The organism is Bacillus sp. TH19 (assembly GCF_016651075.1).
GTDB classification, from domain to species: domain Bacteria; phylum Bacillota; class Bacilli; order Bacillales; family Bacillaceae_G; genus Bacillus_A; species Bacillus_A mycoides.
Window position 1 is genome coordinate 1,614,803 of the sequence record NZ_JAEKEO010000010.1, and the last position, 57,318, is coordinate 1,672,120.

A 57,318-nucleotide genomic window follows, 5' to 3' on the forward strand; every position below is an offset into this window, starting at 1 on the left:
TTATATGGTAAGAAATATATGATGAAAGGTTCCGAAATCAACATGTTAAAAAAGAAAACTGTTGTTTAATTGCACTTGCATCAGTTCCACTTGTTATGACGCTAGGTAATTCAATGCTTATTCCAATCCTGCCAACCATTGAAAAGAAATTACATATTTCATCTTTCCAAGTATCCATGATAATTACAATTTATTCTATCATTGCAATTATACTTATACCGATTGCTGGTTATTTATCAGATAGATGGGGACGAAAGATGGTAATGGTTCCAAGTTTATTAATTGCAGCTATTGGAGGAGCGATAACGGGATGGGTATCATGGAAAGTTGATAACCCTTATGTTTGGATTCTTATCGGAAGAGCAATTCAAGGGATAGGTGCTGCTGGTGCTATGCCAGTTGTCATACCATGTGTCGGTGATTTATACAAAGATGAAAAACAGGTTAGTGCAGGTTTAGGAATCATTGAGACGTCAAATACATTTGGAAAAGTATTGAGTCCCATATTAGGATCAGCTCTTGCAGCTATTGTATGGTTCTTACCATTTTGGGCGATTCCAGTTTTATGTGTAATATCGATTGTTTTACTACTGGTACTAGTAAAGGCGAAGAAACAAGAAGAAGAAGTCCCACCACTTAAAGAATTTATTCAATCTATTATCTCTACGTTTCGAAAAAAGGGAAGATGGTTAATTGCCATTTTTATACTAGGTGCAATTATTATGCTTATTTTATTCGGAATACTTTTTTATCTGTCAACTATACTGGAGTCGAAGTACGATATTCATGGTATATGGAAAGGGTGTGTACTCGCTATTCCTTTACTTGTACTATCACTTAGCTCATATATGGCTGGTAAAAAAATTGGAGATAAACAAGATATTATGAAAAAGTGTATCTATATTGGATTTTTACTGGCTGCTGCATCTGTCTTCTTACCTTTATTTCTAAAAGGAATCTATTTGCTACTTCTTTGTCTCGTTATTATGGGGGGAGGAATTGGTATGGCGTTACCATGTCTAGATGCTCTTATTACACAAGGGATTGAAAAAGAGCAGAGGGGGACAGTTACGTCATTTTATAGTTCAATGCGATTTATCGGTGTAGCAGCTGGACCACCCCTGTATTCTTTTTTTATGAAAGGGGCAGACCATGAAGTGTTTTATTTAACAAGCATCTTCGCTGCTATTGGTGCTGTCATAGCAATTATTTGGATTAAACCAGCAAAAGATGAAATGATGTTAAAACAGAAACCGGAACCAACTTCATAATGCGAAAGAGAATTGCATGCCAATTACATAACATGCAATTCTCTTTAATTAGTTAGGAAAAACAACTTGTTGTAACATATAAAGTGCGACTCCCCATATGAGTAGCCCTGAAATTTTATTTAATACTATAATCGTTTTTCCTGTTGAGTCAAATCCTTTTAGAAATTTTCCAGCAAAAGCTAAACTAATAAACCAGATCCAAGAAACTATAATTGTTGCAAAAGTGAAAGCCCATTTCTCACTTCCTATGTACTGTATAGAGTTTGTTCCGATTACACCAATTGTGTCTAAAATTGCGTGTGGATTTAGTAATGAAACTGATGCGGCGAAAATAATTTGATTTTTTAAAGGCATGCTTTTTTCTTGTTTTACATCATTTGAAGAATCGCTTCTCCAAATAACCCAGCCCATATACATAAGAAAGAAAAATCCAATCATATACAAGGTGGTTGTTAACCAAGAGAAAGTTAAGAGGACAAGGGAGACACCTTGTACAGCAATTAATATTAATAATGTATCACATATAGATGCAGTCAAGACTACAGGAGCAGCTCGCCAAATATTTGGTTGACTAGCGCCTTGGTTAAAGACGAAAACATTTTGGACACCTAATGGAATGATAAGACCAAATGCAAGGATGATACCGTGAATAATTGCTTCACTCATCAGATTACCTCCTACTTAATTTGATTAATTATGATAGTCTATATTGTATAGAAGAAATGAAAATTTGTATCCATCCATATGGTTGGATAGGTTACCAACCATAAAATATGTGAGGTGATATAATGGAAAGGCTCGTTTGGAAACCTAATATGTCTTCATCTATTCCTTTGTATAAACAAATAGAATCTTATATAAAAGAGAGAATTGTTAATGGGGAATGGACAATTGGAACTAAATTACCTTCACAAAGAGCTTTGGCGCATGCGTTTGAAGTGAACCGAAGTACAATTGTAATGGCTTTCGATGAGTTAATAGCAAAAGGGTATATTGAGGGGAATGGACGGAAGGGAACAATTGTTATAAAAAATAGTGAGAATACTTCAACATATGCCCCGCCTCCAAACTGGCAGTCTTACGTAGAAACAGGACTTCATTATCCGAATCTTCCTGCTGTACAAGAGATTAATCAAGCTGAATTTACTCCCAATGTAATTCGATTAGGAACAGGTGAACTTTCACCGAGTCTCTTGCCTGAGAAAAAGATGAAGGGTATTATTAATAAAATTTTACAATCAAATGTTCCACTTGGGTATGAGGAACCGAAAGGGAATCTCCATTTAAGAGAAAAAATTGCGGAATATTTAAAAGGGCATGGGGTATATGTATCTCCTGACTCTATTTTAATTGTTTCAGGGGCAATTCAAGCATTGCAGCTTATTTCTATGGGGCTTCTTCCGAAAGGAGCGTCAATTTTATTAGAAAAACCATCATATTTATATTCGCTTAATGTATTTCAATCAGCAGGAATGCGCTTGATTGGAATACCAATGAATGAGAATGGTATAAATACTTCATACATTACAAGATATAAGAAACAATTTAACGCATCTATTTTATATACAATCCCATCTTTTCATAATCCGACCAATTTTAGTATGAACGCTAAGAAGAGGGAAGAAGTGATGGAGATATGTAATGAAATTGGATTACCTATTATTGAGGACGCGGTATATCAAGATTTATGGTTCGATGCACCAGTTTCAAAACCTTTAAAGGCATATGATAAAAATGGGATCGTGCTACATATTGGAAGTATGTCCAAAGTCATTAGTCCTGGTTTAAGAATTGGGTGGGTTGTTGGATCAGAATCCGTTATTCAAAGATTAGCAGATATAAAAATGCAAACTGATTATGGTTCAAGTTCTATATCCCAGCAGATTGCAGCGGAGTGGTTCGAAAATGGATTGTATGATGAACATTTACAGTTTGTAAGAAGTGAATTGAAAAAACGTAGAGATTTTATGATAAGTATGTTAGAAAAGTATTGTAGTGGCATTGCAACTTGGCATGAGCCAGTAGGAAGCTTTTACATTTGGCTACATATAAATCTACCAATTTCGAATCGTAGTTTATTTGAAAAAGCTTTACAAGAAAGGGTGTTGTTAAACCCAGGCACTTTGTATGATAGAAGTGCTAACCAATTTTTACGTCTTTCTTATTCCTATGCAACTGTAGAAGAAATTGAAGTTGGAATAAAAAAGATTGCGCAATTAATTAAAGGGTAAAAGGAGAAAACCATGAAACAATATGTGATTTGCCAAATTATCGATGGGGATAAATATTTAGCTGCTTATGCAGAGACAAAACAGGATGCAGTTGAAAAAGCAGAACTGTTAGGATTAAGAACCGGAAACCGTTACATAGTAATTACCGCAGAAGAAGCTGAAGGGTTAACTTATCCTTAAATAATGGGAGAGTACATAAGAAGTAAATAAGCCTAATAATGTACTATATTATTAGGCTTATTTACTATTAAAGTGTGACAGGGAAAATAATATAATTATGAGTCAAGTTGGCGGAAATACCGATTTGTTTTTCGATCCTGATTGCCGTCTCTATATTCATCAACATATTGTCTGAAGTTCCAGGATTGTAAAAACTTATTAGCTGCATTATAACCAGAGTTATAGAGCCATTCTTTCTCTTCTTTAGTTAGTTGAAAATTAGTACTGGTAATGATTCCTGTTGGAATTGTAATAGTTCTAGCCTTTGATTCTTTATCTAAATGACGTAAATCATGAGCTTGCATCATCGTTTTAAATAATCCTTTGAACATGGAAATAGGTTCGTCATAGTGGGCGGGATCAGCTTGAATCTCATCTTTTACAAAATGAAATCCAAAGGTAGGCCAGCGAGGAGAAGTCGGTGAATCGAAAATCCAAATTGGGTAATTACTTAAAATACCGCCGTCAACCATATAACAAGGTTGTTTCCATTTTGGGGTTCTCCATTTCACTGGTTCGAAGAAGAAAGGAATGGTTCCACTCATTCTTACTGCTTTAGCGATAGAGAAGCGATAATTTAAAAATCCGTAGTTTGGCAAGTCATCAGGAAAAATAACCATTTTACCATTGCTTATATCTGAAGCGATAATTTTGAGTTTATTCAAATCGGGTAAGTCTGTAAACAAATGAATTCCTTTTTTTCTAAGCAGGTCTTCTAGCCATTCTTCGAGAAATACATTTGAATAAATACCTAGAGTAGACCAAGCGCTTAATCCTTTACCAATAAAGGGGATTTTATCAAGAAAAGTTTTTTTAGTGAATTTTTCATAATCAATGTCTGTTACAATCGTCTTTAATTCGGAACAAGAATATCCTGCTGCTAGAAGAGCTGCAATAATAGCGCCGGCTGATGTTCCAGCTAAACGTTCCCATTCATATCCTTTTTCGGCTAACGCGCAAATTGCCCCTACATGAGCAATTCCGCGTACACCGCCTCCTTCAAAAACACCATCAATTTTCATTGAACATACTTCCTTTCTAAAAAATGAAAATGGAAAAAAAGCACGTATTGTACGTGCTTTTTTACAATAGTTTTTAAGTTTACTAGCAGCCTACAAAGCCGCCCCAACAGCTAGCTCCGATGATGATTAGAAGGATAAATAAAACGATTAATAAAGCGAAACCTCCATAACCACAACCGCCACCACAACTACCGCCGTAACCGTAACCACCGCCGTAACCGCCGCAACTATATCCGTAACCCATGTGGAATTCCTCCTTAAATTAAAAATAAAAATGAACGAGGGGAAAATGTACTGGAAGAAATAAAGAATTATCGTGTTTGTAGGAACAATGTATACTATGCTTTTTTAAACTTGTTCGCGTACGAGGGATAAGCCCGTTTTTTGGAGGGCTTGTTGAATTTACAATGAATGAAGTATAATCTTTGTGCTATGATACAAATAAGTATGTAAATGTAAGGAGAATTTATGGAACAGAAAATTGAAATATTAATTGATAAATATGAACTAACACATTTGAAACAGGAACTTATTAATACTGTATTTCCTTGTGTAAAAGTTGTGCCAAAACAACAGGAAATAATTGCGATAGGCAGTTCGAAAATGGGCGGAGTTCCTGATTTGCCAAATACATTTGAATATCCAACATACAAAGAGAATCCGTTACGTTTTATCGCACAATTTAATTTAAGTGATTTACAAAACGTTGGTATGGATCACAATCTTCCTAAGACAGGGATGTTATATTTCTTTAGTATTGAAAATTACTTTGAAGAAGATGTGGATCCAACCGAAGCTGGACGTGTAATTTATTATGATATCCCTGTAGAGCAATTACGTAGAGCAGATGAAATACAAGCGAAATATAACCAGTGTGCAATTACTTTTGAACTGACGTATAAATTACCGGAGCTTTTCATTGAAGATGAGGCGGATTCAGATCGTTTCTTGCAATTACTTGAAGAGCTAATCCCAGACAACTATGATAATCATCAAATGTTTGGAGAACCATTCTCTGTACAAGATGAGGTATTGTACGAGACTGGACAATATATGGGGATAGATCCACAGCATATGACGCTCTTATTCCAAATTGATTCAGATACTAAAAATTGTAATATGATGTGGGGAGATTTAGGGATGCTTTATTTCTGTATTGGAAATGAAGACTTGAAAAATCGCCATTTTGAAAATACATGCTGTGTGTTGCAAACTTGCTAAAAAAGGGTTGTTCTTTTTCTAAAAGAACAACCCTTTTAAAAATGTTAAATATGCATAATCTCATATGACCTATTTTGAAAAGTATTGTATACTCTGAAACTATACGATACTTTTTTGTATAGTTATAGAATGTAAGGAGTGACAAGATGGGAAAGACAAGTAAGTATGTGACAGCTGCCGCACTTTGTTCAACTATAGTAATGGGAGGCTTACAGGCGTCAGCTGTATCTTATGCGGCTACGAATCTGACTACAGTGACAACACAATCAGATGCAAAGTTGTTAAATGATTTCAGAAAAGAATTAAAAAAACAGATTGATAATAGAGAAGAAAATATTACAATCACATATAAAACAAAAGATAGAAATGCTAGAAATATTATGGACCAATTGTATGGTGAGTTTAATAAAATTGTAGATGCTGATGAGTATGTAAAATATAATGTAGCGTCTACTAAATATTCTATAAAAGGGATGCCAGGGAATTATACATTTACATTACAAGTCAAGTATCGTGAATCAAAAGAGCAAACACAGTATGTAAAGTCTCAGGCGAAAGCAATTGTAAATTCTATCATTAAACAAGGCATGGATGAACATGAAAAAGTGAAAGCTATTCATGATTATGTTGTGAAAGAAGTATCATATGATACTTCTTATCAAGCATATACAGCGTATGAAGCGTTAGCGAATCGTTCTGCCGTTTGCCAAGGATATACATTGTTAACATATCAATTACTAAAAGAAGCAGGTATTCAAAATCATATTGTAACAGGTACAGGGAATGGACAAGCTCACGCATGGAATTTAGTGAACATTGATAACAAGTGGTACCACCTTGATACTACATTCGATGATCCAGTTCCTGATAAAGCTGGGCGCGTAACATATTCATATTTTAATATGTCTGATGAACAATTAAGCAAAGACCATGAATGGGATCGTAGTGAATATCCAGCGGCAACTACAAGCTACTTCAACGAATTAACAAGCAAAATAAAAGCCGGTAGTTCAAAAACTGCTGTATATGAACAAATGTTAAAAGAAACAAATTTAAAGTATTTATCTGCACAATACGGAGCGGAAAATTACAATGAGTTTAAGAAAAAATTACAGCAACAATTTGCTTCCAAGCCAGAAAAAGTAGAAGTACGATATAAGCAGTCAATGGATGGAACGATGCAAGATATAAAGAAAGTACTAGATGAAATAGCTTGGCCAAAAGGTGCAAAGCGTGTATCTTATCAAGTTGCGCCATATAGTGCAATGGCAGGTTATTCATTAGCGACAATTACATTTACGTATTAATGAAAAAGAGCATCTTTAAAAGGTGCTCTTTTTGTGTTTGATTTATAATATCGTTGACTATTTAGAATTGCGTGATAAAATAATTGAAAATAGAGGATGTGATAGCTGAATGAATTTGTTCGAAAATAATATATTTGCATTGATATATTTTTGTCTAGTAATCGGGCTTATCGTTTTGTTTTTTGTATCATTTACTCTGTTCATTAAAAGATTATTGCAAAAAAACACTATGAAAAAACAACATGTGATTAATATGAATCAGAAGTTAGATCGGATTATTGAATTGCTTGAAAAAGATAAAAAAGAATAATGGAAGATGGATAAAAAGGAGAAGCAGATGGCGAATTATATAAAGGAATTACGTGAAAAAATAGGGCATGATTATGTTATTTTGAATTTTGCAGGAGGTTGTGTATTTAATGAATTTGGTGAAGTGCTTCTGCAAAAAAGAGGAGACTTTAATGCTTGGGGATTTCCGGGCGGTGCAATGGAAGTCGGGGAATCTGCGGCAGAAACTGCGATTCGAGAAATAAAAGAAGAAACAGGATATGATGTGGAAATTGATGAGCTCATTGGTGTGTATACGAAATATTTTCAAACATATCCGAATGGAGATCAGGCACAGGCAATTGTAATATTCTTTAAGTTTTCAATCGTTGGAGGGAATACAAAAATAGACGGTGATGAAACGTTAGATTTGCAGTTTTTCCCTTTAGACAAAATGCCGCCATTGTTTAATAAACAACATGAAGATTGCTTGCAGGATTTATTAGAGAAAAGAGTAGGGGTATATCGTTAACGTATAAAAAAGAAGCTAAATGAGATTAGCTTCTTTTTTATGTTCTATTTCCACCAATCATCAAACATTGACGCTGGTACTTGTCTTTTATGTTCACTCACTTTGTAACGCTTCTCGATCTTTTCAGCAACGTCAGCTGGAACGGATTTACCTTCTAAATAGTCATCTAATTGATCGTAAGTAATGCCTAGCTCTGTTTCATCAGCTTGACCTGGTTTTTCATCTAATAAATCAGCTGTTGGCATTTTTAAGTAAAGTCGCTCGTCTGCACCTAATTCTTGTAATAAATCACGTCCTTGGCGTTTCGTTAATCCCGTTAATGGTAATAAATCTGCACCGCCATCTCCGAATTTTGTGAAGAAACCTGTTACAGCTTCAGCAGCATGATCAGTTCCGATAACGAGTAGCCCTTGTTGTCCGCCGATTGCGTATTGTGTAACCATACGGATACGCGCTTTAACGTTCCCTTTATTGAAATCTGTTAATGATTCGCCTAATAAGTTTTCGTATTGATTTGAGAAAGCATCAACTGTTGAAGCGATATCAAAAGCAACAGACTGATCAGCTTGAATAAATTGTAATGCTAATTGTGCATCATCTTCATCTTTTTGTACTTTGTATGGAAGACGTACGGAGATAAACGTTGCGTTACCACCTTCATTACGAACTTCTTCGACTGCAAGCTGTGCTAAACGTCCTGCCAGTGTAGAGTCTTGTCCGCCGCTAATTCCAAGTACAAATCCTTTTGCACCTGTAGTTTTTAAATAATCTTTTAAGAAATCAATTCGTTTACGAATTTCTACTTTCGGATCAATTACAGGTTGAACATGTAATGCTTTCATAATTTGTTCTTGTAATGTCATTATGTTTTCCTCCTATTCATATTAAAGCGGTAAATAAGTTTATATGTATATTGGTACATACTTCTATCCTTTATTATTTCGCAAAACTAACGAATATACAATAGGATGCGTGTATGAATGTAGTCATTATAATGAAACTGTTTTATATAAGCAATTGTTTAAAACCTTTCAATAATGTAAGGTTTTTGTCATTTGAATCGATGGAAGGTATTTCCGAACTTTACTAATATAAAAGTATAGTTAGTAGAAGGGCGGAGAAGTAGTATGAACATTAGAGAACTCGCATTTCGAAATGTAACGCGAAATAGACGAACATACTCAGCTTATTTTTTGAGTAGTGCATTTGCAATTATGGCTTTTTTCGTGTATTCATTTTTTGCGTTTCATCCGGCATTAAGTGCTGGAGAATTAGGACAGTACGTATTCGTAAGTATGTCTTTTGCGCAGTCTATTATTTACTTATTTACATTCTTCTTTATTTTATATTCAATGGGAATGTTTTTAAAAACGAGAAAGCGTGAACTAGGAATTTTAATGATGCTAGGTATGACGAAATATCAATTAAAGCGTCTTATCTTCTTTGAAAATATAATGATTGGAATAGGAGCAATAATTTTTGGGATGCTTTCAGGTATGTTGTTTTCAGGGATATTAATATTTGTAGCTCCGATGATATTAAAACTAGATATCTCTTTATCCTATTACATACCGATGAAAGCGATTGTTGTAACGAGTATTATGTTTTTCGTATTATTTATGATCATTTCATTGTTTAGTGCAGGAATGGTTCGTAAAAATAAAATTATGAAATTGTTTAGAGGATCAGCAGAGGCGAAGCCAGAACCGAAGGCATCTATAATTTCTTCTATATTAGCAGTATTATTGCTTAGCGCTGGTTATGCAGGAGCTCTTATGTCACATGGTGCAATGGTATTTATAATGATGATTCCTGTTACAACGGTAGTCATTATTGGTACGTATTTGCTGTACAAGCAGTTGAGCGTCTTTATTATTCGATTATGTAAAAAAAGCAAACGTTTCTATTGGACACAGACAAATATTATTACTTTGTCAGATTTAGCATACCGTATGAGAGATAATGCAAGGATGTTCTTTATTGTAACGATTATTTCAACAGTAGCATTTTCAGCAATAGGTACATTGGTTGGGTTTGCTTCGATGACGAAAGAAATTATGGACAGACCAATTGCGTTTCACTATCAGTCTAAGCAAGGTAATAGCAATGAGCCACAGCATCTGAAAATCATTGACGAAGGATTAAAGAAACATAATATAGCAGCTTCAAAAATAAATATTTCATCGAAGAAAACGGAGGAGCAGTCGTTAAGAAGCGCCATTTTTATAAAAGAATCAGATTATAAAGAATATTTAAAGTTAACAGGAGAACCATTTAATACTGTATCAAATAAAGAGGCTTTATTTTTGTCAGTCGAAATACCCGGACCACCGATGAAAGAAAGAAAAGAAATTACTTTACCAAATATGAATGAACCTTTAAATGTGAAAAAAGTTAATACTTCTTCATTAAGTAAAATACTAAGAGGTAATGTGTATGTAATCTCTAAAAATCAATATGATTCATTACAAGATGGATTTAAAGAAGAAAAAGATTATATGTATAAAACACAATCCGCGAAAGATGAAATTGAGGTCGGTAAGGAACTTACGCTTCAGATGAAGCCTTATGAAGAACATTCAACGTTTAGTGCAGAAGAGTACGATCAAAATCAAAGTCTACAAATCGCAGGACCCATTTTATTTGTAGGTTTCTTTATTGGTATTGTATTTTTCGTTTGTGCAGGAAGCTTCCTTTACTTCCGTTTATTTTCAGATTTGGAGGACGATACTCGTTTATTTGAAATGATTCGAAAAGTTGGATTGACGAGAGGGGAATTATCGAAAGTAGTCACAATCCGCTTAGCGCTTTTATTCTTCGTTCCAGTTGGAGTTGCAACATTACACGGGGCAGTAGCATTAACTGCGTTAGGACAAATGTTTGAGTACTCACTGTTTAAAGAAAATACAATTGTATTAAGTATTTTCGTAGGTATTCAAGTTGTATACTTCTTAATTATAAGATCGCGTTATTTAAAACAATTGAAAGAAAGATTGAATATTCGTTAAATGTGTTTTTTTAACTTTTGTACTATATTTTCTAAAAAGAGTAAGGCATTACCAAATGTATAGTGATAAAATGAAAATAGCGAGGTGAAAAAAATAATAGAGAGTAAGGGGGGAGTAACATGAAAGCAACAGGAATTATTCGAAAAGTAGATGAATTGGGACGGATAGTTATTCCTAAAGAATTACGAGATGTATTAGGAATACAAATCAAATCACCACTTGAAATTTTTGTAGAAGAAGACAAAGTCATTTTACAAAAATATCAACCTTACAATGCTTGTCAAATAACAGGTGATGTTTCAGACCAAAATATTTCATTAGCAAATGGAAACATTACTGTTAGTATAGAAGGCGCAAAACATGTAATAAAAGAAATTGAGCAGTTTTTGAACAAGAGTAAGATTTAGTCTTAATTTATCCCGCTATTTGTGGGCAGTAAAACTCCCACCTCAAAACTCGGCTGAAGCAAAGAAGTTAGGTGGGAGATCAACTGCCCGTAAAAGCCCGATTGGTGAGGGCTAATAATCAGTGGGGGATGAACACCACCCACTGATTATAGTTTCACTTTATATTATTCTATTGAAAAACTGAAAAAGAAAAGGACCATTAATGGTCCTTTTCTTTTGTTTATTGAGAAACATTTGAGAGGAAGGGAAATGGAACGAATAAAACGAATGTTAAATCTAAACGCATTCAATAGTGGTCTGAAATGAAAATAATATATTTTCAGGAGGGATTACGATGAATAGTAGTACAGCGAATAAACAAAAAGGCATTAAATTAATTCCGTTTACTGTAAATAAAGTGGTTGAACAAGTAAATGAAATTCCACCAGGTGTACAATTGATTCATGCTCCGCAAGTATGGGAAAAGAGCGCGAAAGGAAAAGACATTGTCGTTGCTGTTTTAGATACAGGTTGTGATGTAAATCATGTAGATTTAAAAGATCGTATTATTGGTGGGAGAAATTTCACAAAAGATTATGAAGGAAATCCCAATATTTATCTTGATAATAATGGGCATGGTACTCATGTATCGGGGACAATTGCAGCGACTGAAAATGGAGTGGGTGTACTAGGAGTCGCACCACTTTCTAAAATGTTAGTTTTAAAAGTATTAGCTGGAGATGGTTCTGGAAGTTATGAGCAAATTATTGAGGCCATTCATTATGCTGTAAATTGGAGAGGACCGAATAAAGAGAAAGTAAGAATTATTTCAATGTCACTTGGTGGTCCGCAAGATGTACAAGAGTTACATGAAGCTATTCAAAATGCGGTAAAACAAGACGTACTTGTCGTGTGCGCTGCAGGAAATGATGGAGATTGTAACGATGATACTGAAGAATTAGATTTTCCAGGTGCTTATTCTGAAGTAATTGAAGTAGGTGCTGTTAATTTAGAACGGAAAATTTCATGCTTTAGTAATTCAAATCAAGAAATTGATTTAGTAGCGCCGGGTGATGAAATACTGTCTACGTATCCAGAGGGGAAATATGCGGTATTAAGTGGTACTTCAATGGCGACGCCGCATGTCGCTGGGGCGCTAGCACTTCTCATAAAGCAGTGTGAGAGAGAGTATGGTAGAAAATTATCAGAGCCGGAAATATATGTGCAACTTATAAAAAGGACTGTACCTTTAGGGTATGAACGTACATCTGAAGGGAATGGATTAATAGATTTATTAAAAGAATAGTAATTACTAAAAAACATCTCATATTTATATGAGATGTTTTTTAGTATGGTTCTGTCGCATGTATTACAACATCTAATAAACCAGGGAATCGAGCATTTAAATCATCTTCACGAATTGAAATGAAACGTTGCGTTCCCTCAAGTCGTGTAAACATAACACCAGATTCACGTAAAACTTTGAAATGATGAGATAAAGTTGATTTTGCAATTGGAATGTTTAACGCACCACAAGATTGTTCATTTTTCTCTAGTAGCATAGTTACAATTTGTAAACGAATTTGATCGCTAAGTGCATATAAGACAGAAGAGAATTGAATTTCTTCTCGATTTGGATGATAGAGAGTACGCATTTTTTCACCTGCTTGTATAAGTTAATATATTTGCACTATAACATATAAAGTGGTATATTTCTATTGTTCGAATATAATCGAACAATAGAAATATAGGGGGATAAAAAATGAAGTATACAAAATTGCAAAAGACAGGACTAAATATTTCGAAGTTGGGGTTAGGAACAAACGCTGTTGGGGGACATAATTTATATGCTGATGTGAATGAGGAAGAAGGAAAAAGATTAATAGAAGAAGCAATTCAGCAAGGGATTACATTTTTTGATACAGCAGATTCATACGGTTTCGGTAGATCAGAGGAATTGGTAGGAGAAGTATTAAAAGGAAAATGCCACGAGTTTGTACTTGCTACAAAAGGTGGAATTCAGCCGTTATTAAATGGAGAGGTTCATATTAATAATGAACGAAGCTATTTAAGAAATGCTGTGGAAAATAGCTTAAGAAGATTACAAACTGATTATATTGATTTATATTATTTACATTTTACAAATCCTGAAACAAGTTACATAGATTCAATTGGAGAGCTTACTCGCCTAAAAGAGGAAGGGAAAATTCGTTCAATTGGAATATCTAACGTAAATGTAGAGCAACTAAAAGAAGCGAATCAGCACGGACATATAGATGTTGTACAATCACCGTATAATATGTTGGATCGTGCTGCTGGGGAAGAACTTTTGCCATATTGTATAGAATCAGGTATTTCATTTATACCGTACGGGCCTCTTGCTTTTGGGATACTAGGCGGGAAATATACAGAAAATTTTAAATTAAATGAAGGCGATTGGCGTCAAAGTGTAAATCTATTTGAAGAAAATACATATAAAAATAACTTTAAAAAAGTTGAGATGTTAAAAGATTTAGCTAAAGAAATGAATCTTGAAGTATCACATTTAGCTTTAGCATGGCTATTAAATAAAAAAGGAATTGATACTGTTATTCCTGGTGGGAAACGAGCGGAGCAAATAAGAGAAAGTGTAAGAGCAGTGGATGTTTCATTGAATGAGAAGGTTATGAAAGAGATTGAATCTATATTAGAAGATTAGTTGAAAAGAGGGATAGGGCCCTCTTTTTATATAAAAGGAGAAGGTTTAAATGAAAAGAGTGCTAGCTGTATTCTTTACGATAATGTTTATGATTGGTACAGATACTTTCTTAATTTCACCACTTTTGCCAACATTACAACAGGTGTATCATGTATCAACTGAATTATCAGGATGGATGGTGAGTTCATATGCTTTAGGATACGCTGGATTTGCGCTTATCGCTGGTCCTATATCAGATGGCTTAAACAGAAAAAAAGTGATGGTATTAGGAATGAGTTTTTTTGCATTAAGTACATTTTTGTGTGGAATGGCACCGAGTTTTTTATGGATGCTAACATTTAGATTTTTAGCAGGTGTAAGTGCAGCTTTTGTATCTCCACAAGTATGGGCATCTATTCCGCTCCTTATAAAGAAGAAGCAAATTGTAAAAGCAATTGGAATTGCAACAGCAGGGTTATCAATCTCCAAAATTTTAGGACTGCCAATTGGAGCATATTTAGCAACGATACATTATACAACACCATTCTTCGTCATTGGTATATTATCAGCACTACTTGTCGTTCTTATGTATGTTACATTACCAGAAATACAACCAGTTCAAATAGGTGGAAATGAAAAAAATATATTAAAGGGCTATAAGCAATTACTTAGAGATTCAAAGGTTTCACTTTCTTATTTTGCATATTTTGTTTTTCAAACTGGTAATTTTGCAGCATTTTCATTCTTTGGTGTGTGGCTTTCCAGTCAATTTGGCTTACAAGTTCATGAAGTAGGTACAGCTATGCTCGTATTAGGATTAGGAAATTTAACCGGTAACATTTTAGGGCCGAGAATCGTAAATAAAATTGGTTATAACCTTTCTTTCTATGGTGGAATTGTATTTACAGCAGTGCTATATGTCATACTTCCTCATTTAAAGAACATTATATTTGTAGAGTTATTTTTCTTTGTTTTATTTTTTGTGACAGGAATTTTGTTTGTATTGATGATGGGGCGCTTACAAAATATGTCTAGTATAGCAAGAGGAACAGGAGCCGCTCTTGCTAATGCTTCTATGTATATTGGCCAAATGATTGGAGCGGCAATAGCAGGAATGTTATTTGCAGCATCTCACAATTTTATACTTGTAGGTAGTTTTACTGCGTTACTATATATAGGAGCTTTATTTTTGTTTAGAAAAAGTGAAAAGCTTAATGAAGATAGTGAAACAGGAATTGCATCATAAAGCCTTTAAAAATAAATCGGGGAAATCCAAAAAACAAAAAATCCCTAAAGAGATAGGGATTTATATATCGGCATATAGTTCCTTGGAAAAGGATATACTTAGTTTAACATATAGGAATACTTATATTTGTGAAATAGATGTGAAAGTAATGTGAAAAATGCCGTAATAAAAAGCACTGTTTTAGCTAAAACAGTGCTTTTCGTTTAGATTGAACTGTTGCCGCATTTTCATCATGTATTCCTGCTTCTTCAATAATTCGTTTTTTTACTTTATTTAATAGATGGTCTACTGCCTCACCAAAATAGTTAGCTTCGCTTTTTGTGCGGGCTTCTCGTAAACATTTATAGTTTTCTAGCAGTTCCTCTTTTTCGGTGTTTGTTAAGAAATCTTCTATTTTCTTTTTTGTCATACGAAACACCCTTTCTTCTGACAAACGACGCAATAGAAAATATTTATTTTTTATTATAACAATAATTTTTAGAGAAAGTATAGACTAACGTCGTAATAGTTTGTCAATTTCTTGGATTTTCTCATCAGCTTTCCCAATTTGCGTATTTTTAGCCTGTTCACCACCAAGAGCTTGGTGAAGTAAAAACGTTTGACCGGAAATAGCGGTCACAATGGAGACTTTTATAATTTCTTTTATTAAGGTGACATCGAATAAAACGAGTCCAAGAAGTGCGGCGAGGCTACCTGTAAAAATATCAGTTAAAAATCCAAAATGAAAAAAAGTTTTTAAACGGCGTGGAAGCAATAACTTGCCTTGGTTATTGATTAGATGGGAAACGAAGCCAGTAATGCCACCAACGAGAACTGCGGTTAGCCATTGATACATTTCCATCGAATCCACTCCTTTTAGTGAATAAGATTCGATAATTTTATATTGATTCCTTTTAATATTTCATATAAGCATATTGAGAAAGTTTGTTTAGGTTTATTCCGTATTCAATTTAATTATAACAGAAAAATCTGATGTATTTCAGTCTATTATAAGAAGCGGTTATTCCTTAATATGAATGTAGAAAGGGGTGCGTGATATGAATATAGATTATCGAATAAGAAGTGTAGATGGTTATACAAAAAATATAGGGGAATTAGTAAGCATGCTGGAACATACGAGGGCTGTAACATTACAGGAAATAAACGATCTATCAGTTGAGCAATTAGATTTAATTATGCCAAGTGGTGGGAATTCAATTGGCGCCTTATTAAAACATATAGCAGCTATTGAAAAAGCACATCAGCTTATTTCATTTCAAAAGCGTGACTTTACAAAAGAAGAATTAGAAATATGGGAAGATGCACTGTATTTAGGGGAAGCAGGGAAATCTATTCGTGGCTATGACATACCGTATTATGTACAACTTTTGCAAAAAGTGAGAGAAGAAACACTAAAGTGTTTGAGTGAACAGGATGACGAATGGCTAATGTCAGAAAGAAAGTGGCCTAATGGCGTAGCGTATAATCAGCACTACCTTTGGTTTCATGTGCTAGAAGATGAAATTAGTCATCGCGGACAAATTAAAATGCTAAAAAAAAGTTATTTGAAAATTACGTTAAATAAGGTAGCTTTTTAATGGGATATTCCATATAATGAGAGTAATTAAAATTAGAACGGGGTGATGTATTATGGCGAAATTAACTTATATGAATAATAAACCAAATACAAAGGTGGACGGAAAGGGCGATACTCTATAAGTGAGCGCACAATCCTTCCACTAAGTTCAAACTAGGGAGGATATCAATTTGGATCAAAATATTTTAGAATCTTTCGGATGGGATTCTTTTTTTGAAGAACAAGCTGTAGAGAACTATGAAGTAGGGCGTGTTTTACTTGAGCATAAGCATATATATCGGATTATTTGTAATGATGGTGAATATGTAGCGGAACTGTCTGGGAAGTTTCGTCATGAAGCGTTAACGAAGGGAGATTATCCGGCAGTTGGGGATTGGGTGTATATAAAGAAAATAGAAAATGAGAAAAAGGCAATTATTCACCGTATTTTTCCGAGAAGAAGTTCTTTTTCAAGACAAGAAGCTGGTAACAGAACTGAAGAACAAATTATCGCAACAAATGTAGATTATCTATTTTTAGTGAATGCACTTAACCATGATTTTAACGTAAGAAGGTTGGAGCGTTATTTACTATTAGCGTATGAAAGTGGTGCAATGCCTGTTATTGTTTTAACAAAAAGTAGTTTATGTGAAGATGTGGAACAAAAAATTGTAGAAACGGAAGCTGTTGCAATTGGTGTTCCGGTCTTCGTCGTCGATAGTTTAGAGCATAGAGGTATTGACTCATTACAACAATTTGTTGCTTCAGGAAAAACAATTGCTTTAGTCGGCTCATCAGGGGTTGGAAAATCTACTTTGTTAAATGCACTCGTAGGAATTGAGATAGCGAAAACGGGAGATATACGTGAGGAAGATAGTAAAGGGCGGCATACGACAACTCATCGTGAGCTGTTCCAACTACCGAGTGGGGGCTTAGTCATTGATACTCCTGGCATGAGGGAGTTACAACTTTGGGAAGGAAGCGATGCAATCCAAACAACATTTTCTGATATTGAAGAATTTGCAAAAACATGCCGCTTTCGAGATTGTAAACATGAGAATGAACCAGGATGCGCAGTGCATAAAGCAATTGATAACGGGCTAATGACGATAAATCGTTTGCAAAGCTATAAAAAGTTGCAAAGAGAATTGGCGTATTTTATGAGAAAACAAGATGCTATTCTCGCAAGAGCTGAGCGTGATAAGTGGAAGAAGATTTCTAAACAACATAAAAAAATGTAAAAAACCAAAGGACTATTCCTTTGGTTTTTTGTATTTGTAAATTTTATAATAATATTATTCATATATATAGACAAAGGGGGGATATTTGTTTAAACTTTACAAGGTGTTTATCAAAAACGAATTGTAAAAATAGAGGATAGGGAATGGGATATATTCATAATTGGTCATTTATCTTTAAAACTTAATATTTAAATGTAGGAGGTTTATAATGAATAAACTGTTAAGGTGGTTTCGAGATATAAAAGTAGCAAAAAAGCTATTAATTTCATTTTTGATAATTTTAATTGCGGCTGTCTCTATTATTGGAGGAATGTCTTATCAAACGGCTAAAAAGAATTTTGAATCACAAATTACGAGTAGTGCTCACGATAATATAAAAATATTAGATAATTTAATCAATCAAATGATTGAGGCGAAATTTAACGAAGTAAATAACTTTGCACGAGTGATTCATAGTGATATGTATCAAGGAGATAATCAAGATGAATTAAGAAAGGTATTATCTCAATATATTAATTTAAATAAAGATATTGAACAAGTATATGTTGCCGGCAATGATAAGAAGTTTGTGCAAGAACCAAATATACAAATGGCAGCAGATTATGATCCAACAACTCGTTCTTGGTATAAAGATGCAGTGAGTAAACAAGGTGGAATCGTGGTCACTGAACCGTATAAGGCGAAAGGAAATGGACATATTGTCGTAACGATTGCGAAACAAACAGAAGATAAAAATGGTGTTGTTGCGGTAGATTTAAGTTTAGAGAATTTATTGAAAACAACAAAGTTAATCAATATTGGTAAAAAAGGATATACTTTCATTTTAGATGGAAAACAAAAAATAATTGCGCATCCTCAAGAAAAACCAGGAGATAAAGCAGCTGATTCTTGGGCAAAGAGAATTTACGAAGATAATCAAGGCACTTTTTCATACACGTATGATGGTAGTGAAAAGAAAATGGTATTTGCTACAAACTTAAAAACAGGTTGGAAAATCGGTGGAACGATGTACTCAAATGAAGTAATTGAAGCTGCTCAGCCTGTATTTTATAATATGTTAATTGTTATGCTTATTTCATTAGTTGTAGGAGGGGCACTTATTTATTTCGTAACTCTTTCTATTACAAAACCTTTAAAGAGATTAGTTGCCACTTCTAAAGAAATAAGTGAAGGAGATTTAACGCAAACAATTGAAATTAATTCAAACGATGAAATCGGTCAACTTGCAAAAGGTTTTAATGAAATGACAGATTCACTAAGAACGTTAATTGGAAGAATTAATACTTCAGCAGGGCATGTTGCAGCTGCATCTGAAGAGTTAACAGCAAGTGTGAGACAAGCGAGTGAAGCGACTGAACAAATTACATCAGCAATGGATGAAATATCAAGTGGTGCAACGACGCAAACAGTAAGCGTAGAAAATGGTGCTATGTTACTGTTTGATGTAACAGAAGGGATTCAGCATGTAGCAAATAGCTCATCATCTATTAATACTGCTTCTGCTCACACTCGCGAAAAAGCAGAAGATGGTGGAAAGCTAGTTGGAAAAACAGTAAATCAAATGCAATCTATTGCGGAATCTGTTTCACAGTCAGATGCTGTTATTCAGTTGTTGAATAACAAATCAAAGCAAATTGGTGATATTTTAGAAGTTATTCAAAATATTGCAGATCAGACAAATCTTCTAGCTTTAAATGCAGCAATTGAGGCTGCAAGAGCTGGTGAGCATGGAAGAGGCTTTGCAATTGTTGCTGATGAAGTACGAAAATTAGCAGAACAATCTAGTGTATCATCAAGTGAAATTAGTAAATTAATTTGTGAAATACAAGATGATATGAGTAAGACAGTAAAATCTATGAATAATGTAAATGAAGAAGTTCAATCTGGACTTGTTATTGCAAATGAAACAAAACAAAATTTCACTGAAATTTTACAATCTACAAATGAAATTGCTGACCAAATTAAAACGATGGTTGAAACAGCTAATGGGATGTCAAAAGGTGCAAATGAAGTATCTATTTCGGTTGGTCAAATTGCTATGACGGCACAAAATAATGCGACGAGTACACAAAGTGTTGCAGCGTCAGCTGAGGAGCAACTAGCTTCCATGGAGGAAATTGGTTCTGCAGCTGGTACACTATCTCAAATGGCTGAAGAGTTACAAGTATTAATTGAAAGATTTAAAGTATAAAAAGGGAGGCTGTCTCAAAATAGCGTTAGTGCTATTAGAGACAGTCTTTTAGCTGATAAACGGATTAGAGGTTCAATGTATTTAATGTTTGTCGAAAAATAGAGGAATTTGTTAAGCGGGTGTATAATTAATATAATATAGACTACGTTTAAAGGAGATCAGTATGGGAGTGTATTGGGGAACGAAAAGACATTCTTGGCTTAGCTATGTCTCGTTTTGGTTAAGCATTTTATTCTTTGTTGCTTTTTTAATTGAAGTGTTTGTATTTAAAACACTTTCAAATAGCTCATTACAAATCGTTAAATACTTTTATTTTATATTTGTTCCATTAAATATCATTCTTAGTTTAAGGTTATTATTTAAGAAGAATGAAAAGAAAATATTACCGATTTTTAGTTTAATTGTATCACTATTATTTGCAAGTTTAATTATAGTGTTAGCATTAGCAGCTACAGGAAAAGTCTTATGAGGAGAGTGATATAAATTACTCTTCTTTTTTGTGGTTTTTTAAGAGTTATAAGTAGTGTGTAGGAAATAAGGAAAGTGATAAGTTATCAGTAAGAGGACGTATTAGTGAATAGAGAGTGAACTGAAAATACTATATGTTTTGTATGTGTTTATAAAGCAAATGAATGCAGTAAGATTCGTGATATATGGTACAATAAACATGGATAGTGATAGAGATAAAGGGTATATAAAATACTCATCGTTTTTTAGTAAGAGAGGGGTTATCTTATGCTATACGAGGATTTGATGACATTATTCCAAGCTGCTCCGATAAAATTAGATAGAGGCGGCTGGAAATATATAATCCAGGAACAAAATGATAATTATGAAATTGTTGATGAAATGTTAAAAAAGCAAATGAATGTTGAATTGTATTTTAATGAGTATGATGAGGTGAAAATCACTTTATATAAAGATGGAAGCCCTATTACTACTATGCAAAGAATTGCTATTTCAAAAGTTGAGTTGGATGAAGAGGAAGACGGCATTCAATTCGTATTGGAACGCATGCCAAGTCGAATGATTCGTTTGCAATTAAAGCCATATCTTGCAGTAGAAATGGGGCCGTACTGGGAAGTATGTGAAGACTGTGAATGAAGATGAAAAACATCCGTATACACGGATGTTTTTTTATGTTTTTTGAAGTTGTTTAAAGGCAATAATCGGTAGTAAAATGATGCTCACCCAACCGATAATAGGGTATAGAATATGAAGTAATTCACTATATCCGATGAAACTAAAGCAATAACTAATTAGTAATATGAAGTAAATAATGTTATTACTTTTCCATCCGGTAATGGATTGCATTTGTTTTGTCATCCCGAACACATTACCAACTAAAGTTGTGAACACTTCACCGAAAATAATAAGAACAAAGAAAAAGTGAAAAGTTGCATTAAATCTTCTTATGACTTCAGCCATTGGGATATTGTATTGATAAAATTGGTCGACTGATAAGATAGCTAAGTGGCTGCATAATAAAATTAAAGAAAGTCCTGCACCACCTAAAATTCCACCCCACAAAATGGCTTTTCGATCTTTTACTTCACTGGCTAACGGGACGAGAACGCTTTGGGCGAGCGAAAGATTTAAAGCGACATATGTAATAGGGCTAGTAATCCACTTCATATTCCAGCTCTCTGCAGGAATAGTATTACTAATAGGTGTTGTACTATGGAAAAAGGTTGTAATAGCGAGTCCGATAATAAAGATCATCATAATAGGTACGACAAGCGTATTTACTTCAAAAACACCTTGTAATCCCCGGCTCCCAATAATGAGACAGGCGATGACCGTGATGAAAATACCAAGTTGTCTCGGGAGGCGGAGTTGTTCTTCAAATACTGCACCGGCTCCTGATAACATAACGCTCGTTACACCAAATAATACGAGTAATAGTAATGTGTTTACGACATTTCCAAATACATCCCCAAATAAATATTTGTTGAATTCTTGAGCTGAGAATGCCCTTATTTGTGATGAAAGTAACATCATCTTTGTGCCGAGCCAAATAAAAAAAAATCCACTTATACATATGCCAATGGTTCCGTAAAATCCGTTAACTGTAAAAAATTCAACAATTTCGCGCCCAGTAGCAAATCCAGCTCCAACGACAGTTCCGATATAAGTAGCAGCGACTTTCTTTGCTACTTGCCATTGTTGATTGTCCATGTTATCCCTCTTTCTTCTATGATGAGCTTGACTTACTATTATGCATATGTGTGAGCTTGGACAATTAGACATGTGAAGTAGTTGAAAGAATACATGAATTATATGATATTAGGGAAATATTAAGGTTGTTAAAACTTTGTTACATATAAGCTGTTCATTCGGAAGAGTAGGAAATGTATGGTAAAATGTAATTGAGTTATTAAAAGATAATAATTATAAAATGATAAGAGGAGTGGATTGTATGAGTACGAAAACAAATGTTGTTGAAGTATTAAACAAGCAGGTAGCAAACTGGAATGTGTTATATGTGAAATTGCATAATTATCACTGGTATGTGACAGGACCACACTTCTTTACATTACATGAGAAATTTGAAGAGTTTTATAATGAAGCAGGAACATACATTGATGAGTTAGCAGAGCGTATTTTAGCGTTAGAAGGAAAACCGTTAGCGACAATGAAAGAGTATTTAGCAACTTCAACTGTAATCGAAGGGACAAGCAAAGAGTCTGCAGAAGAAATGGTGCAAATTTTAGTAAACGATTTTTCTGCACTTATTCAAGAATTAAAAGAAGGTATGGAAGTAGCTGATGAAGCTGATGATGAAACATCGGCTGATATGCTATTAGCAATTCATACGACATTAGAACAACACGTATGGATGTTAAGTGCATTCTTAAAATAAACATAAATGGATTAAAGAAAAACTCTATTGAAAAATTCTTTCAATAGAGTTTTTTATAATTTTTCAGTTTTCTTTTATGCTATAATATAGTAAAAAGGAGGCGATACAATGTTTCGCTTTTTCAGAACTGGAAAAGAAGATAGGGAAATTACGAAAGATGAATTAGAACAAGCGATGGCGAAGTTTCTAGAAACGAATGCTAATATCGTTTATACAGTTTTAGTAAATGATGATTACACAGTAAATTATGATTTGTTAAAGCCCTATTTACCTGCATTTCCAACAAATTTTTTTCTGATAACGAAGGAAACGCTTGAAGTATTTGAACATACAGAAGAAAATTTAAACCTAGTTAAAGAAATTGATATCGTACAAAAGGCCGTAGATCAATATGTAACAGAAAAAGAAATGTTCCCAATTGTTGAAGATAGCGAAGATCGCCTCATATGCGGAGTGAAGCTAGGACCATATTTAAATCGTATATTAAAAAGAAACTTATATATTTCAGAAAAGCATTATTTAGTTTCAAGTAAACCAGATAAGAAAAAAGAATAGTGGGCAGATGTTATGAGAACAACAACAATAATATTATTGTTGTCTTTTTTTATTGAAATATTGATTTTTCAGTTTATTTAACTTTATACTACAACTAGTGGATAGGAAGGAGTGGTGTATTATGCGTATACATACATTAACTATTAAATATCATTCTGAGAATCAGGTATTATTAAGTTGAATTGTAGAATTTAACTACTTATACCGTGACCCTAGAATGATAGGAAGATTGGAGAAGCAATTATTATAAAAGGTTACGGGGGAATTCCTATATGGAAAATAATATGACTTATATTAAGTTATTAAATGAAACGTTACATTGTTATGCAAATAAAGGAAGTTTTGAAGCGTATTCTTATATAATGAATAATGCTAAAGATGTAATGGGTAATGAAGCACAAATATATAATTTTAAATATGCATTAGCAAGTGCAGCAGGACTTGAAGAAGAAGCGTTGCATTTAATGAAGAAAGCAATTATAGAAAATGGATTTTGGTACGGAAGTGAGTATTTAATTTCCGATGATGATTTAAAACCACTACATAAATTTGAAGAGTTTCATAGAATGGTTCAATTATGTAAAGAAAGAGAAGAATTAGCAAAGAAATCGGAACAAGCAGACGTGAAATATAAATACAGCAAACAAACTGAAAATCTACTAATAACACTGCATGGGGATCAAGAAAATATACAAATAATAGAACCATATTGGAACTCTGTAATGGAACAAGGTTTTATGCTAGCATTGCCTCAATCTTCCCAAATTCAATTTTCAGATGGATATGTGTGGGATAATATCGAAAGAGGAAGAGATGAGTTAAAAGGACATTACAATAAGATTAAAGTGAATAAAACATTTGGGAATATTATTATTGGTGGCTTTTCTGCTGGGGCAAGAGTAGCGTTACATTCCATGTTACAAGGTGAAATAGAAGTGAACGGTTTTATTTTTGTGGCACCGTGGCTTCCGGAAATGGAAGAATGGGAAGAGATGATTGGAATATTGCATGATAAAAGCATAAAAGGATATATAATATGTGGGGATCAAGATGAAGATTGTTTTGAAGGTACACAGCAATTTGTAACGTTATTAAAGGATAAAAATATAGAACATAAGTATAAAGTTGTGCCTAACTTAAATCATGATTATCCTCATAATTTTGATGAGTTATTAAAAGAAGCTATTGAATATATAGGAAGCAAAAACAATTGATTGGTAGTAAGAAAAGGAGATGCATCATATGTGATGCATCTCCTTTTCGTTATTATAAATTAAAAGCATCTGCCAATAGGCGATAAGAGTTTAATTTATGTTCAAATTGATGAGTAATCGTGACAATCATAAATTCGTCAGTATTATACGCTTTGCTTAAGTTTAATATTTTTTCTTTCACAGAAGACGGATCACCGACAATCATACGTTGACGATTTTCTTTTATGCGGAATAGATCATAAGCACTATACGAATAATTTTGAGCAGTTTCAATAGAAGGAGTACCAGTAGTCCGTTTTCCTTGTTCTAATAGTAAAATCGATAAATCAAGGCTTGATGCAATCTTCTCCGCTTCTTCATTTGTTTCTCCGCAAATAACAAAAATAGATACGATTGATTTTGGTTTATCACCTAAATAGGAAGGTTGGAATTGTTCTTGGTAAGCCTTCATTACTTCAGGGCCACCGTATCCGTTAATGAACTGTGCAAATGCAAAAGAAGCGCCTTGCTTTGCGGCAATCATTGCACTTTCTCCGCTAGAACCGAGCATCCACATTTCAGGAGATGTTGGGATAACTGGAGTAGCCTTTAAGTTTGCATAATGATGGTTTTCTGGTACTTGATCATGTAAGTACATAGCAATATCTGCAATTTGTTCTGGATATTGATCAAGTGAGACCATTTTACCTTCTTGAAGTGCGCGAGTTGCTATCGGCATACCACCAGGCGCTCTCCCGACACCAAGGTCGATGCGGCCCTTATAAAGTGCTTCTAAAACGCGGAAATTCTCGGCAACTTTATATGGACTATAATGTGGCAGCATAACACCACCAGAACCAACTCTAATACGGTCAGTTTTCGCGGCAATATGTGAAATGAGTATTTCTGGACTTGAACCAGCTAAGCTAACTGAATTATGGTGCTCGGATACCCAAAAACGTGTGAATCCGAGTTTCTCAACTTCTTGTGCAAGCGTAACTGTATGTGAAATAGCTTGGGCTGCTGTGCTACCATCTGAAATAGGTGATTGGTCTAATACACTTAATTTGATCATAGAATATACCTCTCAATCTTAATGTACATCCTATTATATATTTACTTACGAAAAATGCGTAATGAAATGCTCAAAAGGAAAAGTGAATAATTTTTTATCCGCTTTTAATGAGAAAACCCTCGTTCATAATGATTCATTTCGACTAAGTTTAATATATATTCGTAGTTATCAATTTCTAAATGTATTTGCTTGCGTTCTTCTTCAGTTAGTTTAACGCTAGTGAGTTTTTTACATAACTGCTGTTTCTTTAATTCTAAATGTTTTTTTGTAGCCTGATAATCGTAAGTACGTTTCATGTGTATCCACCCTTTCCATACAGTTACTATCTGTATGTTTATCATATGAAGCATGTGGAAGGGGGAGAGCTGCACCTTATGTATTTTTAGTGAATTTTCAAATTGTGGTGGTGTTATGTTTAAGTGAATTTATGAATAAAATGCACTAAACCACTAATTTGTATTTCATGAAGTAAGGGGTGGGATTGTGCAGAAAGATATAATGTTTAACAATGAGATGGATGAAACGTTAAAAGTTATAAATAAGGGATTGAAGAAGACGACACGTCCGAAACAAATCATTGTAGTAGGGGCTGGTATGGCTGGATTAGTTTCGGCATCTTTATTAAAAGCAGCAGGGCATGAAGTGAAGGTTTTTGAAGCGAACAACCGTGTAGGTGGCCGCATAGAGACAGTTAGGATGGAAGATACCGGATTATATTTAGATGTTGGAGCGATGAGAATTCCGTATTCGCATACATTAACGATGGCATATATAAGAAAGTTTGGGCTACAGGTGAGCCCTTTTATTAATAGGAATGAGACAGATATTATCTACGTAAATGGTCGGAAAACGACATTAAAACAATACGAAAAAGATCCAAGTATTTTAAGATATCCTGTGGAAATGAATGAAGTTGGGAAAACGTCTGAGGAACTATTAATGTTAGCGGTACAGCCCATTATAAATTTTATAAAAAAGAACCCAGAGAAAAATTGGGATATTGTAGTAAAGGATTTTGGGAAATATTCTACAGGTCAATTTTTAAAATATCATCCTTATCAATATAATACGTATTTTTCGCCAGTAACGATTGAGATGATAGGTGTTCTATTAGATTTAGAAGGTTTTTTAGAAAGGTCATTCGTTGAGACGTTACGTTTTTTATATATTATGCAAGAGGAGAGCGGATTTTGCGAAATAATAGGTGGGAATGATAGATTACCAAAGTCTTTTTTACCACAATTAGAAGAAAATATTATATATAATCAAAAATTAATGAAGCTTCATCAACAAGCCAATAGTGTAACAGCCTATTACCGGAACGAGGAAACTTTTGAATATAGTAGTATTACAGGGGATTTAGTTATTGTTACAATTCCTTTTTCAACAATGCGATTTGTAGAAGTAGATCCATTTGATTCGATATCTCATGCGAAGTGGAAAACAATTCGCGAATTGCATTATATGCCAGCTACAAAAATAGGAATTCAATTTAAAAGTCGTTTTTGGGAGGAACAAGGGCAATTAGGTGGGAGAATTATAACAGATCTTCCTATACGTTATGCGTATTATCCAAGCCATGGAATCGGAGAGAAAGGGCCTGCTATGATGTTAGGAAGCTATACATGGTCTTATGATGCGTTGTTATGGGATGGGTTATCAAAGGGGGATCGTATCTATTACACACTACAAAATTTAGCAACAATATTAAGTGGTCAAGTATATGATGAGTTCATGTCTGGAATATCAAAGAGTTGGACATTAGATCCATATGCGCTTGGAGGGTTTGCACTATTTCAAGCTGGCCAAGAATCAGAATTACAGCCAGTCATTGTAAAACCTGAGGGGAGAATATATTTTGCTGGTGATCATACAACGCTGTATCACGGATGGATTCAAGGTGCGATTGAATCTGGAGTTCGTGTAGCGATGGAAGTGAATGATCAAAAAGTTTAAAATTCAGAAATTTCTTTACTGTATAACTTGAGATGGATATTATTATATATAAAAGAATTATAGGGAGTGTTTACAGTGAATCCGTTATTATTCGATTTTCCTTCTGAATTTTATACTGACAGGCTTTTTATTCGAATGCCAAAACCAGGTGATGGTAAAGTTGTATATGACGCAATTCAAGCTTCAATACAAGAATTAAAACCTTGGATGGTCTTTGCACAAAAAGAGCAAACAGAGGAAGAAATAGAAGAGAGTATTAGAAAATCACATATTCAATTTTTGCAGCGTGAGGATTTGAGATTACTAGTTTTTTCGAACGAAACAGGTGAATTTATTGCATCTGCCGGATTACATCGTATTAATTGGGATATACCTCAATTTGAAATCGGGTATTGGATTGATTCAAGGTTTAGTGGAAAGGGCTATATGGTAGAGGCTGCAAAGGGTATAACAGATTATGCTTTCACTGAATTGAAAGCAAACCGCGTAGAAATTCGTTGTGATTCTCTAAATAAGAAGAGTAGAGCGATACCAGAGAAATTAGGCTTTAAATTAGAGGGTACTTTAGAAAGCGCGAGTGTTGCGGTAGATGGAAATGGATTAAGGGATATGTGTGTATTTGCAATGACGAGAAATACATATGAAAAAGAAGAGCTGTAAAGAAACAGCTCTTCTTTTTGTTTATTATGGTACAGGATGTCCATTAGAGCTTTCGAAAATTGTAAACCATTGTTGGCGGTCTAAGTTAACTTTTGTAGCAAGAGCGGCTGTTTTCACACGATCTAATTTACCAGAGCCAACAATTGGCATCATGTTAGCTGGATGAGCAAGTAACCATGCATACATAACAGTATCGATGCTAGTAACACCTAGTTCAGTAGCAACTTTTTGTAAAGTTTCACGTACACGTATGGCACGTTCTGATTGGCCAGTAAAGATTTCACCACCAGCAAGAGGTGACCAAATCATTGGATTGATTCGTTTTTCTTGGCATAAATCAATCGTACCTTTTTCAAAATGCTCCATTTGCATCGCAGATACTTCAATTTGATTTGTAATGAGCGGGAAATCTAAATATGAGCTTAACATATTAAATTGTGAAGGTAAAAAGTTAGATACACCGAAGTGGCGAACTTTGCCTTCTTGCTTTAAGCGTGAGAACGCTTCTGCCACTTCAGTTGGATCCATAAATGGATCTGGACGATGGATGAGCAATACATCAATATAATCTGTATGTAAGTTTTGTAATGAATCCTCCGCGCTCTTTATGATATGTTCAGCACTCGTATTGTAGTGAGCAACATATCGCTCTGGAAATTTAGGTGATGGGGGAGCGATTCCACATTTAGTGATGATTTGCATATTTTCGCGTAAGGAAGGCTTTAATTGTAACGCTTCTCCAAACAATCCTTCACACGTATACCCACCATAAATATCAGCGTGATCGAAAGTAGTAATCCCCAAATCCATACAGTCTTCAATAAAAGAAAGTAACTCTTGCTTTGGCATATTCCATTCTGCTAAACGCCAAAAACCTTGAATAATACGAGAAAATTCTAGCGTTTCGGCCATTTGAACTCGTTCCACTATAAGTACCCCCTATATGAATGAATAATATTTTTGAAAAGGCTTTCTTACTACGTATTATTATATAGTTACAGGGTCGTACATACAATAAATATGTTTTGCTACAAAAACGTTTTTCTCTATATGCTATAATGTAGAAACATAGAGCTATAAGGAGATGTAAGGGATGATTCCAGTAACAATATTAACTGGTTTTCTTGGGTCAGGGAAAACGACATTATTAAATCGAATTTTATCAGAGGATCACGGCAAGAAATTAGCAGTGATTGTAAATGAAATAGGGCAAATTGGTATCGATAATCAATTAATTATGAACGTTGAAGAAGAAATTATGGAAATGACAAACGGTTGTTTATGCTGTACTGTGCGTGAAGATTTACTTGTTGCTTTAAAACAATTACTGGATGTGAAAGCAGAAGGGAAAATGGACTTTGATGGATTAGTAATTGAAACAACAGGTCTTGCAAATCCAGGTCCGATTATTCAAACTTTCTTTTTAGATCCAGTTATTCAATCTGCATACCAAATTAACGGTGTTGTAACAGTTGTAGATAGCTATCATATACATAAACATTTTGAAAAGGGACTAGAAGCAAAAGAACAAATTGCCTTTGCTGATGTTGTGTTAGTTAATAAATTAGATTTAATTGAAGAAAATGAGAAAGAAAGTCTCGTGCATGAACTGCAAGGAATTAATCCAACTGCAAAATTAATCGAGACGACTAACTGTGAGGTAGATATTCCATCGTTATTACAAATTCAAACGTTTAAAACGAAAGATACGCTGCAAATTTACCCTCATACAGAACATAACCATCTAGAAGGTGTAAAATCGTTTGTACTACGTGAAGAACGTCCGTTAGATTTACAAAAATTGAATGAGTGGATGTCAGCTGTCGTTCAGGAACTAGGGGAGCATTTATATCGCTACAAAGGAATTTTATCTATTGATGGGGTAGATAAACGTATTGTTTTCCAAGGTGTGCATACGTTATTTGCTGCTTCGTACGATAGAGAGTGGCAAGAGGGCGAAGAGCGAGTAAGCGAAGTAGTTTTCATCGGAAGAGATATTAATAAAGAATGGTTCCGAGAACATTTTGAAGAATGTGTGAAATAAGTCTGCGTAAATCGCAGGCTTATTTTTTATGAGCATTTTAATGAGATAATACTAGATTACAAAAATGAAGTAATAAGGGAAAGAAACTAAAAATAGAAAACATAACATTGATAAATGCATAATAAAAGGCCTGTTTTCACAGGCTTGTATTTTCATCTATAAGTAATTCCATTACAACGCCTACAACTGGACCTTCGTCATCAATATCCCCATTTAAACGGAAGCCAAATGACTCATATAGTCCCATTGCGTGTTTGTTGTCAGGATGTAAACTTAAATAAATTATTTTACATTCGAATTTTTGTTGCAAGAATTGAATTAGTAAGCGAAGGAAACGTTTTGCGTATCCTTTTCCTTGAAATTGTTGGTCAATCATAAAACGATCTAACCATACGCTTTCATGTTTTTGGGAATACCAACCGTACATTGCGTATCCAACGAGTGTTTCTTTGTCATATAAGCCTACTGACGTTCCGTTTTCTTCATATAATGATTCCGCTAAAGAAAACGCATTGCTTTCAATAAACTGCTGCTGGTCTTTTGCTACGTCTAAAGCAGCAACTGAACGCCAATTATTTGCTGTTACTTCACAAATGTGAAGATTCATAGTTCCAACTCACCTTCTAAATTAGTATAGCTTACAAGCTAATATGGATAATTCTACTTGTTATTTCGATCAAGTCAAGGATAAATACATAAAAAGGCAGCTGAATGACATATTCAGCTGCCTAGAAAATATAGTTGATTAGTTTGTTGCTTCTTTTAAAGTATTTACGTTTTCTTCCATTAATGTGAAGTAATCTTTATTGTTCTTTGCATCATCCTCAGAAATAGTAGCAAGGTGATTTAAGCGTAAAATTTTTGTACCTGTTTCTTTTTGAATAACTGATGCTACTTTTGGAGTAGAGAATGTTTCAAATAAAATATATTGTAGACCGTGCTCTTTTACTGTTTTTGTAATGTCAGCAAGCTGTTTTTGAGATGGTTCATCAGATGCTGAAATTCCAGCGATTGGAATTTGTTTCAAACCGTATCGTTGTTCCCAGTAGCCGTAAGCTGCGTGTGAAACTAATATTTCTTTCGTTTTTGCATTTGCAACAACTGCTTTAAATTGATCATCTAAATCAGTGAATTTTGTTTGTAGTGCTGCAAAGTTTTTTTCGAACTCTTTTTTATGTTCAGGCTGTAATTCTACAAGTGCATTTTTAATTTTTTCTGCTTGTTTCATCGCAAGAGTAGGATCTATCCAAACGTGTGGGTCTTTATCGTGATGATGTTCATCTTCTTTATGACCGTCTCCATGATCGTGCTGCTCTTCTTCAGATGAAGCACGAAGTTCGATATCTTTAGATGCATTTACAATTTTTACGTTTTCTTTTTTTAATGATTTTTCCATTTTTTCGGCAAATGGTTCTAATTCTGCGCCGTTATAAACAAATAAATCGGCTTTCGCCACTTGTACAGTCTGCTTTTGACTTGGTTCAAATGTATGAGAATCCGCACCAGGTGGGTAAATTGTTTCTACATTTACATAATCACCACCGATTTTTTTTGCAAAGTCAGCGAGTGGGAAAATGGTTGTATAAACAGAAAGTTTCCCATCTTTTTTCGCTGCACTATCTTTGTTGTTAGAACATCCAGCAAAGATGAGTGTGAAAATAAGTATAAATGAAAATAGAGCTAATTTTTTAGGCATATAATTCTCCTCTTTTCTTTTTTTACAATTATATTTTCTCCAAATATAAGAAGAAAATATCGTTTTAATACAAAACGGAATAATTACGTTTTAGTTTGCGAACCTAGTATAATACATCTTTATGAAAGTTGCAATAAATAATAATCATTACGATTTGATTTTGTAATAAATCTGTCAAAAAGAAAGGTATTAATTTTTATGATTGGTGCATATGTGACAATGTTACTTTCATATATTGGGAGGGAGCAGAAAAAAGGGGATGAGCGCTTGGGTTACTTCATGGAAGCTATCTTATTAATACTTGCGGTTGTTTTGCCATTATCTTTTGTTTTAATTTTTTTAAGAAGACTAATAAGTAATTTAGGGGATGCTACAACAATTACAAAATTGCCAGCGGAAGAAAAAGAAGAGAAAAAGAGTAAGTAAAGCACTATGCATACGCATAGTGCTTTACTTATGGTAAAATGGGAGAACGGAAACTCCTGTTAGCGACGATTAGCTATAGGAGAGAATAGTAAATAAAGAGGTATACACATATATGAATAAGCGAACAGCGTTAGTACTTGGCGCAAGTGGGTTAGTTGGACAAGAAATAACGCGACTATTACTTGACTCAGATTACTACGATTCGGTTACTATTTTTGTAAGGGAACCATTACAATTACAGCATGAGAAATTGCAACAGAAACAGGTGGATTTTTCAGTATTAGAGGAATACAAAGAATTTTTTGCAGTAGATGATGTTTTTAGTTGCTTAGGAACAACGATAAAAAAAGCGAAGTCGAAGTCGAATTTTAAAAAAGTAGATTATGAATATACATTACGAGCTGCCTGCTTAGCTGAAAAACAAGGCGTGCAAAATTTTCTTGTTATTTCATCAATGGGAGCAAAACCTAAATCATTTTTCTTTTACTCGCAAGTGAAGGGGAAAATGGAAGAGGAGCTGAAAAAGCTAGTTATTGGTGGCATACATATTTTCAGGCCGTCATTATTAGTTGGAAATCGAAAAGAATATCGTTTTGGGGAAAGAATGGCTGAGAAATTATCTCGTATTCTTCCGTTTATATTTAAAGGGGCTTTTAAAAAGTATAAACCAATTTCAGCTAAAGATGTGGCGAAAGGAATGTATATAACAGCGCTACGTGAAGAATCTGGTATTCATATTTATAGTTCAAACGATATTATAGAAATAAAATAAATAAAACCGAGAAGAATAATTTCTCGGTTTTATTTATTAGTTTTAATTTTCCCGGGTGCTCGTCGGTACTGATATGGTTCTTTTAATTCAAAGCCAAGTTCATTGGCAGCTATTCTTGGGAAGTATGGATTACGAAGTAACTCGCGTCCGATAAAAATTAAATCTGCTTCGTTATTATTTAAAATTTGCTCTGCTTGTGATCCGGTTGTAATTAATCCTACCGCACCAGTCGCGATGTTAACATGCTCCTTAATATGTTTAGCATATTGTACTTGGTAACCAGGATACACATCAATATGTGCGGGTACAACAGCGCCAGAACTACAATCGATTAAATCTACCCCTTGTTCTTTCATCCATCCTGTATACTGCACATAATCTTGAACCGTTAACCCGTCAGGATGATAATCATTTGCTGAAATACGAACAAATAACGGTCCGTTCCAAACTTCATTTACAGCATCGATGATTTCGCGTAAGAAACGATAGCGATTTTCAGGTGAGCCCCCGTATTCATCAATCCGCTTATTGGAAAGCGGAGAAAGAAATTCATTAATAAGATAACCGTGAGCACCATGTAATTCAATAACGTCAACCCCCGCTCGTTTAGAGCGTAAAGCTGCTTTTTGAAAAGCAGAGACAGTTTCTTTAATTTGCTGTTTATTCATTTCTACTGGTATTTTCATTCTATCGTTAAACGGAATTGCTGAGGGAGCGAAAGCATCTGTTTCTAATTCAGCCTTTCTTCCGGCGTGAGCGAGTTGAATGGCTGCTTTTGCACCGTTATTATGTATAAATGTTGTCGTTTTATGTAAGCCTTCAATTAGATTATCATCCCAAATGCCTAAGTCTTTGTTAGAAATTCGTCCTTCAGGTAACACAGCTGTTGCTTCAATCATAACTAAACCTACTTGGCCAGCAGCCCTGGTTCCATAATGGACGAGATGAAAATTAGTTACTTGGCCATCCTCATTTTCTGATGAATACATGCACATAGGTGACATAATGATACGGTTTTTTAGCGTAACGTCCTTAATTGTATAAGGTGAAAAGAGTTGAAACTCCATCAAATATCCCCCTTGATTGAATTTTCTTACATTGTATCATCCTCTTTTTTGTTTCCCTAATAAAACGCTTATACGAAAAATTTCGTCTATTCGTGTTACAATAAATAATATGTAATGAATTGGAGGATGACATATGTACCAGGCTTATTATGATAGTGAATTAGGTTTGTTAGAAATTACAGCGGACGAAGAAGGAATTACGTCTGTTATATTTGTTGAAGAAAGAAAAGAAGAACATAAAAATGAACTTGTTGAACAATGTATAAATGAATTAGATGAATACTTTGAAGGAAAAAGAAAAGAGTTTACAGTTCCATTGTCTGCTGAAGGAACACCATTCCAAAAGAATGTATGGGATGCACTTTACACTGTTCCGTATGGCGTAAGTGCTTCATATTTAGATATTGCGGAGAAGGTTGGGAATACGAAAGCTGTACGAGCGATAGGAGGGGCAAATAGCCGGAATCCAATTTCAATTATCGTTCCATGCCATCGTGTAATAGGAAAGAGTGGAAAACTTGTTGGGTATGCGGGTGGTTTATGGAGGAAAGAGTGGTTATTGAAACATGAAGGTATTTTAAATAAATCGTAAAAAACAACCTTTGGAACGAGGGAGTTAGCTCGGCTGTCCTAAGACAAATTCGTTAGCTATCAAAAGTAACGATGAACCGAGAAGCCCCCACTTCGGGGTAAGCTCGTAAGAGATACTAAGTGGTGGGTAGTTCACAATGAAGTATGGATGGAAAGAGGGATTGTTTTGAAATGTATAAATTGTGGGCGACCTTGTATTAATGATCAGCTGAATTGTGCAAATTGTCAACGAAACTTGCATAATGAACAAGGTGAAGAAAGCTCGCTAATAGACAAAGAATTAGAAGTATATGTAGGGAGACAATATCCATATTACAAAAGAAAATGGGAGCTTGAGAATAAGCGAATTGCTAGGTGGAGCTGGAATGGTCTGGCTGCTATTTTTAATGTAGGTTGGCTTGGATATCGTAAGTATTACGTACCTGCTGCTTTATTTATACTGTTATTAGTAGCATGTGATGCATTTTCTTATTATATGGGGTTCAACGTAGCATTGCCAATTATTAATATGGTACCTCTCACGTTTTTATTACTCGTTTTCATTCTATTTGGGATGGGGATTTTTGCAAATGGATTATTTTATCAATTTGCAGAAAGGCGTATATATCGAATAAAAGCACGGGGAATTAAAGATGAATCGGTTGAAAATTATCTCATCCGTGATAGTGGTGGAACGAGTAAAATGGGAGCAACAATCGTTACTATTTTAGCAGTTGCAAGTATTTTTTTCAGTCATTTCTTTTTCCCGACTGATCGGGATATTATTCAAAAAGTTCGTACAAGCTCGCTTTATGAATATCCAGTCTTTTCAATTGGTGAATCGTTCGAAAATTATTTTCAAAATTCAGGATGGATATACTATCGGGGAACGGAAGGATTAGAATTAGTAGAATTTCAGGGGGAGAGTCCTGAGATGCCAAGGAAAAAGGTGAGAATTCAATTTATTGTTGATTATAAATTGGGAGAAGTGGAACCATATTCACTTACGATTAACGGTGAATCTAAAAATGAAGAAGAGTTTTTGAAGATAATGGAGGAAATATTTAAAGTTCAAAATCCATTTGATATAGAGGATGGCTTACAAGTAAATGCTATTCAACAAAGCGGAGGGAAAGCAATTTCTGACCGCTTTTTTTCTTTTTATGAAAATAAATATTTAAAATAATCAGAATTTTTTGTATAATAAAATATATTATACAAGTTTTAACTTATACATATAGATTGGGGGAAGGAAGAATGAAGAGAAAGGTAACAACGATTGCTGCAGTTGCATTATCGGCTAGTGTATTGGTTGCAGGTTGCGGAAATGGGGAGAAGGCATCTACAACGAAGAAAGAAGCAGGTAAGGGAGTAGCGGATAAGCAAGTATTAAACTTACTAGAAACAGCTGAAATTCCTTCAATGGATACATCTAAATCAACAGATTCTGTATCTTTCCGTGTATTTGTAAATGCAATGGAAGGATTATATCGTCTAGATAAAGATAATAAACCAACTCCAGGTATGGCCAAAGACGTGAAGATTAGTGAAGATAAAAAGACATATACATTTGAATTACGTGATGCAAAATGGTCAAATGGTGATCCAGTTCGAGCACAAGATTTTGTATATGCATGGCAACGTACATTAGATAAAGCAATAGCAGCAGAATATGCATTTATTTTATTTGATGTGAAAAATGCACAGAAAGTAAATAAAGGAGAAGTACCGTCGGATCAATTAGGTGTTAAAGCGAAGGATGATAAAACGTTGGTAGTAGAATTAGAGCAACCAGCACCTTATTTCCTTGAGCTTACTTCGTTCCCTACATTCTTCCCATTAAATGAAAAGTATGTAAAAGGACAAGGGGATAAATACGGATTAGAAGCAGATAAATTATTGTACAATGGACCATTTACAATGAGTGAATGGAAACATGAACAAAGTTACCAGTTAAAGAAAAACCCAAATTATTGGGATAAAGATGCTGTAAAATTACAAGAAATTAATGTGGGTATAGTAAAAGAGACAAGTACTGGGGTAAATTTATATGATAGTGATCAAGCAGATCGTGTCATTTTAAGTTCTGAGTTTGTAGACAAATATAAAAAGAATAAACCAGATGAATTTAAAACGAAGCTAGACCCACGTATGTATTTCCTACGTTTTAATCAAAAAAATGCAACGTTTAAAAATCAAAAGGTTCGTGAGGCGATTGATTTAGCGTACGATAAAAAAGGAATTGCGGATGTAATTTTGAATGATGGATCATTGCCGGCGTATTTCTTAGTACCTGAAAAGTTTACGACAGGACCAGATGGAAAAGACTTCCGTACTGTAAATAAAAATTTCCGTGACAGTAAAGATAATGCTGCGAAAGCAAAAAAACTGTGGGAAGAAGCGAAGAAAGAACTTGGTCAAGATACAATTACAGTAGAATTACTAAATGATGATAACGGTAGTCGTAAAAAAGTGGGCGACTTTATTAAAGAAGAATTAGAGAAAAACTTACCTGGTATTAAAGTGAATCTGAAGCAACAACCATATAAGCAGAAGTTAGATTTAGAAAAGAAATTTGAATATGAATTCTCATTATCTGCTTGGAGTCCAGATTATCCAGATCCAATGACTTATATTGATATGTTTGTAACTGGAAGCTCATTTAATGAAATGGATTATTCTAATCCGAAGTATGATGATTTAGTAGCAAAATCAAAAGGAGAGTTATTAAAAGATGATGCAGCACGCTGGAAAGCACTTGCGGAAGCTGAAAAAATCTTAATTGGTCAAGACGCTGCAATCTCACCTACGTATCAGCAAAGTACGGCTTATTTAGAGAAGACATATGTAAAAGGTATCGCTAACCATACGTTTGGTGGAGACTTCAGTTATAAATGGGCATATATTACAAAGAAATAGTATAATAAAAGATGAGTGAATTTTCGCTCATCTTTTATTTGTATAGGAGGAATTAGAGTTGTTAAAGGGAATCAATCATCTTTGTTTTTCAGTGTCCAATTTAGAAAACTCTATTACATTTTACGAGAAAGTATTGGAAGGAGAATTATTAGTCAAGGGGAGAAAACTTGCATATTTTAATATATGTGGAGTATGGATAGCGCTTAATGAAGAAACACATATTCCGAGAAAGGAGATTCATCAATCTTATACGCACCTCGCATTTTCTGTTGAACAAAAAGATTTTGAACACCTGTTACATCGGTTAGAAGAAAATAATGTTCATATTTTACAAGTAAGAGAACGTAATGTGAGAGATTGTGGGTCTATATATTTTGTTGATCCTGACGGTCACAAGTTCGAGTTTCATTCAGGGACACTGCAAGACCGTCTAAATTATTATAGGGAAGAAAAACCTCATATGACATTTTACTAAGGGGGCAAGAAGTTGCATGCACTTGTAATTGGTGGAACAGGAATGTTAAAGAAAGTTTCTATGTGGCTTTGTGATCAAGGATTTCGTGTGTCTGTTATTGGACGAGATGAAGTGAAATTAGAAAATGTTAAGCAAGCTAGTTCCGCACCAGAAAATATTACATGTCTTCCTTTAGATTATCAAAATGACGATGATTTAAAGCGATCTATTACAAATACAATTGAACAGAATGGTCCAATTACATTAGTAGTTGCATGGGTACATTCGAGTGCTAAGCATGCATTACGACTCATTTGTAATGAGGTTGAATTGTCATCGGAAAAGTATAGTTTATTTCATATATTAGGTAGTAGTGCATCGCGTACGAAGTCACAAAAAATAGGTGGGACATTATGTAGTTATTATAGAATTATATTAGGGTTTATTTTAGAAGATACATATGCAAGATGGCTTACTCATGAAGAGATTGCTGACGGAGTTATAAAAGGAATTGAAAGTAAATGCACAGAATGGATTGTAGGGAGAGTAGAGCCGTGGGAATCGCGGCCGAAATGGTAAGGGGGCATGTGAAATGAAGACAACGGTATATGTAACAAGGCACGGTGAGACAGAATGGAATGTAGCAGGGCGGATGCAAGGACGGAAAAATTCAGCATTAACAGAGAATGGTATGATACAAGCGAAACAATTAGGGGAGCGTATGAAGGATTTACCACTCCATGCCATATATAGTAGTCCAAGCGAAAGAACGCTTCATACTGCTGAATTGATTAAAGGGGAACGCGATCTTCCAATTATAGAAGATGAATGTTTCTATGAAATAAACATGGGGATATGGGAAGGGCAAACAATTGCTGACTTGGAAATGCAATATCCAGAAGAAGTACATTTATTTTGGAATGAACCACATCTTTTTCAGTCAACATCAGGGGAAAACTTTGCGGCCGTTCATAAAAGAGTAATTGAAGGGATACACTTTCTTTTAGAAAAGCATAAAGGAGAAAATATTTTAATAGTTACTCATGCTGCAGCAGCGAAATTACTCGTAGGGCATTTTGCAGGTTTTGAAATTGAACATGTATGGGAAGAGCCATTTATGCATAGCGCGAGTCTTAGTGTGATTGAATTTGATGAAGATCTTGGTAAAGTAAAACAATTTGCAGATATAAGCCATTTTCAGTAAACGTAAAAAAGGCCGCAATGCGGCCTTTTTTGGTGGGTATAAAAAACTAGCAATTACGTTTTTTATACCAGAAATGATCGAATTTCTTATTTTTGCAAGATGGGAACTTATGTCCGTCTCTGCAATCATTCCATTTGTGCCCGTCATCGTGACAGTCTTTACCATGATCACAATCATCATCGCAAGAGCTACCGTGTCCGTGAGGGAAGAATTCGCATTTTTTACAGAAACTTCGTTTTGTCCAGAAAAATTTCTTTTCAAAGCGTATGCATTTTGTAACGAAAGTACAATGCTTTCTGCGAGTACGTTTTGTAACTAAAACGCATTCTTTTCTACGCGTCACTTTTGTAACGAACGTCCATTTTTGAACGCGCACACGAGTGCATTTCGTAACAAACGTCCATTTTTTAACATGAGTACATTTTGTAACGAAAGTACAATGTTTTACGCGAGTACATCTTGTTCTTGGACATTTACGCCCTGTTGTACATTTACGCCCTGTTGTACATTTACGCCCTGTTGTACATTTACACCCTGTTGTACATTTATGATGAGAGAATTTATCATCATCGCACTCAAAAGTACTTGGATCTTGGTGTAAGAAATCCTCCATACCAGCACTTTTGATTTCTTCAACAGCTTTTCTAATATCACGTTTCATAGAAATCCTCCTTATCGAGTGTTAAATTGAAAAGGTATTCTTTTTCCTTAACATGATATGAGATTCGACTTCTTTCTGAACAGGACAAGAGTGTAATTTTATATAAATAGATGATAGCGGATGTATGGACAAGACAAGGCGCATACATTGAATGAAGAGAACTGAGAAGGGATGAGAAAATATGCTGCCTTCATATGATTTTTTTGTTCATCCAATGTACTTAGTGGAATTGAAAAAGGACATTTGGTCAGATAGTCCAGTGCCAGCAAAATTAACTTATGGAAAAAAGAAGTATGACATTGATATCGTATACCGAGGGGCTCATATTCGCGAATTTGAGAAAAAATCTTATCATGTTATGTTTTATAAACCGAAAAAATTTCAAGGCGCGAAAGAGTTTCATTTGAATTCTGAGTTTATGGATCCGTCTCTCATACGAAATAAATTATCTTTAGATTTTTTTCATGATATTGGTGTACTTTCGCCAAAATCACAACATGTATTTATAAAAATTAATGGTCAAATTCAAGGTGTGTATTTACAGTTAGAATCAGTTGATGAAAACTTTTTGAAAAATAGAGGGCTACCGAGTGGTTCTATTTATTATGCGATAGATGATGATGCGAATTTTTCGTTAATGAGTGAGCGAGATAAAGATGTTAAGACAGAGCTCTTTGCGGGTTATGAATTTAAATATTCGAATAAAAATAGTGAAGAACAACTGAGTGAATTTGTATTTCAAGCGAATACTTTGTCGAGGGAAGATTATGAAAAAGAAATCGGGAAGTTTCTACATGTAGATAAATATTTACGATGGTTAGCTGGAGTTATTTTTACGCAAAACTTTGATGGCTTCGTTCATAACTATGCACTATATCATAACGATGAGACAAATTTATTTGAAGTGATACCGTGGGATTATGATGCGACTTGGGGGCGAGATGTACAAGGGAGACCACTTAATCATGAATATATTCGTATTCAAGGTTATAATACGTTAAGTGCAAGATTGTTAGATATACCTGTATTTAGAAAACAATACCGAAGTATTTTAGAAGAAATATTAGAAGAACAATTTACCGTTTCGTTTATGATGTCGAAAGTAGAAGGTTTGTGTGAATCGATTCGTCCATATTTACTACAAGATCCATATATGAAAGGAAAATTAGAAACATTTGATCAAGAAGCTGATATGATTGATGAATATATAAATAAAAGAAGGAAGTATATACAAGACCACTTACATGAATTGGATTAATTTTGAAAGAGATTGGAACATTATCAATCTCTTTTTTTGTATAATAAAGATGTATCGATTGAATTGACGTAATATTTACTTAATAAAGAATGGAGATGTGGAAACATGACGGTCAAGTGGATTGATTGGGTAAAACAAATACAATCTATAGCTCAAGCGGGTTTAACGTATTCTAAGGATGTATATGATATAGAACGTTTCCAACAATTACGGGACATTTCAGTTTCAATGATATCACATTACACAAAGACAGATTGGGAAGTAGTAGAGAATTTATTTGCAAGTGAGACAGGCTATCAAACACCTAAAGTTGATATACGGGCAGTTATTTTTCAAAATGAAAAACTATTATTTGTGAAAGAAAAAAGTGATAGGAAATGGGCATTGCCAGGTGGATGGGCTGATGTTGGTTATACACCAACAGAAGTAGCAGCAAAAGAAGTTTTAGAGGAGACGGGCTATGAAGTAGATGATTTTAAGCTACTCGCTATATTTGATAAAGAAAAACATCAACCATCGCCTTCAGCAACACATGTATATAAAATTTTTATTGGCTGTAAGATTATTGGTGGCGAAAAGAAAACTAGTATTGAAACAGAAGATGTGGAGTTTTTTGATGAGAATGAATTGCCTAATTTATCGATTTCTAGAAATACAGAAGAGCAAATTAAAGAAATGTTTGCCTACATGAAAGAACCTCAAAAAGAAATATTAATAGATTAATAATGCTTATGCCGATGATATTGTTGAAATGAAGATATTGGCAGAATGCAACCTTTATGTAATAATGGGATGGTATGTGAAGAAAAAAGGAGATAGAAAAGAAAATGTTAGCAAACATAATAGATCAGTTATTGCAATTCTTTGCAAGTCTAGGTTACTTTGGAGTAGCACTAGCTTTAATGATTGAAATTATCCCGAGTGAAATTGTACTTTCGTATGCTGGCTTTTTAGTCGCAGATGGTAAAATTAGCTTTGTCGGTGCAGTTATTGCTGGAACAATCGGTGGTACTTTAGCGCAAATCTTTTTATATTGGCTTGGATATTACGGAGGGCGTCCGGTTGTAGAGAAATATGGGAAATATCTACTTATTAATAAACACCATTTAGACATAGCGGAAGGTTGGTTTAAGCGTTACGGAGCAGGAGTAATCTTTTCTGCACGCTTTATCCCAGTAGTACGTCATGCAATCTCTATTCCGGCAGGACTAGCTAAAATGCCATTAAAACTTTTCACACTGTATACAGTTGTAGCGATTATTCCATGGTCCATACTATTTATATACTTAGGTGAAAAGCTTGGTGGAAATTGGCGACATATTAAAGAGTATGCATCTGATTACACACATTACATAATTATAGGGGCTGTTCTCTTTGTTGCTCTATACTTCGGTTTAAAGTATTTAAAAAAGAAAAAAGCAGCGCGTTAAAGTCAATGATTTTTCATTGGCTTTTTTTATTGTTTCAGTTCTAAAAAAAAGGAGTTGTCCATAATGTGTAATAATAAAGCGTAGCGGGGGAATGTGATGAAAGGATCACCGTTTTTACGTGGAACGATATTTTTAACGATGGCAACGATGATATCTAAAATGTTAGGGTTTATATATGTTATACCATTTACAGCAATGGTGGGTACGAGTGGGTACGTATTATATACGTATGCATACCGTCCTTATACAATTATGCTTAGTATTGCAACGATGGGATTGCCACTTGCCGTTTCAAAAATGGTTTCAAAATATGATCAACTCAATGATTATCACACTGTTAAGAGAGTGCTAAAGAGTGGTATCGTTTTTATGGTCATTATGGGCGTTATTTCTTGTTTAGCATTATATATGTTAGCACCACATTTAGCTAAACTTGTGATTGATGGAAATGATCAGTCGGGTAATAGTGTGGTAGCTGTCACACACAATATTCAAATTGTAAGTTTTGCGTTAATACTCGTTCCTGTAATGAGCTTGTTACGTGGTTTCTTTCAAGGTTTTCAATCTATGGGACCTTCTGCGCTCAGTGTAGTTGTAGAGCAATTTTTTCGGGTCTTAACTATTTTGATAGGGAGCTTTGTCGTTTTATATGTTATAAAAGCTTCTGTTTCGTTGGCAGTTGGTATTTCAACGTTTGGAGCATTTATGGGAGCACTAGGTGGATTAAGTGTTTTAAGTGCGTATTATATAAGAAGGAGAAAACATTTAAAGAAAAAAGAGATTGCCAGTATACCACAAACGACGAAAACTTTTTTTTCGTTGTATAGAGAACTGTTTACATATTCTATTCCTTTCGTTGTAGTTGGATTAGCGATTCCGTTATATCAGACGATTGATACATTTACAATTAATAAGCTACTTATACAAGTAGGATATATGCAAGGAGAAGCAGAAAAGATTAATGCGATTATTGGCCTTGTTCAGATGGTTGTACTTATCCCGGTTTCTGTTGCAACAGCTTTTAGTATGTCCCTTGTACCTGAGATGACGAAAGCTTATACAGCGGGAAATGAGAAGCTACTGTATAAACACTTTACAAGGACAAATTTATTAGTGGTAGGAATTACCGTACCGGCGGCGATTGGAATGATGATTTTAGCAAAACCAGTGTATACTCTTTTATTTGGTGCTGGAAATGATCCGGAGATGGGCAGTATTATTTTGCAGTATTATGCTCCTGCCTGTATACTATTTTCGCTTTTTACAGTAACAGCTGCGATGTTACAAGGAGTTAATCAACAACAGAAAACAGTGCTAGGATTAGTAATTGGTATTATTGTGAAGATAGTTTTAAATATCGTATTGCTTCCGTATTTCGATTATGTAAGTTTTATTATTTCAACATACGCTGGTTATACGATTTCAGTTGGCTTTAACTTGTGGATGCTTTCTAAATATGTTATAAAGGCAACATAAGCTTTTTAAGGCAGAGAGCACTCTGTCTTTTTCTTTGTTTAGAATATTTTTCTTATAAAAACGTTTTCAAAATAATTTTTCTATTGAAATTTAAACGTATGTTTCATATGCTGAGAATGGCGGTTCAAAAACTGTTATGTAAGAGAGGTAGATTCCTACATGTAAAAAGAATCGGGGTGATAGTATGTTAAATATTTATTTAACAGACCGAAACGGAAAACTACAAGAGGTTGAGGAAATGCAAAAGGGTTGCTGGATTAATGTACTTCATCCAACGGAAGAAGAAATTCAATATCTAGTACAAACGTTAAATGTAGACTTAGATTTCATTAAAGACCCTTTAGATGATGAAGAACGCTCTCGTATTGAAAAGGAAGACAATAATACTTTAATTATCGTGGATATTCCAACAGTTAGACATGATGAAGAAGGAAATTCGATTTATGACACGATTCCAATAGGTATGATTGTAATGCCAGATTGCTTTGTGACAATTTGTTTAGAAGAAAATCCAATTTTTGAACGCTTTATTAATCAACGTATTAAAGAATTTTATACGTTTAAAAAGACGCGCTTTGCACTTCAGCTCTTATATACGATTTCTACTTATTATTTAAGATACTTAAAGCAAATTAACAGAAAAACAATCGATTTAGAGCACCAATTAAATAAGTCGATGAAAAATAAAGAAATTTTTACATTGCTCGGCCTTGAAAAAAGTTTAGTTTATTTTACAACATCATTAAAGGCAAATAAAATTGTAATTCAAAAATTAATGCGAAACAGTACATTTTTGAAAATGTATGAAGACGATCAAGATTTACTAGAAGATGTATTAATTGAAAATAAGCAGGCTATTGAAATGGCGGAAATATATAGTCACATTTTAAGTGGAATGATGAATACATTTAGTTCGGTTATTTCTAACAATTTAAATAGTGTTATGAAACTGTTGACTTCTATTACAATCATTTTATCATTACCAACGATGGTTTCTAGTTTCTTTGGAATGAATGTAAAGGTTCCGTTTGAAGGGGAAGCACATGGTTTTGTAATTGTACTTATAATATGTGTAACATTATCTTTCACTTTAGCATTTGTTTTTTGGAAGAAACGTTACTTTTAATGATAGGAAAGCTGCGCTAGCATAGTTATAAAACTGTGCTAGCGCAGCTTTTTTTGCTATGAAATCTCAATTTTGGAACAGAATATAACTTGTGAAATGTAATGTGTATGAAGGTTATGAATTCCATATAACTCTTGTTCAAATAATGAAATGGGGTTAAAATTACATATTGTTAATGAAAAGTTGGAGGAAATACATCATGGAATTGTTTCAATTACCGAAAGCATTCCTGCAAATGAATACAATCTTTATCTCAATATTAATCGAAGCACTTCCTTTTGTGCTAATTGGTGTATTTATTTCAGGATTCATTCAAATGTTTGTGACAGAAGATATGGTGGCAAAATGGATGCCTAAAAACCGATTTCTGTCTGTTTTATTAGCTACTTTTTTAGGTATGATGTTTCCTGGATGTGAATGTGGAATTGTTCCGATTGTAAGACGATTAATCGGAAAAGGGGTTCCACCCTATGCAGGAATTGCATTTATGTTAACTGGACCGATTATTAATCCAGTTGTATTATTTGCAACATATGTTGCTTTTGGAAGTAGTATGCACATGGTATGGTATCGTTCTATTGTAGCGATTATCGTAGCAATTATCGTTGGAATTATATTATCATTTATGTTTAAAGAACATCAATTAAGAGATGATCACTTCCCAGAAGTGAACCATAAGCGTCCGTTACGTACAAAAATGTGGGATGTATGTACACATGCTGTTGAGGAATTTTTCTCAATGGGGAAATATTTAGTGTTAGGAGCGTTAATTGCTGCTGCAGTTCAAACGTTTGTACAAACTTCAACATTGCTTGCTATTGGACAAGGTCCGTTTTCTTCATCAGCTGTAATGATGGGACTTGCTTTCATTTTATCACTTTGTTCAGAGGCGGATGCATTTATTGCTTCTTCGTTCCAAAGTACATTTTCAACAGCGTCACTTGTCGCGTTTCTCGTATATGGACCGATGGTGGATATTAAAAATATGTTTATGATGCTTGCGACATTTAAAACAAAATTTGTAATTGTTGTGACGGTTACAGTTACCCTTGTTGTTTATGCAAGCTCACTACTCATTTATGCGATGGGGTGGTAGGTTATGTTTCGAGCATATATATTATTAGGCTTTACAATTTTAATTGGACAGCTTCATATTTCCGGTAACATTACGAAGTATATAAATATGAAGTACGCCTATTTATCAAAAACTGCTGCTATTATTTTAGGTTTCTTAACGATTGTACAAATTATTATCGTTTTCCAAAAAGAGCACCAAAAGGAAAAAGAGAAACATGATTGTAGTTGTGATCATAGTCATTGTGGGCATGATCATTCGAAAGATGAGAATACATGGTGGAAAAAAGTGTTTTCTTACACGTTATTCTGTTTTCCAATCATTACAGGATTGTTTTTCCCAATTGCAACATTAGATTCCGATATTGTTAAGGCGAAGGGATTCCATTTTCCAGTAGCGCAAGCAGAAAGTAAAGATCCATTTATGACAAGGCAATTTCTAAGACCTGACACGAGCATTTATTACGGGAAAGAAGGATACCGTGGTGTAATGGAAAAAGGGAAGAAAGAGTTTGTAACGAAAGACAATATCACTTTAAAAGATGAAGATTTCTTAAAGGGTATGGAGACAATTTATAATTATCCTGGTGAATTTACTGGTAAAACCCTGTCTTATAAAGGATTTGTTTTCCGAGATGATTCTTCTAAAAAGGAACAATATTTCTTATTCCGTTTCGGCATTATACATTGTGTTGCCGATTCGGGTGTATATGGTATGTTAGTTAAAAAACCAGAAGGTGTAGAGTGGAAAAATGATGATTGGATTCAGATAGAGGGAGAAATTTCAACTGAATTTTATCAGCCGTTTCATGCGAATATTCCAGTGTTAGAAGTAACGAAATGGAATAAAGTTGAACAGCCGAAAGAACAATATGTATTTAGAGGAGCCGATTGATAAAATCGGTTCTTTTTTATGGACTAAAAGTTCTAAAAATTGTTAATATTAAACGTGTAGTTCATGAGGTGTAGTGTATATTGGGATATTAGGGATAAATAATTAAAGGGGTGATAACAATGACTGAAGTAAAGGGTAAAACAGCTAATGAATCAAGGGTGTTTAAAACGAGTCGAGTATTTCCAACGGATTTAAATGATCATAACACGCTATTTGGTGGAAAGATATTGGCGGAGATGGATATGGTTGCTTCAATTTCAGCAACGAGACACTCGAGAATGGAATGTGTCACAGCGTCTATGGATTGGGTAGATTTCTTACATCCAGTACGTTCTTCAGATTGTGTTAGTTATGAATCTTTCGTAATTTGGACGGGAAGAACTTCTATGGAGATATTTGTGAAAGTAGTAGCAGAAGATTTAATTTCAGGTAAAAAACGTGTAGCAGCAACTTCATTCGTTACTTTTGTTGCGCTTAGTAAGGAGAATAATCCAGTTCCTGTACCGCGTGTTATCCCTGAGACAGAAGAGGAGAAAGAATTGCATCGAATTGCTGTGTTACGTGCAGAACAGCGCCATATTCGTAAGGCAGAGAGTAAGAAGGTAGCTACACTGCTAACTTTTTGATGTAAAATACTTTCCTAGTGGTACTATTTTGTAATAGGTTAGGAGATTTTTGAAATGAAAAGCGGACACCTAAAAATAGGTGTCCGCTTTTATAGTTTTTCATCCCCATATCGTACTACAATAACTGCTTAGCAGAAGCAAGCAGCACCGACGATAATTAAGAGGATAAATAATACGACTAGTAGCGCAAATCCATTACCATGTGCGAAGCCCATTGTTATTTCCTCCTTTTATTTTAAGATACAACATACAATATGCAGATGAGCTCCTGTTTGATATGGACGTATATCATGCAATGACATATTTTTTGTATGATAATGTTTTAAAAAAGGAAAGATATAGGAATAACAGTAGTTAGAGAAAGGAACGTATCCATGAAGCGCTTTTTAATTGTAATAATTTGTTTTATAGGTGTATTCATATGGATGAACGTTGATGTGGAAATGGGGAAGAAAATGGCTAGTGGATATGAATTAGAAAAAATCCGATCAGGGGATTTTCAAGTATATACGAACGGTGATGAGTTATATAAAAGTTTATTTGAGGATATAAATCGTGCAGAAAAGAATGTGTATATTCATTTTTATATTGTAGGAAAAGATGAAGTAAGCCAAAAGTTCTTACAGTTATTAGAGAAAAAAGCATCTAGCGGAGTAGATGTGAAATTGTCAGTAGACCGCATTGGCGGATATAAGCTTAAGAAAAAGATAATTAATCAATTAAAAGAAAAAGGCGTGAAGTTTACATTTAGTAAAAAACCTAAATTTAAAAACTTATTTTATTCTTTGCATCAACGTAATCATAGACGCATTGTTACTATAGATGGGAAAGTTTCTTACATTGGTGGCTTCAATATCGGAAAGGAATATCTTGGACAGGATCCTAAATTTGGTCCGTGGCGTGATTATCATGTACGCATCGAAGGGAATGGAGCTACTGATATGGAACGGAAGTTTGCGGAAGACTGGCAAGAAGATACGGGAGAAAAGTTTCCTATACACCAAGAGTTACCTGTACAAGGAAATGTAAAATATCAATACGTATTTTCGAATGGAAAAGGTTTATGGAAGGAGTATGGAGCGTTTTTAAAGAAGGCAAAACATTCTTTAATTATCGCTACACCATATTTTGTACCGAGTAAAGAAATGGTGAAGGGGCTGAAAGATGCATTAAATCGTGGTGTCCATGTAAAAATCCTCGTCCCATTTAAAAGTGATGCAGTATTGCTAAAACAGGCTGCCTATCCCTATTTGAAAGACATGTTAGATGCTGGAGCGGAGATTTATCAATATCGAAATGGATTTTTTCATGGGAAAGTAACAATCATCGATGAGGAAATGGTTGATATTGGTACAGCAAATTTTGATAATAGAAGTTTTTACTTAAATAACGAATCTAACTGTTTCATATATGATAAGACAGTCGTTGCTGACGTATGGAATCGATTAAAAGAAGACTTTCATAAATCAAAACGATTTTCTGAAGAAGATTTTGAGAAAATTAGTAGATGGGATTGGTTTCTAGCAAGAATATCAAATGTTATCGCATCATATTTATAGTATAGAGATGAAATAGGAAGGGAGGCGCTTTAATGGATTGTATGAAAGAATTGATGACATATAGTTACACACTTATATATAAAGTTGGAGAATACGCGAGCAAGGTTCGAGATGAAGAATTAAAAGATATTTTGCAGCATCATTTGCCGTATATGTTACAAGCATATAATGAACAAGTGAATTTTCAAGAAGGAGAAAATATACAACATATAACTTGTAAACAAATGTGGCCGGAATTTACTGAAATGGATAGGGAAACAGATAATGAGTATACAGGGGATACTGGGATTGCTATTTGTTATATTACACATTTGAAACGATTAGCATTAAAGTTTGCTCAAGTGGCAGTAGAAGTTGCGAACCCGGAGTTTCGTTCTTTTCTGGAAAATTGTTTTGTGAAAATGAATCGTTATGCTTATAGTGTTTGGCAATATGTTGTGAAGAAGGAATATAAGATTAAACATGTATATGAAAGTGAAAAATTCGCGTGAAAAGCTAAGGTGGAATGAAAGGCGCCTTAGTTTTTTTATGTCTAATTAGAATGGGAGGATTAAAGATTGGCTATGTTATCAGAAAATTTACAAAAGTTTACTGTATCTTTACTATTTTTAAATCTTCCCTTTAAAAAAAAGAGTAATATGGGATTGTACATATTCTATCAAAGGGAGGAAACGCAAATGAACAAATGGGTTAAGTCATTAACTACTATGGCACTTGCAAGTTCTTTATTAATGGTAGGTTGTAGTAAAGATGAGGATAAAAAGAAAGAGGATGACACAACTTCGCAGCAAGATGAAAAGAAAGATAAAGAAACAAGTGGAACAGAAAAATCTTCTGATTCGAAAGAAAAGAAATAAAGTGAAACTTTAATCAGTGGGGATTTTGTCCATCCCCACTGATTATTAGCCCACACCGATTGGGCATTAACGGGCAGTTATTCGCCGAATTTACTGCCCGTTAATGCGGGATAAATGGATAACAGAGCTTCCTCACATATACGAGGGAGCTTTTTTGTTGTATATTTGTAAGTTTTGCGGAAAAATAGAGAGAAAGAATGGAAGAGGGGATAATATATGAAAGTATGCATATTAGGAGCGACTGGTAGAGTAGGATCACACATTATGAAATTGGCATTACAAGATTCATATGAAGTAACGGTATTAGTTCGTGATTTGAGTAGAGTGGAAACAGAGCATGAAAGGTTGCAAGTTATTAAGGGAAATGTATTAAGCGGAGATGATATAAAGGAAGCGATTAAAGGATGTGATATTGTAATTAGTGCTCTTGGAACTGATCGGAATGGGACGTTAGAGAAGAGTGTACCGATTATTATAAAGCAAATGGAAGAAGAGGGCATAAAGAAAATTGTTACAATAGGAACTGCTGGTATTTTACAAGCACGAACAAACCCAAGTATATATCGTTTCCAATCAAAAGAATCGAAAAGAAAAATGACAACAGCTGCGGAAGATCATTTAGCTGCTTATGAAGCGCTGAATAATAGTAAACTATGTTGGACTGTTGTTTGTCCGACGCATTTAATAGATGGTGATGTAACCGGTGTATATCGAACTGAACAAGATATGTTGCCAACAGATGGATCGAAAATCACAGTTGGTGATACAGCTCAGTTTACATGGAGTTTACGTAATAAAAGCTTATACGAGAAAAGCCGAGTAGGTATTTCATATTAAAAACCCATCCCAAAATAGGGATGGCTAAAAAATGATATAGCATACAAAGATGATAATCATAATGATTTGGAGAATGGCTTTGGCTACTGTACTACTTAAAAAACCGACAACAGTTGCAATTCCGACTAAAAGGGCGTCTTTTGGCGCCTTTTTATGCATAAGTTCCGTAATAAATACAGATAAGAACGGTATGATAATAAGCCCGAATGGTGGGAAGAAGAACGATCCGACAATGATAGAAACCATACCAACACGTTCGCCCGATTTTGTACTTCCGTATTTTTTTAGGAAGTATCCATTTGCAATAAAGTCAGCAACGAAAATGAAGAGTGTAAAAATGACTTGAATAATCCAAAAAGATGTCGTTAACTCTCCGCCGTTTATTCCAAAATGATAAATGAAATAGCCAGCCCATACGGCAAGGATGCCAGGGATAATGGGGTATATAAAGGCAAGAAATGAAACAATGAAACAAGCAATGATACAAATTGTTAGTAAAACAGTCACTTTATAGCTCCTTTGTAGTATCTAATTTATGTACAGCAATCTTTTTAATTTGATGCCCATCAAGTTCTAATGCTTTAAATTGAAAACCATCATATTCAACTGAATAGCCAGCCTCAATATTTAAATCAATTGATTGAGAGAGAAGCCAACCACCAATTGTATCTAAATCACTTTCATCGATATGTAGGCCAAACATATCATTTACTTCAGAAATGAGTACTTTCCCATCTAAAACAGTAAGCCTAGGAGTACGCTTTTCAATCATTGGTGATTCGTCTGCGTCAAATTCATCTTGAATTTCTCCGATAATTTCTTCAAGAATATCCTCCATCGTTAAAAGGCCAGCAGTTCCGCCGTATTCATCCATAACAATCGCCATTTGTACGCGGTTCTTTTGGAGGTGTATTAACGTTTTACGAATGGGAACTGTTTCAAATACAGTTAAAACAGGATGTATGTAGGCATCAAGTGGTTTGTAAATGCCTTTTGTTTGATTATGAAAAATCTCTTTCGTATTTATCATTCCGATAATATCATCTTTATCCTTTTCAATAATAGGATAACGTGTATACTTTTCAGTTGCAACGATTTTCATATTTTCTTCTAACGTATTTTCAGTAGATAAACAAACCATTTCAGTTCTAGGTACCATAATTTCTTTAGCAACACGATCATCAAATTCAAAAATATTATTTACATATTTATATTCGGTTTGATTAATTTCGCCGCTTTTATAGCTTTCACCTAAAATGAGTCGTAGTTCTTCTTCGGAATGGGCAAGTTCATTTTCTTTCGCAGGCTCTAAACCGAGTAATTTTGTGAAAAATATAGCTGCACTATTGAGAAGCCAAATGAACGGATACATAATTTTATCAAATAAAATAAGTGGTTTTGCAAATTTTAATGTGATTGCTTCAGCTTTTTGGATTGCGAAAGACTTAGGAACTAACTCGCCTAATACAACATGGAAAAAAGTAATCACACTAAAAGCAATAATAAAGGATAACGTGTTAGCCATTGTTCCAGTAATATTGATTTTTTCAAATAGTGGTCGCAGTAAATGTTCCACAGTTGGTTCACCAAGCCAACCAAGTCCTAAAGAGGTGATAGTAATGCCAAGCTGACAAGCGGATAAATAAACGTCTAAGTTAGATAAAACGCTTCTTGCAGCTAATGCTTGTTTATTACCTTCATTAGCAAGCTGGTCAATTCGACTTTTTCGTACTTTTACGACAGCGAATTCTGAAGCAACGAAAAAACCAGAAATAAGGATAAGTATAAAGATGAGAAAAATATTTAATATGTCCAAGTGTGTTCTTTATTCCTAATTTGGAATAAAGATGTCACCTCCTGTAATTATGTTATACTTTTATAATAAATCCAAATGAAAAGATTAGTCAAAGAAAATGGGTAAATAATGGTAGGTTTCTATAGTAGTTTTTTAATTTGCTGTTATTTTGTCCTCTATATAATAGGAATAACCGTCTACTTTTAATTTAAGTAGACGGTTATTCTATGTTATGGTTTCGAAATACTTCTAGTTAAAGTATACGTGTTTTGTTTAGAGTGGTTTGTTGTCCATAAAGCTTGGAGAAACGATAAGATGCTATATGGAATATAAAGTAGTAATAAACCAATTGTGACAACTATAGGTGCATTTCTACCAAATTGGACGATAAATTGTAATAGTCCGTTTGTATGAAAAATACATTCCATAAAAACGAATGAAAGAATAATGGAACTCAAAATAGATTTATGATTGGAAGTAAGCGCAATAAATAACGTATCAACAAGGAAAGATGAATTTTTTATTTCGTATTCATTAGTAGTATTTAAGAACGGTAGCCATTTTTTAATTGCTTGCATAACGATTATCATAGAAGTGCTACATACGATGATAAAAGAAGAGAAGAAAGGAACCTTCATGAATTCCGCGATGTAGAGTAGTAGTAATAGTACTGAACATTGTAATATCACAGTACCAAAAGAATATGGTATCCAGCGCAATAAGGAAGTGCACTTTCTTACTGATCTCGGTGCTTTTAAAAATAGATGACCGATCCCTAAACTAATAAAGAAACCGATTACAAGAGTGAATGTGAAACGAACGATTGATAAAAAATATATTTCCCATATGTAGGGGAATAGTGGTGACGAATGGCTAGAAGTATGTATCATATTTTGTGTATTTATAATCTGATTTGCTGAGAAAAGGATAGGTTCATGCATCCAATCGATTCTTGGAATTGAAATAGAAAAAAGTTGTGCAAAGTTATGAAAAATGCTAATAAATCCAGTTGTGTAAGAGTAATTATGTGTAATGAATAATGCTGGAATAGGACTTATGACAAAAATAATAAAAACACCGGCTATAAATTTACATATATGTGAGCGCAATAAGGACATATAACCACCTACCCTTAGAATATTCAGAAAATTCTTATTCTTATTTTAGCTTTTTTCAGGGGAAGTTACAATATATTTTTCTTTACGTATTGGTATATGGATAGTTTTAAATTATTTTTAGAAATTTATTTTATGTGTGGGATATAAAGCAGGAGAGGGTATATAACAGCATCTATACAAAAAACGTGAACAGTTTAGCATTTTCACGTTTTTTGTATGGGATGAATGAAAAGAAATGTAGGTAAATGTCGAAAGGATTAAATTGATTTTTCAAATTGGAAAGTGATACCATAAAGTTAAACAACGTTTAAATCATTGTTTAATCGATAAATTCTAGAGGGGGAGATAAGTTGGGGGAAAATGAAAACATATCAACGAAAGAAAAGATTTTAAATACAACCTTGGAGTTAATTAAAAACGAAGGTTTTGAAAGGGTAACGATAAGGAAAATTGCATCATTGTCAGATGTAAATATTGCGCTTGTAAATTACCATTTTGGTTCAAAAGAAAAGTTGATTAGTGAGGCGATTAAAGTTTTGTTAATTAGCTTCCAAGGCACTTTTTCTATTTTAGATGATATTACAGTGCCAGCGAAAGAAAGATTAAAAATATTTTTATTTGATTATGTACTAGTAATTCGGCAATATCCTGAGTTAGTCAGGAAGATTATTGCAATGGGAACTACGGTATTTACATCTCAATACGAATATGGAGATTTTTTGAAGAGGCTAGGTTTTAGTAAAGTGAAGAATATTTTGAGCGAAATAACAAATGAAGCGGATCAGGAAATTTTAATGATGATGACAGTGCAAATATTTGGATCCATTTTTCTGCCAGCATTAATGATGCCAATTCTTGAATCAGGGGCAGATATAAGAGTACTGCCTATAGAAAAACAGATTGATTTCCTATTTGAACGCTATTTTTATAAAAATTGAGATAGTGGGTGATAGAGATGGTTAGTTTCTTTAGAAAGCATTGGTATGATATAGGGTTAGTTGTGGCTATTGTTGTCGTTGTTTGTTTAGTCGCGAATTTGGGAGAAATAAGTGAAATAAAAGTACTGTTAGCGTTAAGTTTTGTAGCCATTTTAGTGCATCAATTTGAAGAGTATCGTTGGCCAGGTTATTTCGCTGGTCTGTTTAATGTAGTTATATTTAAAAGTGATATACCAGATCGCTATCCATTAAATACGCAATCTGCTATGGTAATAAATATTTTGATTGCGTATGTTTTTTATTTACTTCCGGTTTTCTTTCAAAATATAATATGGCTTGGGATGGCACCTATTTTAATGGGGTTTTTTCAATTCATATGGCATGGTATTTTTGCGAATATAAAAAGCTAAAACAATATACAATCCGGGATTAGGTGCGGTTGTATTACTACATGTTCCGATTGGTTATGCATATATGAGATATGTTCTTTTACACAATCTAGCTACAAATTTGGATTGGATATTAGGGCTGATCTATTTTCTAGTAGCAACCTATTTTTTAATTATAAAAGGAAATATGTTAATGAAAAGTAAGGAGACAAATCATTGTTTTTCTAAAAAGCAATTAGGTCCGTACAATGATGCAGTAAAGTGATCCAGAATTCAGAAGGGGTTTTTGATGCTGAAGAGAGTACAAGTGAATGATTCATGAATAAATTATGACGGAAAAATGAATAATTTTCAGAAAAATAAAATAATATATTTATTTTTTTCTGAAAATATAATATAGTTATGGCACAGAAAGTATTTTAGCATAAGGAGGCTTTTTTATGAGGATTAAAGGGAATTATGTGCCAAAGAGGGAAGTTTTGTTTTGCTCAAGTTCAATTACGATAAGGGAAACGCTGGAACATTTAAATAAAACGGGGTATCGTTGTGTACCAGTTTTAGATGAAAAAAAAGAGAAGTTTTTAGGGAATGTATATAAAGTAGATATTTTAGAATATAAAGGTTCACTTGAAGATAATGTATTACAATTATTGAACGATAAAAATGGGTACGTGAGAGAAGACTCTTCCTTCTTTAAAGTATTTTTTACAATTAAAAAACTACCGTATTTATCAGTAGTTGATGAAAAAGGGGTCTTCCTTGGTATTTTAACTCATAAAAAAGTTTTTGAACTATTAGAAGATGCATGGGGAGTCCATTCTAGTAAATATTCTGTCATGATTGGAACACAAGATTATAATGGGGCCATTCAAAAATTATCGACAGTGCTAAAGAAATACACTGGTATTCAAAGCTTAATGACTTTTGATAATGATGCTTTATTAGTACGTAGAATAATGTTTACATTGGGAGAAGAGTTTGAAGATAGTGAATTAGAAACATTGCTAAAGGATTTAGAAGATCATGGATTTAGAGTGGTGTATGTTGAAGAGATGAAAAATCCACGTGAAGTTGAAACGATAGACTAACAAGTAAAGCCATCTTATTTTTGATGGCTTTTACTTTCTTTCACATAAAGATATCTAAATATAATAAAATATATGAATCGTAAATTTTAAAAAATATTTGTGTAATAGAATAAATAAAGGAAGTATATGTAGATAATTTTGATTTTCAAAAAAATCAAATTGAAAATATGTTTTTATTTTTCAACTAAATATGTTACTATATGTGTGATAAAAACAAAGAGGTCTGACAACTAAACTCCACGTTATACCACTCTGATGAGTTAAATTTTCGAAAAAATCAAAAATTAATAATTAGAGTAAGAATAAGGGGAATGGAGAAATTATGGAGAAAGACACTGCTTTGTAAGGGGCATATTTTATCAT

At 34.0% G+C, this 57,318-nt stretch carries 64 protein-coding genes and 2 pseudogenes; 46 read left to right on the top strand and 20 right to left on the bottom strand.

Translation table 11 applies throughout. The annotated features are described in order from the left end of the window. Window positions 1–37: 37 nt before the first annotated feature. Window positions 38–178, bottom strand: coding sequence for a hypothetical protein (locus JFU54_RS30430; protein WP_374101001.1), 141 nt, complete (start codon window positions 176–178; stop codon window positions 38–40). On the opposite strand from JFU54_RS30430, the gene JFU54_RS25885 reads away from it, so the two are divergent. Continuing rightward, on the top strand, window positions 114–1,271 hold the full coding sequence (locus tag JFU54_RS25885; RefSeq protein WP_374100999.1) for an MFS transporter: 1,158 nt from the start codon (window positions 114–116) through the stop codon (window positions 1,269–1,271). The two genes, JFU54_RS30430 and JFU54_RS25885, sit on opposite strands and share 65 nt — an antisense overlap. Window positions 1,272–1,319: 48 nt before the next feature. Here JFU54_RS25885 and JFU54_RS25890 read toward each other — a convergent pair whose 3' ends face one another. Further along, window positions 1,320–1,937 carry a LysE/ArgO family amino acid transporter gene (locus JFU54_RS25890; RefSeq protein ID WP_201066936.1) on the bottom strand — a complete coding sequence of 206 codons (618 nt, stop codon included), beginning with the start codon at window positions 1,935–1,937 and terminating at the stop codon, window positions 1,320–1,322. Between the two features lie 122 nt (window positions 1,938–2,059). On the opposite strand from JFU54_RS25890, the gene JFU54_RS25895 reads away from it, so the two are divergent. Next, window positions 2,060–3,502 (top strand): aminotransferase-like domain-containing protein, encoded by a 1,443-nt coding sequence (locus tag JFU54_RS25895; RefSeq protein ID WP_201066938.1) that lies wholly within the window; start codon window positions 2,060–2,062, stop codon window positions 3,500–3,502. A 12-nt stretch (window positions 3,503–3,514) separates the two neighbouring features. Beyond that, the gene (locus tag JFU54_RS25900) at window positions 3,515–3,682 is read left to right on the top strand and encodes a DUF3933 family protein (RefSeq protein ID WP_002012388.1); all 168 of its coding nucleotides are present in this window, start codon (window positions 3,515–3,517) and stop codon (window positions 3,680–3,682) included. A gap of 95 nt (window positions 3,683–3,777) precedes the next feature. On the opposite strand, the gene JFU54_RS25905 is transcribed toward JFU54_RS25900, so the two are convergent. Both JFU54_RS25905 and JFU54_RS25910 read right to left on the bottom strand, forming a co-directional pair. Beyond that, window positions 3,778–4,743, bottom strand: a complete 966-nt coding sequence (locus tag JFU54_RS25905; RefSeq protein ID WP_002141372.1) for a patatin-like phospholipase family protein — start codon at window positions 4,741–4,743, stop codon at window positions 3,778–3,780. Between the two features lie 82 nt (window positions 4,744–4,825). Beyond that, on the bottom strand, window positions 4,826–4,987 hold the full coding sequence (locus JFU54_RS25910; RefSeq protein ID WP_002012392.1) for a YjcZ family sporulation protein: 162 nt from the start codon (window positions 4,985–4,987) through the stop codon (window positions 4,826–4,828). 224 nt (window positions 4,988–5,211) lie between these two features. Between JFU54_RS25910 and JFU54_RS25915 the strand changes: the two genes are divergently transcribed. The 4 genes from JFU54_RS25915 to JFU54_RS25930 all read left to right on the top strand — a co-directional run bounded on the left by JFU54_RS25915 (window position 5,212) and on the right by JFU54_RS25930 (window position 8,070). After that, window positions 5,212–5,964 (top strand): YwqG family protein, encoded by a 753-nt coding sequence (locus JFU54_RS25915; protein WP_113938259.1) that lies wholly within the window; start codon window positions 5,212–5,214, stop codon window positions 5,962–5,964. A 146-nt stretch (window positions 5,965–6,110) separates the two neighbouring features. Continuing rightward, complete coding sequence (locus JFU54_RS25920; protein WP_201066940.1) at window positions 6,111–7,271, top strand: transglutaminase domain-containing protein; 1,161 nt, start codon at window positions 6,111–6,113, stop codon at window positions 7,269–7,271. A gap of 109 nt (window positions 7,272–7,380) precedes the next feature. Beyond that, window positions 7,381–7,581, top strand: coding sequence for a DUF4083 domain-containing protein (locus tag JFU54_RS25925; protein WP_002064945.1), 201 nt, complete (start codon window positions 7,381–7,383; stop codon window positions 7,579–7,581). Between the two features lie 27 nt (window positions 7,582–7,608). After that, entirely contained in the window at window positions 7,609–8,070 is a 462-nt protein-coding gene (locus JFU54_RS25930) for an NUDIX hydrolase (protein ID WP_016094227.1), read from the top strand. 44 nt (window positions 8,071–8,114) lie between these two features. On the opposite strand, the gene nadE is transcribed toward JFU54_RS25930, so the two are convergent. Beyond that, entirely contained in the window at window positions 8,115–8,933 is an 819-nt protein-coding gene (nadE, locus tag JFU54_RS25935) for an ammonia-dependent NAD(+) synthetase (protein ID WP_002064947.1), read from the bottom strand. A gap of 264 nt (window positions 8,934–9,197) precedes the next feature. Here nadE and JFU54_RS25940 point away from each other — a divergent pair, with 264 nt between their 5' ends. From JFU54_RS25940 to JFU54_RS25950, 3 genes are all read left to right on the top strand, one after another. Beyond that, the gene (locus JFU54_RS25940; protein WP_201066942.1) at window positions 9,198–11,078 is read left to right on the top strand and encodes an ABC transporter permease; all 1,881 of its coding nucleotides are present in this window, start codon (window positions 9,198–9,200) and stop codon (window positions 11,076–11,078) included. Between the two features lie 119 nt (window positions 11,079–11,197). Then, window positions 11,198–11,485 carry an AbrB/MazE/SpoVT family DNA-binding domain-containing protein gene (locus tag JFU54_RS25945; protein ID WP_002012401.1) on the top strand — a complete coding sequence of 96 codons (288 nt, stop codon included), beginning with the start codon at window positions 11,198–11,200 and terminating at the stop codon, window positions 11,483–11,485. Between the two features lie 334 nt (window positions 11,486–11,819). After that, window positions 11,820–12,770 carry a serine protease gene (locus JFU54_RS25950; protein WP_201066948.1) on the top strand — a complete coding sequence of 317 codons (951 nt, stop codon included), beginning with the start codon at window positions 11,820–11,822 and terminating at the stop codon, window positions 12,768–12,770. A 40-nt stretch (window positions 12,771–12,810) separates the two neighbouring features. On the opposite strand, the gene JFU54_RS25955 is transcribed toward JFU54_RS25950, so the two are convergent. Continuing rightward, window positions 12,811–13,119: an ArsR/SmtB family transcription factor gene (locus tag JFU54_RS25955; protein ID WP_016102179.1), complete on the bottom strand. Its 309-nt coding sequence runs from the start codon at window positions 13,117–13,119 to the stop codon at window positions 12,811–12,813. Between the two features lie 107 nt (window positions 13,120–13,226). On the opposite strand from JFU54_RS25955, the gene JFU54_RS25960 reads away from it, so the two are divergent. Then, window positions 13,227–14,162 carry an aldo/keto reductase gene (locus JFU54_RS25960; protein WP_201066955.1) on the top strand — a complete coding sequence of 312 codons (936 nt, stop codon included), beginning with the start codon at window positions 13,227–13,229 and terminating at the stop codon, window positions 14,160–14,162. Between the two features lie 49 nt (window positions 14,163–14,211). Further along, on the top strand, window positions 14,212–15,387 hold the full coding sequence (locus JFU54_RS25965; protein ID WP_201066957.1) for an MFS transporter: 1,176 nt from the start codon (window positions 14,212–14,214) through the stop codon (window positions 15,385–15,387). Between the two features lie 184 nt (window positions 15,388–15,571). Here JFU54_RS25965 and JFU54_RS25970 read toward each other — a convergent pair whose 3' ends face one another. Next, window positions 15,572–15,796 carry a hypothetical protein gene (locus JFU54_RS25970; protein WP_002012407.1) on the bottom strand — a complete coding sequence of 75 codons (225 nt, stop codon included), beginning with the start codon at window positions 15,794–15,796 and terminating at the stop codon, window positions 15,572–15,574. 84 nt (window positions 15,797–15,880) lie between these two features. Next, entirely contained in the window at window positions 15,881–16,228 is a 348-nt protein-coding gene (locus JFU54_RS25975) for a DUF4257 domain-containing protein (protein WP_000426320.1), read from the bottom strand. Between the two features lie 196 nt (window positions 16,229–16,424). On the opposite strand from JFU54_RS25975, the pseudogene JFU54_RS25980 reads away from it, so the two are divergent. The 5 genes and pseudogenes from JFU54_RS25980 to JFU54_RS26000 all read left to right on the top strand — a co-directional run bounded on the left by JFU54_RS25980 (window position 16,425) and on the right by JFU54_RS26000 (window position 21,478). Then, window positions 16,425–16,951 (top strand): annotated as a pseudogene (locus JFU54_RS25980) (DinB family protein). Window positions 16,952–17,133: 182 nt separating this feature from the next. Continuing rightward, window positions 17,134–18,183, top strand: a complete 1,050-nt coding sequence (gene rsgA / locus JFU54_RS25985) for a ribosome small subunit-dependent GTPase A (RefSeq protein WP_002031441.1) — start codon at window positions 17,134–17,136, stop codon at window positions 18,181–18,183. A 208-nt stretch (window positions 18,184–18,391) separates the two neighbouring features. Then, window positions 18,392–20,374, top strand: a complete 1,983-nt coding sequence (locus tag JFU54_RS25990; RefSeq protein WP_201066959.1) for a methyl-accepting chemotaxis protein — start codon at window positions 18,392–18,394, stop codon at window positions 20,372–20,374. A 163-nt stretch (window positions 20,375–20,537) separates the two neighbouring features. Beyond that, on the top strand, window positions 20,538–20,843 hold the full coding sequence (locus JFU54_RS25995) for a hypothetical protein (protein ID WP_002012413.1): 306 nt from the start codon (window positions 20,538–20,540) through the stop codon (window positions 20,841–20,843). A 266-nt stretch (window positions 20,844–21,109) separates the two neighbouring features. Further along, window positions 21,110–21,478 carry a DUF3979 family protein gene (locus tag JFU54_RS26000; RefSeq protein WP_002126974.1) on the top strand — a complete coding sequence of 123 codons (369 nt, stop codon included), beginning with the start codon at window positions 21,110–21,112 and terminating at the stop codon, window positions 21,476–21,478. Window positions 21,479–21,511: 33 nt separating this feature from the next. Here the strand turns inward: JFU54_RS26000 and JFU54_RS26005 are convergent, their stop codons facing one another. Beyond that, window positions 21,512–22,552 carry a YkvI family membrane protein gene (locus JFU54_RS26005; protein ID WP_002168589.1) on the bottom strand — a complete coding sequence of 347 codons (1,041 nt, stop codon included), beginning with the start codon at window positions 22,550–22,552 and terminating at the stop codon, window positions 21,512–21,514. A 241-nt stretch (window positions 22,553–22,793) separates the two neighbouring features. On the opposite strand from JFU54_RS26005, the gene JFU54_RS26010 reads away from it, so the two are divergent. From JFU54_RS26010 to JFU54_RS26020, 3 genes are all read left to right on the top strand, one after another. Continuing rightward, window positions 22,794–23,237, top strand: coding sequence for a Dps family protein (locus tag JFU54_RS26010; RefSeq protein WP_002012416.1), 444 nt, complete (start codon window positions 22,794–22,796; stop codon window positions 23,235–23,237). 108 nt (window positions 23,238–23,345) lie between these two features. Beyond that, entirely contained in the window at window positions 23,346–23,792 is a 447-nt protein-coding gene (locus JFU54_RS26015) for a DUF3939 domain-containing protein (protein WP_201066961.1), read from the top strand. Window positions 23,793–24,064: 272 nt separating this feature from the next. Continuing rightward, window positions 24,065–25,006, top strand: a complete 942-nt coding sequence (locus JFU54_RS26020) for an alpha/beta hydrolase (protein WP_002031449.1) — start codon at window positions 24,065–24,067, stop codon at window positions 25,004–25,006. Window positions 25,007–25,058: 52 nt separating this feature from the next. Here JFU54_RS26020 and JFU54_RS26025 read toward each other — a convergent pair whose 3' ends face one another. Together JFU54_RS26025 and JFU54_RS26030 are read right to left on the bottom strand one after the other, a co-directional pair. Continuing rightward, entirely contained in the window at window positions 25,059–26,060 is a 1,002-nt protein-coding gene (locus JFU54_RS26025) for an LLM class flavin-dependent oxidoreductase (protein WP_201066963.1), read from the bottom strand. Window positions 26,061–26,164: 104 nt separating this feature from the next. Continuing rightward, complete coding sequence (locus tag JFU54_RS26030; protein WP_002012420.1) at window positions 26,165–26,356, bottom strand: DUF3896 family protein; 192 nt, start codon at window positions 26,354–26,356, stop codon at window positions 26,165–26,167. Between the two features lie 187 nt (window positions 26,357–26,543). On the opposite strand from JFU54_RS26030, the gene JFU54_RS26035 reads away from it, so the two are divergent. Both JFU54_RS26035 and JFU54_RS26040 read left to right on the top strand, forming a co-directional pair. Next, window positions 26,544–28,016: a flavin monoamine oxidase family protein gene (locus tag JFU54_RS26035; protein ID WP_201066966.1), complete on the top strand. Its 1,473-nt coding sequence runs from the start codon at window positions 26,544–26,546 to the stop codon at window positions 28,014–28,016. Between the two features lie 75 nt (window positions 28,017–28,091). Further along, complete coding sequence (locus JFU54_RS26040; RefSeq protein ID WP_002126982.1) at window positions 28,092–28,676, top strand: GNAT family N-acetyltransferase; 585 nt, start codon at window positions 28,092–28,094, stop codon at window positions 28,674–28,676. Between the two features lie 24 nt (window positions 28,677–28,700). Here JFU54_RS26040 and JFU54_RS26045 read toward each other — a convergent pair whose 3' ends face one another. Then, window positions 28,701–29,603: an aldo/keto reductase gene (locus JFU54_RS26045; RefSeq protein ID WP_201066968.1), complete on the bottom strand. Its 903-nt coding sequence runs from the start codon at window positions 29,601–29,603 to the stop codon at window positions 28,701–28,703. A 166-nt stretch (window positions 29,604–29,769) separates the two neighbouring features. On the opposite strand from JFU54_RS26045, the gene JFU54_RS26050 reads away from it, so the two are divergent. After that, window positions 29,770–30,720: a CobW family GTP-binding protein gene (locus tag JFU54_RS26050; protein WP_201066970.1), complete on the top strand. Its 951-nt coding sequence runs from the start codon at window positions 29,770–29,772 to the stop codon at window positions 30,718–30,720. 136 nt (window positions 30,721–30,856) lie between these two features. Here the strand turns inward: JFU54_RS26050 and JFU54_RS26055 are convergent, their stop codons facing one another. Both JFU54_RS26055 and JFU54_RS26060 read right to left on the bottom strand, forming a co-directional pair. Next, a complete protein-coding gene (locus JFU54_RS26055; protein WP_002012425.1) occupies window positions 30,857–31,327 on the bottom strand; it encodes a GNAT family N-acetyltransferase in 471 nt (156 codons plus the stop codon). A gap of 138 nt (window positions 31,328–31,465) precedes the next feature. After that, a complete protein-coding gene (locus JFU54_RS26060; RefSeq protein ID WP_002031461.1) occupies window positions 31,466–32,416 on the bottom strand; it encodes a metal ABC transporter substrate-binding protein in 951 nt (316 codons plus the stop codon). Between the two features lie 198 nt (window positions 32,417–32,614). Here JFU54_RS26060 and JFU54_RS26065 point away from each other — a divergent pair, with 198 nt between their 5' ends. After that, a complete protein-coding gene (locus tag JFU54_RS26065) occupies window positions 32,615–32,842 on the top strand; it encodes a hypothetical protein (RefSeq protein ID WP_151304630.1) in 228 nt (75 codons plus the stop codon). Window positions 32,843–32,954: 112 nt separating this feature from the next. Continuing rightward, window positions 32,955–33,614 (top strand): oxidoreductase, encoded by a 660-nt coding sequence (locus JFU54_RS26070; RefSeq protein WP_002141396.1) that lies wholly within the window; start codon window positions 32,955–32,957, stop codon window positions 33,612–33,614. Between the two features lie 29 nt (window positions 33,615–33,643). On the opposite strand, the gene namA is transcribed toward JFU54_RS26070, so the two are convergent. Continuing rightward, the gene (gene namA / locus JFU54_RS26075) at window positions 33,644–34,681 is read right to left on the bottom strand and encodes an NADPH dehydrogenase NamA (protein WP_002193078.1); all 1,038 of its coding nucleotides are present in this window, start codon (window positions 34,679–34,681) and stop codon (window positions 33,644–33,646) included. Window positions 34,682–34,814: 133 nt separating this feature from the next. On the opposite strand from namA, the gene JFU54_RS26080 reads away from it, so the two are divergent. From JFU54_RS26080 to JFU54_RS26105, 6 genes are all read left to right on the top strand, one after another. Beyond that, window positions 34,815–35,273 (top strand): methylated-DNA--[protein]-cysteine S-methyltransferase, encoded by a 459-nt coding sequence (locus tag JFU54_RS26080; protein ID WP_201066972.1) that lies wholly within the window; start codon window positions 34,815–34,817, stop codon window positions 35,271–35,273. A 165-nt stretch (window positions 35,274–35,438) separates the two neighbouring features. Then, window positions 35,439–36,437, top strand: coding sequence for a DUF2628 domain-containing protein (locus tag JFU54_RS26085; RefSeq protein ID WP_002189363.1), 999 nt, complete (start codon window positions 35,439–35,441; stop codon window positions 36,435–36,437). A 71-nt stretch (window positions 36,438–36,508) separates the two neighbouring features. Next, window positions 36,509–38,170, top strand: coding sequence for a peptide ABC transporter substrate-binding protein (locus tag JFU54_RS26090; RefSeq protein WP_012260774.1), 1,662 nt, complete (start codon window positions 36,509–36,511; stop codon window positions 38,168–38,170). A 58-nt stretch (window positions 38,171–38,228) separates the two neighbouring features. Further along, window positions 38,229–38,645 (top strand): FosBx1 family fosfomycin resistance bacillithiol transferase, encoded by a 417-nt coding sequence (gene fosB, locus JFU54_RS26095; RefSeq protein ID WP_201066979.1) that lies wholly within the window; start codon window positions 38,229–38,231, stop codon window positions 38,643–38,645. 12 nt (window positions 38,646–38,657) lie between these two features. Then, entirely contained in the window at window positions 38,658–39,203 is a 546-nt protein-coding gene (locus tag JFU54_RS26100) for a short-chain dehydrogenase (protein ID WP_201066981.1), read from the top strand. Between the two features lie 13 nt (window positions 39,204–39,216). Then, a complete protein-coding gene (locus JFU54_RS26105) occupies window positions 39,217–39,828 on the top strand; it encodes a phosphoserine phosphatase 1 (protein ID WP_201066983.1) in 612 nt (203 codons plus the stop codon). 46 nt (window positions 39,829–39,874) lie between these two features. Here the strand turns inward: JFU54_RS26105 and exsB are convergent, their stop codons facing one another. Further along, window positions 39,875–40,489, bottom strand: coding sequence for an exosporium protein ExsB (gene exsB / locus JFU54_RS26110; protein ID WP_002086058.1), 615 nt, complete (start codon window positions 40,487–40,489; stop codon window positions 39,875–39,877). A 181-nt stretch (window positions 40,490–40,670) separates the two neighbouring features. On the opposite strand from exsB, the gene cotH reads away from it, so the two are divergent. The 8 genes from cotH (at window position 40,671) to JFU54_RS26150 (ending at window position 48,374) form a co-directional block, all read left to right on the top strand. Continuing rightward, complete coding sequence (gene cotH, locus JFU54_RS26115; RefSeq protein WP_201066989.1) at window positions 40,671–41,747, top strand: spore coat protein CotH; 1,077 nt, start codon at window positions 40,671–40,673, stop codon at window positions 41,745–41,747. A gap of 105 nt (window positions 41,748–41,852) precedes the next feature. Beyond that, window positions 41,853–42,470 (top strand): NUDIX hydrolase N-terminal domain-containing protein, encoded by a 618-nt coding sequence (locus tag JFU54_RS26120; protein ID WP_201066992.1) that lies wholly within the window; start codon window positions 41,853–41,855, stop codon window positions 42,468–42,470. Window positions 42,471–42,574: 104 nt separating this feature from the next. Beyond that, window positions 42,575–43,177, top strand: coding sequence for an undecaprenyl phosphate transporter UptA (gene uptA, locus JFU54_RS26125; protein WP_137058299.1), 603 nt, complete (start codon window positions 42,575–42,577; stop codon window positions 43,175–43,177). A gap of 96 nt (window positions 43,178–43,273) precedes the next feature. Further along, window positions 43,274–44,653 (top strand): putative polysaccharide biosynthesis protein, encoded by a 1,380-nt coding sequence (locus JFU54_RS26130; RefSeq protein WP_201066994.1) that lies wholly within the window; start codon window positions 43,274–43,276, stop codon window positions 44,651–44,653. 184 nt (window positions 44,654–44,837) lie between these two features. Then, complete coding sequence (locus JFU54_RS26135; protein ID WP_000932392.1) at window positions 44,838–45,779, top strand: magnesium transporter CorA family protein; 942 nt, start codon at window positions 44,838–44,840, stop codon at window positions 45,777–45,779. Between the two features lie 199 nt (window positions 45,780–45,978). Continuing rightward, window positions 45,979–46,875 carry a permease gene (locus JFU54_RS26140; protein ID WP_000418719.1) on the top strand — a complete coding sequence of 299 codons (897 nt, stop codon included), beginning with the start codon at window positions 45,979–45,981 and terminating at the stop codon, window positions 46,873–46,875. 3 nt (window positions 46,876–46,878) lie between these two features. Then, window positions 46,879–47,748: a TIGR03943 family putative permease subunit gene (locus tag JFU54_RS26145; RefSeq protein ID WP_002012447.1), complete on the top strand. Its 870-nt coding sequence runs from the start codon at window positions 46,879–46,881 to the stop codon at window positions 47,746–47,748. 119 nt (window positions 47,749–47,867) lie between these two features. After that, window positions 47,868–48,374, top strand: a complete 507-nt coding sequence (locus tag JFU54_RS26150; RefSeq protein ID WP_002012448.1) for an acyl-CoA thioesterase — start codon at window positions 47,868–47,870, stop codon at window positions 48,372–48,374. Window positions 48,375–48,502: 128 nt separating this feature from the next. Here JFU54_RS26150 and JFU54_RS26155 read toward each other — a convergent pair whose 3' ends face one another. Next, window positions 48,503–48,589, bottom strand: a complete 87-nt coding sequence (locus JFU54_RS26155) for a YjcZ family sporulation protein (RefSeq protein ID WP_000505094.1) — start codon at window positions 48,587–48,589, stop codon at window positions 48,503–48,505. Window positions 48,590–48,748: 159 nt separating this feature from the next. Here JFU54_RS26155 and cls point away from each other — a divergent pair, with 159 nt between their 5' ends. The 4 genes from cls to JFU54_RS26175 all read left to right on the top strand — a co-directional run bounded on the left by cls (window position 48,749) and on the right by JFU54_RS26175 (window position 51,627). Beyond that, on the top strand, window positions 48,749–49,933 hold the full coding sequence (gene cls, locus JFU54_RS26160; protein WP_078184755.1) for a cardiolipin synthase: 1,185 nt from the start codon (window positions 48,749–48,751) through the stop codon (window positions 49,931–49,933). A gap of 32 nt (window positions 49,934–49,965) precedes the next feature. Beyond that, window positions 49,966–50,424: a spore coat protein gene (locus tag JFU54_RS26165; protein ID WP_201066996.1), complete on the top strand. Its 459-nt coding sequence runs from the start codon at window positions 49,966–49,968 to the stop codon at window positions 50,422–50,424. A 186-nt stretch (window positions 50,425–50,610) separates the two neighbouring features. Then, entirely contained in the window at window positions 50,611–50,790 is a 180-nt protein-coding gene (locus tag JFU54_RS26170) for a hypothetical protein (RefSeq protein WP_201066998.1), read from the top strand. Window positions 50,791–51,006: 216 nt separating this feature from the next. Further along, on the top strand, window positions 51,007–51,627 hold the full coding sequence (locus tag JFU54_RS26175) for an NAD(P)-dependent oxidoreductase (RefSeq protein ID WP_002086047.1): 621 nt from the start codon (window positions 51,007–51,009) through the stop codon (window positions 51,625–51,627). Between the two features lie 24 nt (window positions 51,628–51,651). Here the strand turns inward: JFU54_RS26175 and JFU54_RS26180 are convergent, their stop codons facing one another. From JFU54_RS26180 to JFU54_RS26190, 3 genes are all read right to left on the bottom strand, one after another. Next, window positions 51,652–52,134 (bottom strand): DUF456 domain-containing protein, encoded by a 483-nt coding sequence (locus tag JFU54_RS26180; RefSeq protein ID WP_000217328.1) that lies wholly within the window; start codon window positions 52,132–52,134, stop codon window positions 51,652–51,654. A 1-nt stretch (window position 52,135) separates the two neighbouring features. After that, window positions 52,136–53,443, bottom strand: coding sequence for a hemolysin family protein (locus JFU54_RS26185; protein WP_002086044.1), 1,308 nt, complete (start codon window positions 53,441–53,443; stop codon window positions 52,136–52,138). A gap of 209 nt (window positions 53,444–53,652) precedes the next feature. Beyond that, a complete protein-coding gene (locus JFU54_RS26190) occupies window positions 53,653–54,540 on the bottom strand; it encodes a hypothetical protein (RefSeq protein ID WP_012260780.1) in 888 nt (295 codons plus the stop codon). Between the two features lie 350 nt (window positions 54,541–54,890). Between JFU54_RS26190 and JFU54_RS26195 the strand changes: the two genes are divergently transcribed. The 3 genes and pseudogenes from JFU54_RS26195 (at window position 54,891) to cbpA (ending at window position 56,955) form a co-directional block, all read left to right on the top strand. Then, window positions 54,891–55,478: a TetR/AcrR family transcriptional regulator gene (locus JFU54_RS26195; protein ID WP_002086042.1), complete on the top strand. Its 588-nt coding sequence runs from the start codon at window positions 54,891–54,893 to the stop codon at window positions 55,476–55,478. Between the two features lie 17 nt (window positions 55,479–55,495). Further along, a pseudogene (locus tag JFU54_RS26200) lies at window positions 55,496–56,132 on the top strand (HXXEE domain-containing protein). A 175-nt stretch (window positions 56,133–56,307) separates the two neighbouring features. Continuing rightward, a complete protein-coding gene (cbpA, locus tag JFU54_RS26205; protein ID WP_002086040.1) occupies window positions 56,308–56,955 on the top strand; it encodes a cyclic di-AMP binding protein CbpA in 648 nt (215 codons plus the stop codon). The last annotated feature ends 363 nt before the right edge of the window (window positions 56,956–57,318 follow it).

Bases quoted from the DNA above. Each gene is read 5' to 3' on its own strand.
- JFU54_RS25885 (WP_374100999.1), top strand. From the start codon at position 114: ATGCTTATTCCAATCCTGCCAACCATTGAAAAGAAATTACATATTTCA.
- JFU54_RS30430 (WP_374101001.1), bottom strand. From the start codon at position 178: ATGGATACTTGGAAAGATGAAATATGTAATTTCTTTTCAATGGTTGGC.
- JFU54_RS25890 (WP_201066936.1), bottom strand. From the start codon at position 1,937: ATGAGTGAAGCAATTATTCACGGTATCATCCTTGCATTTGGTCTTATC.
- JFU54_RS25895 (WP_201066938.1), top strand. From the start codon at position 2,060: ATGGAAAGGCTCGTTTGGAAACCTAATATGTCTTCATCTATTCCTTTG.
- JFU54_RS25900 (WP_002012388.1), top strand. From the start codon at position 3,515: ATGAAACAATATGTGATTTGCCAAATTATCGATGGGGATAAATATTTA.
- JFU54_RS25905 (WP_002141372.1), bottom strand. From the start codon at position 4,743: ATGAAAATTGATGGTGTTTTTGAAGGAGGCGGTGTACGCGGAATTGCT.
- JFU54_RS25910 (WP_002012392.1), bottom strand. From the start codon at position 4,987: ATGGGTTACGGATATAGTTGCGGCGGTTACGGCGGTGGTTACGGTTAC.
- JFU54_RS25915 (WP_113938259.1), top strand. From the start codon at position 5,212: ATGGAACAGAAAATTGAAATATTAATTGATAAATATGAACTAACACAT.
- JFU54_RS25920 (WP_201066940.1), top strand. From the start codon at position 6,111: ATGGGAAAGACAAGTAAGTATGTGACAGCTGCCGCACTTTGTTCAACT.
- JFU54_RS25925 (WP_002064945.1), top strand. From the start codon at position 7,381: ATGAATTTGTTCGAAAATAATATATTTGCATTGATATATTTTTGTCTA.
- JFU54_RS25930 (WP_016094227.1), top strand. From the start codon at position 7,609: ATGGCGAATTATATAAAGGAATTACGTGAAAAAATAGGGCATGATTAT.
- nadE (WP_002064947.1), bottom strand. From the start codon at position 8,933: ATGACATTACAAGAACAAATTATGAAAGCATTACATGTTCAACCTGTA.
- JFU54_RS25940 (WP_201066942.1), top strand. From the start codon at position 9,198: ATGAACATTAGAGAACTCGCATTTCGAAATGTAACGCGAAATAGACGA.
- JFU54_RS25945 (WP_002012401.1), top strand. From the start codon at position 11,198: ATGAAAGCAACAGGAATTATTCGAAAAGTAGATGAATTGGGACGGATA.
- JFU54_RS25950 (WP_201066948.1), top strand. From the start codon at position 11,820: ATGAATAGTAGTACAGCGAATAAACAAAAAGGCATTAAATTAATTCCG.
- JFU54_RS25955 (WP_016102179.1), bottom strand. From the start codon at position 13,119: ATGCGTACTCTCTATCATCCAAATCGAGAAGAAATTCAATTCTCTTCT.
- JFU54_RS25960 (WP_201066955.1), top strand. From the start codon at position 13,227: ATGAAGTATACAAAATTGCAAAAGACAGGACTAAATATTTCGAAGTTG.
- JFU54_RS25965 (WP_201066957.1), top strand. From the start codon at position 14,212: ATGAAAAGAGTGCTAGCTGTATTCTTTACGATAATGTTTATGATTGGT.
- JFU54_RS25970 (WP_002012407.1), bottom strand. From the start codon at position 15,796: ATGACAAAAAAGAAAATAGAAGATTTCTTAACAAACACCGAAAAAGAG.
- JFU54_RS25975 (WP_000426320.1), bottom strand. From the start codon at position 16,228: ATGGAAATGTATCAATGGCTAACCGCAGTTCTCGTTGGTGGCATTACT.
- JFU54_RS25990 (WP_201066959.1), top strand. From the start codon at position 18,392: ATGAATAAACTGTTAAGGTGGTTTCGAGATATAAAAGTAGCAAAAAAG.
- JFU54_RS25995 (WP_002012413.1), top strand. From the start codon at position 20,538: ATGGGAGTGTATTGGGGAACGAAAAGACATTCTTGGCTTAGCTATGTC.
- JFU54_RS26000 (WP_002126974.1), top strand. From the start codon at position 21,110: ATGCTATACGAGGATTTGATGACATTATTCCAAGCTGCTCCGATAAAA.
- JFU54_RS26005 (WP_002168589.1), bottom strand. From the start codon at position 22,552: ATGGACAATCAACAATGGCAAGTAGCAAAGAAAGTCGCTGCTACTTAT.
- JFU54_RS26010 (WP_002012416.1), top strand. From the start codon at position 22,794: ATGAGTACGAAAACAAATGTTGTTGAAGTATTAAACAAGCAGGTAGCA.
- JFU54_RS26015 (WP_201066961.1), top strand. From the start codon at position 23,346: ATGTTTCGCTTTTTCAGAACTGGAAAAGAAGATAGGGAAATTACGAAA.
- JFU54_RS26020 (WP_002031449.1), top strand. From the start codon at position 24,065: ATGGAAAATAATATGACTTATATTAAGTTATTAAATGAAACGTTACAT.
- JFU54_RS26025 (WP_201066963.1), bottom strand. From the start codon at position 26,060: ATGATCAAATTAAGTGTATTAGACCAATCACCTATTTCAGATGGTAGC.
- JFU54_RS26030 (WP_002012420.1), bottom strand. From the start codon at position 26,356: ATGAAACGTACTTACGATTATCAGGCTACAAAAAAACATTTAGAATTA.
- JFU54_RS26050 (WP_201066970.1), top strand. From the start codon at position 29,770: ATGATTCCAGTAACAATATTAACTGGTTTTCTTGGGTCAGGGAAAACG.
- JFU54_RS26055 (WP_002012425.1), bottom strand. From the start codon at position 31,327: ATGAATCTTCACATTTGTGAAGTAACAGCAAATAATTGGCGTTCAGTT.
- JFU54_RS26060 (WP_002031461.1), bottom strand. From the start codon at position 32,416: ATGCCTAAAAAATTAGCTCTATTTTCATTTATACTTATTTTCACACTC.
- JFU54_RS26065 (WP_151304630.1), top strand. From the start codon at position 32,615: ATGATTGGTGCATATGTGACAATGTTACTTTCATATATTGGGAGGGAG.
- JFU54_RS26070 (WP_002141396.1), top strand. From the start codon at position 32,955: ATGAATAAGCGAACAGCGTTAGTACTTGGCGCAAGTGGGTTAGTTGGA.
- namA (WP_002193078.1), bottom strand. From the start codon at position 34,681: ATGGAGTTTCAACTCTTTTCACCTTATACAATTAAGGACGTTACGCTA.
- JFU54_RS26080 (WP_201066972.1), top strand. From the start codon at position 34,815: ATGTACCAGGCTTATTATGATAGTGAATTAGGTTTGTTAGAAATTACA.
- JFU54_RS26090 (WP_012260774.1), top strand. From the start codon at position 36,509: ATGAAGAGAAAGGTAACAACGATTGCTGCAGTTGCATTATCGGCTAGT.
- JFU54_RS26105 (WP_201066983.1), top strand. From the start codon at position 39,217: ATGAAGACAACGGTATATGTAACAAGGCACGGTGAGACAGAATGGAAT.
- exsB (WP_002086058.1), bottom strand. From the start codon at position 40,489: ATGAAACGTGATATTAGAAAAGCTGTTGAAGAAATCAAAAGTGCTGGT.
- cotH (WP_201066989.1), top strand. From the start codon at position 40,671: ATGCTGCCTTCATATGATTTTTTTGTTCATCCAATGTACTTAGTGGAA.
- JFU54_RS26120 (WP_201066992.1), top strand. From the start codon at position 41,853: ATGACGGTCAAGTGGATTGATTGGGTAAAACAAATACAATCTATAGCT.
- uptA (WP_137058299.1), top strand. From the start codon at position 42,575: ATGTTAGCAAACATAATAGATCAGTTATTGCAATTCTTTGCAAGTCTA.
- JFU54_RS26130 (WP_201066994.1), top strand. From the start codon at position 43,274: ATGAAAGGATCACCGTTTTTACGTGGAACGATATTTTTAACGATGGCA.
- JFU54_RS26135 (WP_000932392.1), top strand. From the start codon at position 44,838: ATGTTAAATATTTATTTAACAGACCGAAACGGAAAACTACAAGAGGTT.
- JFU54_RS26140 (WP_000418719.1), top strand. From the start codon at position 45,979: ATGGAATTGTTTCAATTACCGAAAGCATTCCTGCAAATGAATACAATC.
- JFU54_RS26145 (WP_002012447.1), top strand. From the start codon at position 46,879: ATGTTTCGAGCATATATATTATTAGGCTTTACAATTTTAATTGGACAG.
- JFU54_RS26150 (WP_002012448.1), top strand. From the start codon at position 47,868: ATGACTGAAGTAAAGGGTAAAACAGCTAATGAATCAAGGGTGTTTAAA.
- JFU54_RS26155 (WP_000505094.1), bottom strand. From the start codon at position 48,589: ATGGGCTTCGCACATGGTAATGGATTTGCGCTACTAGTCGTATTATTT.
- cls (WP_078184755.1), top strand. From the start codon at position 48,749: ATGAAGCGCTTTTTAATTGTAATAATTTGTTTTATAGGTGTATTCATA.
- JFU54_RS26165 (WP_201066996.1), top strand. From the start codon at position 49,966: ATGGATTGTATGAAAGAATTGATGACATATAGTTACACACTTATATAT.
- JFU54_RS26170 (WP_201066998.1), top strand. From the start codon at position 50,611: ATGAACAAATGGGTTAAGTCATTAACTACTATGGCACTTGCAAGTTCT.
- JFU54_RS26175 (WP_002086047.1), top strand. From the start codon at position 51,007: ATGAAAGTATGCATATTAGGAGCGACTGGTAGAGTAGGATCACACATT.
- JFU54_RS26190 (WP_012260780.1), bottom strand. From the start codon at position 54,540: ATGTCCTTATTGCGCTCACATATATGTAAATTTATAGCCGGTGTTTTT.
- cbpA (WP_002086040.1), top strand. From the start codon at position 56,308: ATGAGGATTAAAGGGAATTATGTGCCAAAGAGGGAAGTTTTGTTTTGC.